The sequence below is a fragment of the Pseudomonas sp. S44 genome (assembly GCF_016624805.1).
GTDB classification, from domain to species: domain Bacteria; phylum Pseudomonadota; class Gammaproteobacteria; order Pseudomonadales; family Pseudomonadaceae; genus Aquipseudomonas; species Aquipseudomonas machongensis.
The window spans coordinates 1-56,076 of record NZ_JACVTY010000033.1; the positions used below are offsets into that span (position 1 = coordinate 1).

Below are 56,076 nucleotides of genomic sequence, written 5' to 3' on the forward strand. Positions count from 1 at the left end.
AGTCGGAGCGGCGGTTCGGCGCTCCGACTTGCCCGCGAATGGAAGCACCGGAGAGCACCTGCCTTGCTGAAAAAAAACCTCACCGCCCTGGCTCTTTTCTCTGCCTTGGCCGGCTGTGCCAGCCATGACATCGACCCACGCGGCTACGACGAAACCGGCACCGCCTCCTACTACGGCTCCCGCCACCACGGTAAACGCACCGCCAGCGGCGAAGCCTTCAACCAGCACGGCCTCACCGCCGCCCATCGCACCCTGCCGTTCGGCAGCCAAGTACTGGTGACCAACCTGTCCAACCAGCGCAGCGTGGTGGTGCGTATCAACGACCGCGGCCCCCATACCCGTGGCCGACTGATCGACCTGTCACGCGCTGCCGCAGAAAAAATCGGCATGCTCCGTAGCGGAACGGCGCGAGTCCGGGTACAAGGTCTGAGCGACTGACCTGACTGGAGCCCTGCCATTTTCGACCTCGCCACCCTCCCCACCTTCAGCCTCCTGCAACTGGGCCTGGGCCTGGTGCTGTTGGTCATCGGCGCCGAACTGCTGGTACGCGCCGCCCTGCGCCTGGCCACGCGCCTGCACGTGCGGCCGCTGATCATCGGCCTGAGCCTGGTGGCCTTCGGCAGTACCGCGCCACAACTGACAGTCAGCCTGCAGGCGGCCTACCAGGGCGCGCCGGACGTGGCGGTGGGCAGTGTGATCGGCAGCAATATCTTCAATGTGCTGGTGATCCTCGGGCTTGCTGCGCTGATCATCCCGCTGCGCGTTTCGCGGCAACTGGTACGCCTGGACATCCCGTTGATGATCGCGGCCAGTGCAGTGGTCTACCTGCTGGCGGCCAACGGCGAACTGGGCAGGCTCGAGGGCGCGCTGTTGCTGCTGGGCCTGCTGGGCTACCTGGGCATGCTCTGGCATCAGTCCCGCCACTATTCCCGCACCTATCCTGCGCCCGACGCCGCTCGCCGCAGCCCGGGCCGCTTCTGGAGTACCGTGGTGCTGCAGACCCTGTTCGGGCTGGTGCTACTCAGCCTCGGCGGGCACTTGCTGCTGGAGGCGGCGGTCGAGGTCGCCACCGACCTGGGCCTGTCCGAGCGGATCATCGGCCTGACCGTGGTCGCGGTCTGCACTTCGCTACCGGAACTGGCCGCCGCGCTGATCGCCGCCCTGCGTGGCGAGCGCGAGATCGCCGTGGGTACGGTGATCGGCAGCAACCTGTTCAACCTCCTGGCAGTGCTGGGGCTGACTGCCTTGACCACGCCCGAACCGCTGACCATCTCACCCAACGCCCTGGCGTTCGACCTGCCGGTGATGCTCGGGGTCGCCGTCCTTAGCCTGCCCGTGTTTTATTCCGGCTACCGGATCACCCGCGCCGAAGGGCTGGTGTTCCTCGCGCTCTACCTGGCTTACGGTCTGCACGTGGTGGCCTTCACCACCGGCATGCCACTGGCCGGGCGCCTGGAGCGCCTCATGCTGTTCTACGTCATGCCGGTGCTGGCGGTGGTACTGCTATACACCACGCTTCGCGCCTGGCGCCGCCAACACTGAGGAAAACGCAATGACCGACAACAAGAACGCCGGTGAGCAGGTTCGGCGCCAGGTGATGGGGGACGCTTTCGTGGATCGCGCCCTGGGCAATGCCACCGAATTCACCCAGCCCCTGCAGGACTTCGTCAACGAGCATGCCTGGGGCAGCGTCTGGTCCCGCGAGGGGCTGCCATTGAAGACTCGCAGCCTGATCACCCTGGCGGCGCTGACCGCACTGAAGTGCCCACAGGAGCTCAAGGGCCATGTGCGCGGGGCACTGAACAACGGCTGCACGGTGGAGGAGATTCGGGAGGCGCTGCTGCATTGCGCAGTGTACGCAGGGGTCCCGGCGGCGATCGATGCGTTCCGCGCGGCACAGGAAGTGATCGACAGTTACCAGGCCTGAGGTCGCACCGGCCTCTTCGCGGGTAAACCCGCCCTCACAGGCACGCCGCTGCACGGACCCTGTGGGAGCGGGTTTACCCGCGAAAAGAGCGACGCATCAGCGCAGATTCATCCCTTGGCCTGACGCGCCTTCTTCACCCGGAATGCCACCCACAGCGCAGCGATCCACAGCGGAATCAGCATCACCGAGATGCGCACTGGTGGGGTGAGGTACATCACCACCAGGATCAGTGCAATGAACGCCAGGCACAGGTAGTTGGTCAGCGGATGCCCCCAACTGCGGTAGAACGGCGTGATGCCCGCCGCCAGCTTGGCCTTGCGGAACTTCAGGTGGGTGATGCTGATGCTCGCCCAGTTGATCACCAGCGCCGATACCGCCAGAGCCATCAGCAAACCGAACGCCTCACCCGGCATCAGGTAGTTGATCACCACGCACAAACCGGTCGCCAGCGCCGAAACGCCCAGCGCCACCAACGGCACACCGCTGCGGCTGACCTTGAGCAACTGGCGCGGCGCATCGCCCTGGCTGGCCAGGCCGAACAGCATGCGGCTGTTGGCGTAGACGCAGCTGTTGTAGACCGACAGTGCGGCGGTCAGCACCACGACGTTGAGCACGGTGGCGACCACGTCGCTGTCCAGCTCATGGAAGATCATCACGAACGGGCTACCGCCCTGCACCACCTTCTGCCACGGGTACAGCGCCAGCAGCACGGCAAGCGCGCCGATATAGAAGATCAGGATGCGGTAGACCACCTGGTTGGTGGCCTTGGGGATGCTCTGGCGCGGATTGTCCGCCTCGGCAGCGGTGATACCTACCAACTCCAGGCCGCCAAAGGAGAACATGATCACCGCCAGCGCCATGATCAGCCCGGTGATGCCATTGGGGAAGAAGCCACCGTACTGCCACAGGTTGGCCACGCTGGCATCCGGGCCACCATGACCGCTGCCCAGCAGCCAGGCGCCGAAGCCGATCATGCTGACGATCGCCACTACCTTGACCAGGGCGAACCAGAACTCCATCTCACCGTAGACCTTCACCTGGGTCAGGTTGATGGCGTTGATCACCACGAAGAAGATCGCCGCCGTGGCCCAGGTCGGAAACTCCGGCCACCAGTACTGCACGTAGATACCTACGGCCGTCAGTTCGGCCATGCCAACCAATACGTAGACGACCCAGTAGTTCCACCCCGAGACGAAGCCGGCGAACTCGCTCCAGTATTGATGGGCGAAGTGGCTGAAGCTGCCGGCAACCGGCTCCTCGACCACCATTTCACCCAGCTGGCGCATGATCAGGAAAGCCATCAGGCCAGCGATCGCATAGCCCAGCAGTACCGAAGGGCCGGCCAACTGGATGGTTTGGGCGATCCCCAGGAACAGGCCGGTGCCGATGGCACCGCCCAGCGCAATCAACTGGATATGGCGATTCTTCAGCCCGCGTTGCAACCCCGCGGGCGTGCTCTGGTCTTGCATGAAGTGTCCTTTAGTTCAGGAGGCAGTGTTGTTGTGTTGTGGCGGCCAGCATCTAGATCCACCCGCCCCATTGCAAGATGAATATGCCGATATTGGTGGTGATCGCCGCCATTAGCGTCGTGATCACGATGATAGACGCAGCCAGCTCGTGATTGCCATTGGCCGCGCGGGCCATGACATAACTGGCTGCCGCCGTCGGGCTGCCAATGTAGAGAAACAGGATCCCCAGCTCCGCGCCGCGAAACCCGCACAGCCAGGCGCCCAAGGTGGCCACCAGCGGCAGCCAGACCATCTTCACCAGGCTGGCATCCACCGCGAGCTTGCCGCTGTCGCGCAGGGCCGCCAGCGACAGGGTGCCGCCGATGCAGATCAGCGCCAGTGGCAGGGTCATCTGCGCCAGGTAGTCGCCCGAGGTCAGCAACCAGTTGGGCAGGGGCACCTGCCCATACGCCATGGGCGTCGCTGCCAGCACGCTGATGATCAGCGGGTTGCTGAAGATGCTCTTGCACAGGCTCCACGGGTCGGATTTCAAGCTCGGGCTGTACACCGCCAACACCACCGTCGACAGCGAGTTGTAGAGCAGGATCACCAGCCCGGCGAGTACCGCACCGAGGGAAATCCCGTAGTCGCCATAGAGGCTGGCCGCCAGCGCCAGGCCGATCACTCCGTTGTTGCCGCGAAACGCACCTTGCGTGTAGATGCCGCGGTCCTCTGGCGGGCTGCGCCAGATCGCCAGCCCCCAGGAGAGCGCAAAGCACACCAGAGTCGCGAGGATGAAGTAGAGGATGACCCCGGGCTTGACCGCCGTCGACAGGTCGGCGTGATAGATACCCAGGAACAGCAGCGCCGGCATGCAGGTGTTGAACACCAGCGAGGACGCGACCTTGATGAAGTTGTCGTCGATCAAGCGGATGCGCTTGAGGAGCACGCCCATGAACAGCATGGCGAAAACCGGAGCCGTGATGTTCAACGTCTGGATAAGAAGGGCGAGCATTGCGCGCGATCCTGGAGAAGGTTGCCGATAGGGGGCTAATCATACGTCAGTGCCAGGTGATTGCGTCCGCCATGGATGAAGGATCTGTCCACAAACAGATCTTGACGTAGGAAATTTCCACCTTATTATCAAAACAACTGTATATACGTACAGTTAATTGGAATTTTTCAGACATCGCATGGAGCAAACAATGTCAGAAATGCAATCACTGCCGGCAACCGGCCAGGCCCATCTGTCGGTCGCGGATCTCGACCGCTTGTTCGACCCTGAGGGCGTTCCTCTGGAGGGGGCGCACACGCATCTGGTGCTGGTAGTGGACGGCCATCACACCGTCAAATATCACCGCCTGCCGCCACTCCAAGCACCTAAGCTCACCGGGCCCGAATTGCGCTTCGAAGGCGGCGAGCACACCGCCATCGGCGACAACGTCCTGCTGCGTTTTGCCGCCAACCAACCGCCGGTCGTGGCGCACCAGTCACCTCTGCCGTTGCCCAATGGCCTGAGCCTGACCTACGGCCAGGTGGTGGCTCTGGGCGGTGACTTCTATGGTGTGCCCGAACGCCCCATCGCCGATGGAGCAACACCCGCCGAACGCATCGAACGTTTCCTCCAGGCTTTCGACTCCTTGGCCCGCCTGCCCGCCTCCCGTGCCGAAGCCCAGGACATTCTGGCGGTCATGCAGGAAGAGATCTCGGCGGCCAATCGCGCCATCAACGACGGACGTCAACCCCATGAAGCCTATGACGCACTGGGCGACAGCCTGTCGGCGCGCTGGAATCGCATCACCGGAGGCGGCAGCGTGGCTTCGGATCTACTGCCACTGGGCCGCTACCTGAAACTGGCCGCCAGCAACTGGGACCATTTCGGCCGGTCGGCCCTGCTGGCTTACCAGGCCGGCCACGGCGCTGCACTGCAGCAGGCACTGCGCGCCCGTGACAGCGGCGACGAACGCGACCTGCAACTGGCCTATGCCATGAACGCCTTCGCCGACCACTTCCTTACCGACCTGTTCTCCGCCGGCCATTTGCGCGTACCGCGCAAGGCCCTGGCCGACACGGTCACGCCGAGCGATATCGGCTCGCTGGTGTCGCGCTTCATGCACGACGAGGACAGCAAGTATGGCCTGCGCGTACGCAATGCCGAAGGCGAGCAATGGCGGGCCTATGGCGACAAGCGTTATTTCGACAGCGTCGATGTGACTAACCGACGCCAGGTCAGCCGCGCGGTACAGCGTTCGGCCGACGAAGTGTTCCAAGCCTTCGACAAGGGGCAGGCCACGTCGCCGGAGCAGTACGCCGCCCCGCGCCTGACACCGGACCTGCAGGCCGCCGAACAGGACCTGGTGCCCGGCAATTTCGCTCCGCTCTACCGCCAGCAAGACTCGACAGTGCTGCGGCGCAAGAATGTGGCCGACCTCAACGACGGCCAGTACACCCGTGATTGGTGGGGCTGGAGCACTTACCTGCTGCTCAAGGACTACAAGCCCAACCGCCCGACGGGCTTCATCGATGCCCCGACAGCCTCGCCAGCCATCGTTGCCAACGGTTGGCAACGCCGCGAGCCGGATGGCCTGAACTGGCGTCGGGGTAACGCCGTGCGCTATGCATTCAGTGTCGACGATGGCATCAACGAATCCTATATCGGCCCTTGGAATCCCTATAGCGAGCTGGGCGAGCAGTTCCACCCGACCGTGCAACTACCGCTCGATGCCCAACGCCGTGGGCGCAACCTGTTCCGCCAGTTTCGCGATGGCGCACCAGAGCTGATCGCTCGCCTCGACGGACAGGCCACCACCTATATCGACCGTAACGCGTGACAAGGAGGTCACCGATGAACATCAGGATCAAACTGGAACTGGCTTCAGGCCAGTCGCTGCAAGGGATGCCGCTGGAGTTGCTGCGCGATGGGCAAGTGGTCGGGCGGGCGCAGGTGGGGCGGGATGGAGAGGTGTCGTTCGCGGTCGAGCCAGGCACAGGTGCGCTGGCGGTGCGAATGGATCGGGCAGTGATCGGGGGCTGATCTTCGCGGCGCCTGCTTCACGGGCAAGTCGGAGCAGACGCCGCGGTCTACCGATGGATCAGCGCCGCACCGGGCGCTTCTGCAGCTTGCGCTGCAAGGTGCGCCGGTGCATGCCCAGCGCCCGCGCCGTGGCGGAGATATTGCCCTCGTGCTCGGTCAACACGCGCTGGATGTGTTCCCACTGCAGGCGGTCCACCGACATCGGGTTTTCCGGCACCAGGGTATCGAGGTCGGCATGTTCGGACAGCAGCGCCGCCAGCACATCGTCGGCGTCGGCCGGCTTGCACAGGTAGTTGCAAGCACCGCGCTTGATCGCCTCAACCGCAGTGGCGATGCTCGAATAGCCGGTCAGGATCAGCACACGCATCTCCGGGTCCAGTTCCAGCAGCTTGGGCAACAGGACCAGACCCGAGTCGCCCTCCATCTTCAAGTCCAGCGTGGCGTAGTCCGGCAAGTCCTGCTGGGCCAGGATCAATCCCTCTTCGGCGCTGGCGGCGGTGCTCACCCGAAAACCGCGGCGGCTCATGGCACGGGCCATCACCCGGGTAAAGGTGGCGTCATCATCCACCAGCAGCAGATGCGGCAGCTCTTCGCCTTCGATCTGGTTCTCGTCGCTCATCGTTCATCTCCTCGCTTGCCATAGGGCAGGCGCAGCTCGGTCAGGGTGCCGCCCTCTTCATGACTATAGAGTTTCACCGAGCCCCCCGCGCGGGTCACGCTGGCCTTGCTCAGGAACAGGCCCAAGCCGAAGCCTTTGCCCTTGGTGGTAAAGAAAGGTTTGCCGATCGCCTCGGCGATGGCCACCGGTACGCCGGCGCCATGGTCGCGGATGCTGATCAGGATATCCTGTGCATCCCAGTCCAGACGCACTTCGAGGTCATTCGGACAGGCATCGGCGGCGTTGTTCAGCAGGTTGAGCAGCGCCTGGGTGAGGTCGGGTGGCGGAATCAGCCGCGGCACCTCGCCATCGCGCAGGCGCTGGAAGCGGTAACTGGCTTCAGGGCGCATCAGGTGCCAGCGGTTGAGCGCCTCGTCGAGCCAGGCGGTGACCTCCTGCTCCTGCACATTCATGCGTCGGTTGGCTTCGGCAGCACGCACCAGTTGCTGCAGCGTCTGCTTGCACAGCTTGACCTGGTCCTGCAGTACCGCAAGGTCTTCCTGCAACTGCGGATCGGTATGGTCCTGGCGCATCTCGTTGATCAGCACGCTCATGGTCGCCAACGGCGTGCCCAGCTCGTGGGCGGCCCCAGCGGCCTGGGTGGCCACGGCCAGCAACTGTTCATCGCGCAGGCTTTCCTCGCGCCGCTCGGCACGCATCTGCTCCTGGCGGCGCAGCTCTTCGGCCATGCGCGCGGCGAAGAAGGTAATGACAGCAGCGGCCAGGGCGATGCTCAGCCACATGCCATACACCTGCATGGTGTCGCGCGCCAGCGGCAGCGTCTCCAGCGGGTAGAACTGCACCAGCAGCAGGCTGTAGGCGACCAGCGCAATGCCCGACAACACCAGTGAATAGATCCACGGCAGGGTCACGGCAGCAATCGCCAGCGGCACCAGGTAATAGGACACGAAGGGGTTGGTCGAGCCCCCCGAGTAGTACAGCAAGGCACTGTGGATCAGCAGGTCACAGGCCAATTGCAGGGCGTACTCCATCTCCGTGACCGGCAAGGTCAGGCGCAGCCGCAAGGCGGTGAAGGCACACAGCAGCGACGATAGCGCCAGGGTTGCCACCAGCGACAGCCATGGCAGCGGCAGCAGCTCGGTCCAGTAGGCCACGCCCACGGAGCCGGCCTGGGCGGCCAGGACCAGGATGCGAATGATGGTCAGGCGCCAGAGGTTCTGGCGAGTGGCGGACATTGGGTGTGCGGGGGCGAGCATGAGCTCTCCTGATGAGTGCTCCAGGACAATCGGCTGGAGTATACCGAAGCCATGGCCCCCGCTGCAGCAATGCGGCAAAGCGCCACACTCTGTCACAAAGTCATGATGGCATTGTTGAACCCACTACACTGTTTTCGGTCTGATTGGCCATGCGTGGAATGGACATCATCCCCACGCTTTCTATTTGAAGGAGTCATACATGCACATTTCCCGTCGCAGCGCCGCGTTCGTCCTGTCTTGTGGCATGCTCGCCAGCCTGCCGGCCCTGGCCGCAGACGAGCCACGCTACAACCAGGTTTCGCTGCGCGCCGAGGTCAGCAAGGAAGTGGCCCGCGACCTGATGGTCGTCACCCTTTACAGCGAAGCGCAGAACACCGACCCGGGCAAGCTCGCCAAGCAGATCACCGAGACCATGAACAAGGCGGTCCAGCAGGCCCGCGAAGTCAAGGACGTGAAGATCAGCCAAGGCAGCCGTAACAGCTATCCGGTCTACGACACCAAGGGCCAGAAGATCACCGGCTGGCGCGAGCGCGCCGAACTGCGCCTGGAAAGCGCCGACTTCCCAGCCCTGTCCAAGCTCACCGGTGAACTGCTGCAGGAGCTGAAGATGGGCGGCATGGATTTCTCCATCGCCCCGGCCACCCGCAAGGCCAGTGAAGACGAGCTGCTCAAGGATGCAGTCAACGCCTTCAAGGCCCGCGCCCAACTGGCCACCGAGGCCCTCGGCGGCAAAGGCTACAAAGTGGTCAGCCTGAACCTCAACAGCAGCGGCTACCCGCGACCTTACATGCGCAGCGCACCGATGGCGATGAAAGCCATGGCTGCGGATGAAGCGGCCTCGCCGGATATCGAAGCGGGCACCAGCGAAGTCAGCATGAATGCCGACGGGCTGATCGAAGTACAGATGCCGTGATCGCGGCTGCGCTCGACTGAGCGACCGGGGCCGCCGCCAGGACGGCCCCTTCCCTCCCATCTCGCCGCACCTGTCGCAATGACAGCGGCGAAGCCCTTACCGCAGCTCTTCAGATGAATATTCCTACGCACCCTTAAAGTGCATCCTACACCCCTCAACGCTTCGAAACATGTCGCAAAATGCCAGCTTTTTTCTTGCGCAAACGTTCAACCTACGCAAAATTTACATGAATGCGACATCCATGTACGACCGTGCCACATTTCTGGCGCCGACTATCCTGTTGAGTGTTGCAATGGGTACACCCCCTGCATAAGTATCCGCAGGTCGGCTCACGAGGCCACCTCAAATCAAAAATGACAACAATGAGGCCACCATGCTCAAACACGCAGTCATTCCGTTCCTGGTAGGCGCAGGCCTGCTGGCTGGCGCCCCTGCCGCCCTCGCCGCGTCCAACCTGGTGTTCTGCTCCGAAGGCAGCCCCGCCGGTTTCGACCCGGGCCAATACACCACCGGAACCGACTTCGACGCCTCGGCCGAAACGATCTTCAACCGCCTGACCCAGTTCGAGCGTGGCGGCACCGCCGTCGTCCCCGGCCTGGCCACCAAATGGGACGTTTCCGACGACGGCAAGACCTACACCTTCCACCTGCGTGAAGGGGTCAAGTTCCACACCACCGACTACTTCAAGCCAAGCCGCGAATTCAACGCCGACGACGTGCTGTTCACCTTCAACCGCATGCTCGACAAGGACATGCCGTTCCGCAAGGCCTACCCCACCGAATTCCCGTACTTCACCGACATGGGCATGGACAAGAACATCGCCAAGCTCGAGAAGGTCGACGAACACACCGTACGCTTCACCCTCAACGAAGTGGACGCCGCGTTCATCCAGAACCTGGCGATGAGCTTCGCCTCGATCCAGTCCGCCGAGTACGCCGACCAGCTGCTCAAGCAGGGCAAGGCCGCCGACATCAACCAGAAGCCGATCGGCACCGGCCCGTTCGTGTTCAACAGGTACCAGAAGGACGCGCTGATCCGCTACAAGGGCAACAAGGACTACTGGAAACCGGACGACGTGAAGATCGACAACCTGGTCTTCGCCATCAGCACCGACGCCTCGGTGCGCATGCAGAAGCTCAAGCGCGACGAGTGCCAGGTCACCCTGTTCCCGCGTCCGGCCGACATCGAGCCGCTGAAGAAGGATCCGAAGCTGCAGATGCCTGAGCAGGCCGGCTTCAACCTCGGCTACATCGCCTACAACGTGATGGACAAGATCAAGGGGAGCAACGAGCCCAACCCCATGGCCCAGCTCAAGGTGCGCGAGGCGCTGGACATGGCGGTGAACAAGCAGCAGATCATCGATTCGGTGTACCAGGGTGCCGGCCAGCTGGCAGTCAATGCCATGCCACCGACCCAGTGGTCCTACGACACCACCATCAAGGACGCCAAGTACGATCCGGAGAAAGCCAGGCAGTTGCTCAAGGAGGCCGGCGTCAAGGAGGGCACCGAGATCACCCTGTGGGCCATGCCGGTGCAACGCCCCTACAACCCCAACGCCAAGCTGATGGCCGAGATGCTGCAATCGGACTGGTCCAAGATCGGCATCAAGGCCAAGATCGTCAGCTACGAATGGGGCGAGTACATCAAGCGCTCCAAGGGCGGCGAAAACGGCGCCATGCTGATCGGCTGGAGCGGCGACAACGGTGACCCGGACAACTGGCTCGGCACCCTGTTCGGTTGCGACGCACTGGAGGGCAACAACTTCTCCAAGTGGTGCTACAAGCCGTACGACGACATCATCAAGCAGGCCAAGGCCACCTCCGACCAGGCCAAGCGCACCGAGCTGTACAAGCAGGCGCAGCACATCATCAAGGAGCAGGTGCCGATGACCCCTATCGCCCACTCAACTGTCTATCAGCCGATGAGTGCGAAAGTGAAGGACTTCAAGATCAGCCCGTTCGGACTGAACTCCTTCTATGGCGTAAGCGTGGGGAAATAGCGCCCAGCCAGCCCCGTCATCTGTCGGGGCTGGCGTGAGCACGGCGGGGCGCCGAAATTTCTCGGCAAACTTCCGAAATTTCTTACGCCACTAGACATATTCATTACCTGTCTCGCCCTTCCTGATGCCGCTAACGTCAGGAACGGGCTTCTGTTGCCGCCCGTTCAGTGTGCGGCAGCGCAAACAGATGAGGAAAGGATCGCCATGCGCCATACCACACTGCTCGGCACCGTGCTGGGTCTGGGACTGCTCAGCCAGGCCCTCCCTGCCCAGGCCAATAACCTGGTGTTCTGCTCCGAAGGCAGCCCGGCGGGCTTCGACACCGCTCAATACACCTCGGCCACCGACAACGATGCCGCCGAACCGATCTACAACCGCCTGGTCGAGTTCGAGCGTGGGGGCACCGCTGTGCAGCCAGGCCTGGCCACCGACTGGCAGGTCTCCGAAGACGGCCTGCGCTACACCTTCCACCTGCGGCCCGGGGTGAAGTTCCACCACAACAAGGACTTCAAGCCCACCCGCGACTTCAACGCCGACGACGTGCTGTTCACCTTCAACCGCATGCTCGACAAGGACCATCCGTTCCGCACGGCCTACCCGACCGAGTTCCCCTACTTCATCAGCATGGGCCTGGACAAGAACATCGCCAAGGTCGAGAAAACCGACCCGCTCACGGTGGCCTTCACCCTCAACAAGGTCGATGCCGCGTTCATCCAGAACATCGCCATGGCCTTCGCCTCCATACTCTCCGCCGAATACGCCGAGCACCTGCTGGCCAGCGGCAGGCCCAGCGACATCAACCAGAAGCCGATCGGCACCGGCCCGTTCGTGTTCCAGCGCTACCAGAAGGACTCGCAGATCCGCTTCAAGGGCAACAAGGACTACTGGGCGCCTGACCGGGTGAAGATCGACAACCTGGTGTTCTCGATCAACATCGACCCTTCGGTGCGCATCCAGAAGCTGCGCCGCAACGAGTGCCAGGTCACCCTTCACCCACGCCCGGCCGATCTCCCTGCGCTCAAGCAGGACAGCAAGCTGCAGGTCATGACGCAGCCCGGCTTCAACCTCGGCTACATCGCCTACAACACCCAGCACCCACCGTTCGATCGACTTGAAGTGCGCCAGGCGATGGACATGGCGGTCAACAAGCAGGCGATCATCCAGGCGGTCTACCAGGACGCCGGGCAAACGGCAGTCAACGCCATGCCGCCCACCCAATGGTCCTACGACGATACGCTCAAGGACGCGCCGTTCGATCCGCAAAAGGCCAAGCAGTTGCTGGAGCAGGCCGGGGTCAAGCCAGGCACGGAAATCACCCTCTGGGCCATGCCGGTGCAACGCCCTTACAACCCCAATGCCAAGCTCATGGCCGAAATGCTCCAGGCCGACTGGAGCAAGCTCGGCTTCAAGGTCCGTATCGTCAGCTACGAATGGGGCGAATACCTCAAGCGCATGAAAAATGGCGAACACGACATCGCCCTGATCGGTTGGACCGGTGACAACGGCGACCCGGACAACTGGCTTGGAACCCTGTTCAGTTGTGATGCCATTGGCAGCAACAACTACTCGCAGTGGTGCGACAGCCAGTACGACGAACTGGTCAAGAAGGCCAAGCAGGTCACCGACCGCGAACAGCGCACCCATCTCTACCAGCAGGCCCAGCAACGCCTCAAGCAGCAGGTACCGATTACCCCGGTGGCCCATTCGACGGTCAACCAACCTCTCAGCATCAGTGTGAAAGACTTCAAGGTCAGCCCCTTCGGACGCAACGTTTTCTCCGGCGTCAGCATCGATTGACCCTGTATCGCCAGACCGGGAGTGCCCCACTCCCGCGACCGCGTGCAGCCCGGATTTGCCTGGCAATCCCAGGTGAACACCCGCAGTACCGCGTCACCGAGCCAAGCCCGACCCACAAGATCGGGCCACAGATATAAGAATAGAAAGGGAGCTTTAACCTTGAAACGAACCACCAAAACCGCGCTGGCCCTGTCCATCGGCGCCTTCTGCGCCGCCGCCCAGGCAGAACCTGTCAGCCAGGACTTCTACCCGCTGAGCCTCAAGTCGGGCAGCGAGCAGGCCGACGCCTCGGGCTTCTTCGAAGGCCAGAGCCTTTCCGGCAGCACCCGCAACTGGTACGCCCGCGAACGCGCCACCCGTGCGCCGCTGTGGAAGTACTACAAGAGCGACGGCACCCGCCACGACACCCACAGCCGTGACAACTGGGTACAGGGCACCATCCTCAACTACAGCTCGGGCTTTACTCAGGGCACCGTGGGCTTCGCCACCGAAGTCGCCGCCTACAACGCCATCGCCCTCGAGCGTGGTCGCGCAGCGATTGCCGGGCCGAACAACCGCACCCTGACCCATAGCGATGGCGACCCTGTCGGCCAGTGGAGCAAGGCGGGCCTGGCCAACGTCAAGGCGCGCATCTCCAACACCACCCTCACCGTCGGCCGCCAGTCCCTGGACACGCCGATGATCGCCTACATCGGCAACCGTGCCCTGCCTTCGAGCTTCCAGGGCGTGGCGTTGCACAGCGCCGAGTTCGACAACCTGTCGTTCGACATCGGCACCTTCGACCGCGTCTCGCCGCGTACCGAGCAGAGCCTGAGCAAGTTCCGCACCGAGTACAGCGCCACCGGCGTGGAAACCGACCGTGCCAGCACCGCCGGTATCAACTACCAGCCGTTCAAGAGCCTGACCACCAGCCTGTACGCCACCAAGGTCGACGACTTCTGGAACCAGTACTACTTCGGCGCCAACCACGTGTTGGGCGACAGCGCGGTGCTGAGCCTGACCACCGGCCTGAACTACTACAAGACGGTCGATGCCGGCAGCAAGAAGATGGGCGATATCGACAACGATACCTACAGCCTGTCGTTCGGCCTCACCCACCAGGCGCACACGCTCACCGCCTCCTGGCAGCAGGTCAACGGCAACGAGTACTTCGACTACCTGCACGAAACCAACGGTATCTACCTGGCCAACTCCCTGCTGTCGGACTTCAACGGCCCGAACGAGAAATCCCTGCAGATTTCCTACGTGCTGAACATGGCCCAGTACGGCGTACCAGGCCTGAAGTTCAACCTGTACAACGCCCGCGGCTGGGGCATCGACGGTACCCACTATCGCGGTACCGCCTACGACGTGCGTGGCATGGATGGCGAGACCCACTACGAGTGGGGCATCGGCACCAGCTATGCGGTGCAGAGCGGCATGCTGAAGGACACCAGCATCCGCGCCACCTATACCGCTCACCGCGCCAGCAAGGCCCAGGCCGATGGCAGCCTGGACGAGCTGCGCATCGTCACCACCATTCCGTTCAACATTCTCTGACCGCCAACGTCACGGCCCGGGCTATCCGGGCCGTGACGTCTACGCTGGAGTCATTCGCAGGGAGGTTCCATGAAATCGCTACCGCTACGCGCTGCCCTGGCAGCGGTCATCCTGGGCGCTGCCGGCAACCTCGCGGCCAAGCCCCTGGTGGTGTGCACCGAAGCCAGCCCCGAAGGTTTCGATATCGTCCAGTACACCACCGCGGTCACCGCCGACGCCTCGGCCGAAACCGTGTTCAACCGCCTGGTCGACTTCAAGCCCGGCACCACCGATATCCAGCCGGCCCTGGCCGACAGCTGGGAAATCAGCGCCGACGGCCTGACCTACACCTTCCACCTGCGCCAGGGTGTGAAGTTCCACACCACCGACTACTTCACCCCCACCCGCGACTTCAATGCCGATGACGTGCTGTGGAGCCTGAACCGTCAGTTCGATGCCAAGCATCCGTGGCACGACAAGACCAGCGTCGGCTACCCCTATTTCGAGAGCATGGCCTTCGGGCAACTGCTCAAGTCGGTGAGCAAGACCGACGACCACACCGTGGTGATCACCCTTACCCGCCCGGAAGCGCCGTTCCTGCGCGACCTGGCCATGGCCTTCACCTCGATCTACTCCGCCGAATACGGCGACCAGTTGCTCAAGGCCGGCAAGACCGGCGACCTGAACAGCAAGCCGATCGGCACCGGGCCATTCGTGTTCCAGCGCTACAACAAGGACGCCCAGGTCCGCTTCAAGGCCAACCCCGACTACTTCCGCGGCAAGCCGCCCAGCGACACGCTGGTGTTCGCCATCGCCACCGACAACAACGTGCGCCTGCAGAAACTGCGGGCCAACGAATGCCAGATCGCCCTGTACCCCAAACCCGACGACGTCCCGGCGATCAAGACCGATCCCAAGCTCAAGGTCGCCGAGATCGAGGCCCTGGTCACCGGCTACATCGCCATGAATACCGAGCACAAGTACCTGAGCGACGTGCGCGTGCGAAAGGCGATCAACATCGCCTTCGACCGCCAGACCCACGTCGACCAGTTGTTCGGCAAGGGCAATGCGCTGGTCGGGGTCAACCCCTACCCGCCGACCATGATCGGCTACAACACCGCCAACAAGAACCCGCCGCGCGACCTCGACAAGGCCCGCGCCCTGCTCAAGGAAGCCGGCGTCCCCGAGGGCACCGCCATCACCCTGTTCACCCGCAACGGTGGCGGCCCGACCAACCCCAATCCGCGTTTGTCGGCCGAGATGCTGCAGGCCGACCTCGCCAGGATCGGGCTCAAGCTCGACATTCGCGTGATGGAGTGGGCCGAGATGCTACGCCGCGCCAAGAAGGGCGAGGCGGACCTGGTCTCCGCCGGCTGGGCCGGCGACAACGGTGACCCGGACAACTTCCTGACACCAATGCTCAGCTGTGATGCCGCCAAGACCGGCGAGAACTATGCGCGCTGGTGCAACCCTAAGTTCCAGGAACTGCTCACCCGTGCCCGCGAGATCATCGACAACGATGAGCGTGCCAAGCTCTATAGCGAGGCGCTGGCGGTGTACGATGAGGATCAACCGTGGATCAGCATGGCCCACCCGAAGATGTTCACGGCCATGCGCGACAACGTAGAGGGATATGTCATCAACCCTCTGACCAATAACAACTTCGCCACCACCAAGGTGAAGTAGAAGAAAAACATGACCGCCGGCCTCTGCAAGGGCCGGCGGCTGCCTTGACCGGCCGATGAGGTACCTCCGACGATGTTGAGTTTTATTGCCCGGCGCCTGGGCCTGCTGATACCGACCTTCTTCGGTATCACCCTGCTGACCTTCGCGCTCATACGCCTGATCCCCGGCGACCCGGTGGAAGTGATGATGGGCGAGCGCAGGGTCGACCCTGAAATGCACGCCCAGGCCATGGAACGCCTTGGCCTGAACAAACCCCTGCCAGCCCAGTACATGGATTACATCGGCAAGCTCGCCCAGGGCGATCTCGGCGAATCGCTGCGCTCGCGCGAGAGCGTGTGGAACGAGTTCACCACGCTGTTCCCCGCGACGCTGGAGTTGGCGTTCTGCGCATTGATCTTCGCCGGGGTCTTCGGCCTGTTGGCCGGGGTGATCGCGGCGCTCAAGCGCGGATCGTTGTTCGACCATGGGGTGATGGGCGTCTCGCTCGCCGGCTATTCCATGCCCATTTTCTGGTGGGGCCTGATTCTCATCATGTTCTCGTCGGTGAGCATGGGCTGGACGCCCGTGTCCGGGCGCATCGACCCACTGTACGACGTCGAGCCGGTGACCGGCTTCATGCTGATCGACACGCTGCTGGTGGGCGATGAAGGCTCGTTCAAGGATGCGTTCATGCACCTGATCCTGCCGACCATCGTGCTCGGGACCATCCCGCTGGCGGTGATCGCCCGCATGACCCGTTCCTCGATGCTCGAGGTGCTGCGCGAAGACTACATCCGTACCGCCCGCGCCAAGGGCCTGTCGCCGGCCCGCGTGGTGTTCGTGCACGGCTTGCGCAATGCGCTGATCCCGGTCCTGACGGTGTTCGGCCTGCAGGTCGGCACACTGCTCGCCGGTGCCGTGCTCACCGAAACCATCTTCTCCTGGCCGGGCATTGGCAAATGGCTGATCGAAGCCATCGGCGCCCGTGACTACCCCGTGGTCCAGAACGGCATCCTGTTGATCGCCTGCCTGGTGATCCTGGTCAACTTCGTCGTGGATATCCTCTACGGCCTGGCCAACCCACGCATCCGTCATCAGCGCTGAGGGCTCCGCCATGACTAACCCGACTTCCAACGCTGTGACCCAGGCCCCAACCGCCGACCACAGCCAGCTCTACCCCTCCCCGTACAAGGAATTCTGGCAGGCCTTCTCGCGCAACAAGGGCGCAGTAGCAGGCCTGGTCTTCATGTGCCTGATCGTGTTCTGTGCGCTGTTCGCCCCCTGGGTCGCGCCACACAACCCCAGCGAGCAATACCGCGACTTCCTGCTGACTCCACCGGTCTGGCTCGAGGGCGGCACCTGGCAGTTCATCCTCGGCACCGACGAACTGGGCCGCGACCTGCTCTCGCGCCTGATCCAGGGCGCACGCCTGTCGCTGCTGATCGGCCTGTCATCGGTGGTGATGTCGCTGATCCCCGGCATCCTGCTGGGCTTGTTCGCCGGTTTCTTTCCGCGTCTGCTCGGCCCGTCGATCATGCGCCTGATGGACGTGATGCTGGCCCTGCCTTCGCTGCTGCTGGCCGTGGCCATCGTCGCCATCCTCGGCCCCGGCCTGATCAACACCGTGATCGCCATCGCCGTGGTGTCGCTGCCCTCCTACGTACGCCTGACCCGCGCCGCGGTGATGGGCGAGCTGAACCGTGACTACGTCACCGCCGCACGTCTGGCCGGTGCCAGCCTGCCACGCCTGATGTTCGTCACCGTGCTGCCCAACTGCATGGCACCGCTGATCGTGCAGGCTACCTTGAGCTTCTCCTCGGCGATCCTCGACGCCGCTGCCCTGGGCTTCCTCGGCCTCGGCGTCCAGCCGCCCACGCCTGAGTGGGGCACCATGCTGGCCTCTGCTCGCGACTACATCGAGCGCGCCTGGTGGGTGGTGAGCCTGCCTGGCCTGACGATCCTGCTCAGCGTGCTGGCAATCAACCTGATGGGCGACGGCCTGCGCGACGCGCTGGACCCGAAACTCAAGAACGCCGCCTGAGGAGAGCGCCATGTCACTGTTGCAGATCAACAACCTGAACGTGCGCTTCGGCGACACCAACGCAGTACCCGTGGTAGACGGCCTCGACCTGTCGGTGGACGCCGGCGAGATCCTCGCCATCGTCGGCGAGTCCGGCTCCGGCAAGTCGGTGACCATGATGGCCCTGATGGGCCTGATCGACGCCCCCGGCCGCATCACCGCCGACAGCCTCACCTTCGACGGCACCGACATGCTCAAGCTCAGCGGTCGTCAACGGCGCAAGGTGGTAGGCAAGGACATCGCCATGGTCTTCCAGGACCCGATGACCGCACTCAATCCCAGCTACACCGTGGGCTACCAGATCGAGGAAGTGCTGCGCCAACACCTCGGTCTGAAGGGCAAGGCAGCACGCCAGCGCGCGTTGGAGCTGCTCAAGAAAGTCGAGATCCCGGCCGCCGAAAGCCGCCTGGACGCTTACCCGCACCAGCTCTCCGGCGGCATGAGCCAGCGCGTCGCAATCGCCATGGCGATTGCTGGCGAACCCAAGCTGCTGATCGCCGACGAACCGACCACCGCCCTCGATGTGACCATTCAGGCGCAGATCATGGAACTGCTGGTCAACCTGCAGAAGGAGCGCAACATGGCGCTCATCCTGATCACCCACGACCTGGCAGTGGTCGCGGAAACCGCCAGGCGGGTGTGCGTGATGTATGCAGGACAGGCAGTGGAAGTGGGCCAGGTGCCGGAACTGTTCGACATCCCCGCACACCCTTACAGCGAAGCGCTGCTGGCGGCGATCCCCGAGCACAGCATCGGCGCCGAACGGCTGGCCACACTGCCCGGCATCGTGCCTGGGCGCTATGACCGCCCCCAGGGTTGCCTGCTGTCGCCGCGTTGCCCTTATGTCCGTGACAACTGCCGGGCACAGCGTCCGGCCCTCGATCCCCAGGCCCACAGCCTGGTGCGCTGCTTCTACCCGTTGAACCAGGAGGTGGCGTGATGACTGTCGTTCTGTCCGCCCGTGAACTGACCCGTCACTACGAAGTCTCCCGCGGCCTGTTCAAGGGCCATGCACTGGTGCGCGCGCTCAATGGCGTGTCGTTCGAACTGGAGGCCGGCAAGACCCTGGCCGTGGTCGGCGAGTCCGGCTGCGGCAAGTCCACCCTCGCCCGTGCCCTGACCCTGATCGAAGAGCCGTCCTCGGGCTCGCTGCAAATTGCCGGCACCGAGGTCAACGGCGCCGACAAGGCCCAGCGCAAGCAACTGCGCCGTGATGTGCAGATGGTCTTCCAGAGCCCCTATGCGTCACTCAATCCGCGGCAGAAGATCGGCGACCAACTGGCCGAGCCGCTGCTGATCAATACCTCGCTGAGCAAGACCGAGCGCCGCGACAAGGTGCAGAAGATGATGCAGCAGGTCGGTCTGCGCCCCGAGCACTACCAGCGCTATCCGCACATGTTCTCAGGCGGTCAACGCCAGCGTATCGCCCTGGCTCGGGCGATGATGCTGCAGCCCAAGGTACTGGTCGCGGACGAACCCACCTCGGCGCTCGATGTATCGATCCAGGCCCAGGTGCTGAACCTGTTCATGGACCTGCAGAAAGAGTTCAACACCGCCTATGTGTTCATCTCGCACAACCTCGCGGTGGTGCGGCATGTCGCTGACCAGGTGCTGGTGATGTACCTGGGGCGCCCGGCGGAAATGGGGCCGAAGGAAGATATCTACGACAAGCCGCTGCATCCCTACACCCAGGCACTGCTCTCGGCGACTCCAGCCATTCACCCCGACCCGCTGAAGCCGAAGATCCGCATCGCCGGCGAGCTGCCCAACCCGCTTAATCCGCCTGATGGCTGCGCCTTCCACAAGCGCTGCCCCTATGCCACCGAGCGTTGTGGCAAGGAGATTCCGGCGTTCAGGCAGGTCGGGACGCGGCAGGTGGCGTGTCACTATGCTGAGCAGTTCCTGTAAAGCGGCATAAAGCCGCTTCTGCGGGTTGTACAGTTGCGAGAAGGGCCGCATTAGCGGCCCTTTTCTATTAGTGCATGAAGATCGCGATCAGAATGATCACCGGGATTGGCACCCCAAGCATCCAGAGCAGAATCGAGCGCATGATGGTTCCTCCAGTCGTGAATTCGAATTAACGGACAACAGTGGTCGAAGCATGCAGCGCACGCGGGTCTTCTTCGACCCAACGAGCACGGTCACGCAGGCGACCACCGAACAAGGCTGCGAAGCTTGCGAAGAACGCACCGCACAGCAGGGCGATGAAGGTCCAGATGGCGGTCCAGGCCGCAACCTTCGCTGCGGTCTCGGCAGCTTCCTGCGCAGCCTGCTTGGCCTGCGCGGCATCCTGACGCGCCTCTTCATAGACTTGCTCGACGCGGGCCTGGGCCTCGGCCTGGGTCAGGCGAGTACGCTGGGCCACCAGTTGCGCCAGGTAAGTGCGATCCTCGGCAGCCATCCCGCCATCGGCAGCCAGGCCGCGGATCAGGATCCGGCTGGCCACGCCATTGGCCGCATCCTCGCTTACCGCGACCGGGCCGTCGCCACGGAATAGACGATCGACGTAGTAGCCCATAGGGTCGGCGGCGCCCGAAGGCTTGCTCTTGTCATCATTCATGGAAACGCTGGCCACGGCACCCGAGGCGGCAGCAGCACCCGCCGAAGCACCAGCACTGGCAAGCCCCCCTGCCGAAGACACGACCATCAACACCGTGACCAGGGTCGCAATAGCCCAGGACAGGAAGCCATGGGCGGTATCGCGGAAATACACCTCGTCACCATGCAGGTTGGCCCACTTCACTCGCAAGCGGCCAGCCATGTACCCGCCCAGCCCGGAGGCGAGGATCTGGGTAATCAGCAGCCAGACGATGGTGGATATCCCCAGCGCCTTTGCGCTGGCACCTTCGTTGGCCCAAGGCGAGGAGGCGGCAAAGCCCAGGCCCGCGCCCAGTATCACGAGGATCAACGACAACGCAGCCGCAGCAGCGGCACCGGCGAAGATGGCAGCCCAGGAAACGCCCGAGCGGTTCGGGGCCTCGGAGACAGCAGTTGGCAGATCGGCAGTGGTAATCATGATTCGGCGCCTTATGAGGGTGAGCAAAACTTCCGTTTTGTTTGCCACTCGATTGGTGCAGCGCGCGTGCCAGTTGTGACAAAAAATGACTCCCAACTAAATCAGGCACTTAGGCAAAAACCACTTCCTAGGATCGTGCGAATCGCCCGAACCCACCCAGTTGAACAGGGCGTTATGCAGTATCCACAGCCCTGGGGCCTCAGCGGTCAGACTGCACGCCCTTGTCGGCTGAAGCAGCCCGATGCATTATCGGCCCATGACCGCCACCCTCCTTCCAGACGGCCCCGCCCAGACCCCGCTCACTGCGGAAGTCGTCATGCGCTACCACTTGTGCTGGAAGCATCGTGACCTGGATGGGGTCATGGCGCTGTATCACCCGGAAATCCAATACCACGACTTTTTCCAGAACCGCGTGCTCGGCTTCGATGAGCTGCGCGAGTACGTGCGCGTCTCGTTGCCGCACGAAGCCGGGGAAGACATCGTCCACAGCGACCGCATCCGGGTCGACGGTTGCACAGCCTTCATCCAGTACCAGGTGACGGTCCAGGGCGGTGAAGGTCTGGTGGCTTTCCAGTCCAGCGAGGCGATCACGGTCAAGGACAACCTGATCTGGCGGGTCAATGAATACGGCACGCTGATCCGCCGCGACGGCAAGGGCGCCAGCGCGTCCGGGCCACGTCCCGCCACCAGCCGCCTGGGTCTTTCGCCCCGCCAGTTGAGCACCATGGCCCAGGACCTCGAACACTATTTCCAGGCCCAACGTCCCTACCTGGACCCTGAGCTGGACCTGCAGCAGGTGGCAGAAGAAAGCGGCTATAGCCGCAACCAGATTTCCTACCTGCTCAACCAGGTGCTGGGCCAGAGTTTCTACCGCTACGTCAACCAGGCCCGCCTGCAGCATCTTCTGGCCGGGCTCGAAGGCGCAGGCTGCCGAGCCCCCATCGACGAACTGGCTTTCGATGCCGGCTTCAATTCGCTGTCGGCTTTCTACAAGTGCTTCCGCGAACACACCGGGCTCTCGCCCAAGGCCTACGTGAAGCAGATTTCTCTGCGTGCACGCACGTAAGACAGCGAAGCGCCCGCACTACTAGCATCGCTCCCAGAACCTTGAACGGAAGTGGGAGCAGTACCTGATGCAAGCCTGGCGCACGATCAGCCTCTGGATGGACCAGCTCGACGAGCCGCTCGACGCTCGCCCGTCGCTGCAACAGGACCTGGATGTCGACGTGTGCATCATCGGCGCCGGCTATACCGGCCTGTGGACAGCCTACTACCTCAAGCGCCAGGCCCCGCACCTGCGCATCGCCATCCTCGAGGCCAACACCGCAGGCTTCGGCGCCTCCGGGCGCAACGGCGGCTGGCTGATGGGCAACCTGCTGGGCGAAGACCGCCTGCTGGCCACCCTTTCCCCACAACAGCGCCGCGCCAGCGTCGACCTGCTGCATGCCATCCCTGACGAAGTGCACGGCGTGCTGCAACGCGAAGGCATCGACTGCGACTACCGCAAGGGTGGGGTCATCTACTGCGCCGCCCGCTACCCGGAGCAGGAGCGCAGCCTGCGCGCCTACCTCGACGACTTGTACCGCCAGGGCATGAACGAAGACGACTACCGCTGGCTCAAGCCCGAACAACTGGCCGGCCAACTGCGCGTCAGCAATGCCTACGGCGCGATCTTCAGCCCCCACGTCGCGACCATACAGCCCGCCAAGCTGGTGCGCGGCCTGGCACGCGTGGTCGAGGGCATGGGCGTGCCCATCTACGAAAACACCCCGGCCAGCGACTGGCAGACCGGTGAGGTGCGCACCGCCCAGGCCAAGGTCCGTTGCCAATGGGTCGTGCCGGCGGTCGAAGGCTACGCCGCCAGCCTGCCGCCGCTGGGTCGCCATCAACTGCCCGTGCAAAGCCTGCTGGTGGCCACCGAGCCGCTGCCGGAATCGGCCTGGGAGCAGATCGGCCTGAGCCAGGGCCAGGCCTTCAGCGAAGGCAGCCGCCAGGTCACCTACGGTCAGCGCACCACCGACAACCGCCTGGTGTTCGGCGCCCGCGGCGGGTATCGCTTCGGTGGCCGCCTGCGCGAGGACTTCAGCCTCAGCGACGCCGAGATCAAGCTGCGCCGCTATCTGTTCGGCGAGCTGTTCCCGCACCTCAAGAACGTGCGCATCACCCACTCCTGGGGCGGCAACCTGGGGATGGCGCGGCGCTTCCGTCCGCACATGCTGTGCGACCGTCAACGCGGCCTGGCGCTATCGGGTGGCTATGGCGGCGAAGGTGTCGGCGCCACCAACCTGGGCGGGCGCACGCTCGCGGCACTGATTCTCGGCCAGCACAACGAACTGACAGCCCAGCCCTGGGTCCACGACAACCGCCCGCTGTCGAGCCTGGCCAGTTGGCCGCCCGAGCCCTGCCGCTGGCTAGGCTACAACGCGATCATCCAGAGTTTCGTCCACGAGGACCGCACCCTCGCCAACCCGGCCAGCCCGGCCTGGCGGCGGCGCCTGGCCAGCGGCCTGGCCGGATTCATGGAAGGTTTCATGCACTGAGTTGCACCCACTACCACAAGAGATCCTGCAGTCATGAGCATCACCCAGTTCAAGCACACCGACAGCGCCGCGCTGGAAACCTCCAACCCGGTCGCCGTCCCCCTCGGAGAACCCGTCGCAGTGACATCGGTCACCTGCGTCGAACGCAACGATGGCGTCGAAACCGGTATCTGGGAATGTACCCCCGGGCGCTGGCGCCGGCAGATCGTGCAACAGGAGTTCTGCCATTTCATCAAGGGCCGCTGCACCTTCACCCCCGACGGTGGCGAGCCGCTGGTCATAGAAGCCGGAGACGCACTGATGCTACCGGCCAACAGCACCGGGATCTGGGATATCCAGGAAACCGTGCGCAAGACCTACGTACTGATTTTCTGATCCGCTGATCGCCTGCCGTTCTTCGATAACAACAGACAAAGCAAGGTAAACCGGACATGCGCAAACTCCTCCTCGCCCCCCTGATGCTGGCTGCTGGCGTCGCCAGTGCCGCCGACTCGGTGAAGATCTACAACTGGTCCAGCTACATCGCACCCGACACGCTGCAGAACTTCCAGAAAGCCACCGGCATCGTGCCCACCTACGATGTCTACGACAGCAACGAAACCCTCGACGGCAAGCTGATGACCGGCAACTCCGGTTACGACGTGGTCTTCCCCTCCAACCACTTCATGGCCCGGCAGATCCAGGGCAAGGCCTTGAAGAAGCTCGACAAGAGCCAGCTGCCGAACTGGCAGAACCTCAATCCGGTGCTGCTCAAGGCGTTGGAGGTGAACGACCCCGGCAACCAGTACGGCTTCCCGTACCTGTGGGGCAGCACCGGCATCGGCTACAACATCGACAAGGTCAAGGCCGTGCTAGGCGACAAGGCACCGGTCGATTCGTGGGACCTGGTGTTCAAGCCCGAGAACATGGAAAAGCTCAAGAGCTGTGGCGTGGCCATGCTCGACAACGGCCCGGAGTTGCTGCCGATCGCCCTGAACTATCTGGGCCTGCCGCCGCACAGTCAGAATCCCGATGACTACAAGAAGGCCCAGGCACTGCTGATGAAAGTGCGTCCGTACATCAGTTACTTCCACTCCTCGAAGTACACCGGCGACCTGGCCAACGGCAACATCTGCGTGGTGGTCGGTTTCTCCGGCGACGTGCTGCAGGCCAAGAACAGCGCCGACGATGCGAAGAACGGGGTGAAGGTGGGTTACTCGATTCCCAAGGAGGGTGCGCCGCTGTGGTTCGACATGGTCGCCATGCCGGCCGACGCTCCGGACGAGAAGGCAGGCTACGCCTACATGAACTACCTGCTGCAGCCTGAGGTGATGGCCGGCATCAGTAACTCGGTGCAGTACGCCAACGGCAACGCCAAGGCCGATGCTCTGGTCGATCCCGCGCTCAAGCAGAACACCATGATCTACCCAAGCGCGGATGTGATGGGCAAGCTGTTCGCCCTGGAAGCGATGCCGGCGAAGATCGACCGCATTCGCACGCGGCTCTGGACCAGCATCAAAGCGGGTAACTGAAGCTCCGCCTCCCCCCCGCAGACACCAGGGTGTGTGTGGGGGGTACAGGCGATTTCAGCGCACCACCGTCACCCGCCCGAACAGTGTCTGCGGCACGAAGCCCATCACCTTGCCCAACGACGCCAGCGCCAGCATGGGCTCCTCCACCGGGAAACTGCCGCTGACCTTGCGTTGCGCCAAGGCATCGTCGAGCAACAGGATACGCCCCGGGTAATACCGTCCCAGGTCCTCGACCACCTGCGCCAGCGGCACCTGGTAATAGTTCAGCCAGCCCTGGCGCCAGGCCAGGCGACTGTCACTGTCCACGGCACTGATCGCCCCCGCCACGCCCTGGGCATAGTCCAGTTGCTGATTGGCGGTCAGCTCACGCGCCACGGCGCCGGTAATCGGTGTCACCGCTACCCGTCCACTGCGCACGGTAACCTGGGCGCCGTCGCCCTGCCCGCGTACCTCGAACTGAGTGCCCAGCACTCGCACTTCGCCGCCCGCCGCATCGACCAGGAACGGCGCACCGGTGTGGGTCACCTCGAAGAACGCCGCGCCGCGCAGCAGGCGCACGCGCCGCTCGCCATGGTCGAAATCCACGACCACGGCGCTGTTGGCATCCAGGGTCAGGCGTGACTGGTCGGCCAGGGTGACCTGGCGCACATGCTCATCACTGCGATAGTCGGCGCGCAGGTCCTGCAACCAGTATTGCGGCTGCCAACCGGCCAGGCTGCCCAGCGCCAGCACCAGGCAGGCCGCTGCCGCCAGTGCTCCGCCACGCCGCCCCCAGCGGGCTTTCGGTCGGCGCATGGCCTGCAGGTAGTGCTCGAGGCCCTCGCGTTCCTCTGCGGCCAGACGCGCGGCGGGCGCTTCGGTCTGTTGCCACAGGGCCTGGGCCTCGGCATAGGCGGCGCGGTGCGCCGGATCGGCCAACAACCAGCGCTTGAACTCAGCGCCTTCGGCTGCCGGAGGATGCTCGTTGATGCGGCTCAGCCAGCCCAGGGCCATGCGCGACTGCTCGGCGGTGATCGGATAGGGCTGGCTCATCGACGGTCGCTCCCTGGCCTGCGCAATGGGGTAGCGGGCTCGGCGACACTCGCCTTGCACGCTTCGAGGGCGCGCATCATATGCTTTTCCACCGCACTCTGGGACACCTGCATGGCCTTGGCGATCTCGCCGTACTTGCAGCCGTGGATGCGGTTGAGCAGGAAGATCTGTCGCGTACGTTCCGGCAAGGCGCGCAGGGCCTGCTCGATGCGGCGCAGATCGTGATCGACCTCCAGCGCCTGCTCTGGCGCCTGGGCCGAGAGCGCCTCGTCGCTGATCGACAGCCCTTCGGCGACCCGACCGCGACTGCCTTCGCTGCGCAGGTGGTCGATCGCCAGGTTGCCGGCGCAGCGCAACAGGTAGGTGTCGAGCGCTTCGACCTTGACCGCAGGCCGACGCCAGAAGCGCAGGAACAGTTCCTGGACCAGGTCCGAGGCCGTGGCACGACAGCCAACGCGCCGGCTGACCAGCGCCTCCATGCGCCCGCGCTGGGCCAGGAACACCTGCAGGAACCGCGCCCGGCCACCGGCCTCGTCGAGGTCGGGCTCGCTCACGCGCCAAACACCGCCACGACCGGCGCCAACACCAGGCTCGCCGCCGCCAGGCTCAGTAGCAGGCGGGGTTGGTACGGCAGGCCGAATACCCAGAGGGTCAGCCCGGCCATCAACACGGCCGTCCACTCCACCAGCCCCAGCGCCCAGCCACGCAAGTGCACGGCCAGTACCGCCGACAGCACCAGCAGTAGCCAGCCGGCGATGCGCAAAGCACGCAACTGGGCCTGCCGCGGCTTGCGACCCAGCAGGTCGGTGAAGTGTTTTTCCATGGCCAGGCACAAGGCAGCCAGGCCGGCAAAGGTAGACAGGGCCAGGCTCAGCATCAACTCGCCTCCACGGTTTCGGTGCGGGCCTTGACCTTGGCCGAGCGTTTGGCGACTGGCTTGGGCGCGCGCAGCATCTTGCCGGCCGCCCAGCCGAGGAACAGCCCGGTGGCCAGGGCCGTGAGATCGAAGCCGGCCATCGCCCAGTCACCGGCGATCAGCGAATGGTCCAGGCCCTGACCGGTGGTCACGGCATTGAGCAGCGGCAACGCAGCGAACACCACGGCACCCAGCGCCAACTGCTCGCCCCAGGCGCGACGACCGGGGCGCAGCATGGCGTGAAGCAGCGACAGTGCCCAGACCATGAAGAACGCATTGACCTCCCAGTCGGCGCGCCCTTGCAGCCCGATCGGCAGCAGGCGATTGGCCCAGAAGAACGCCGCCACGCCCAGCAGCAGGCCGCTCATGCTGGCGATGTTGAGGACCTCGACCAGGCGCAGCTCCGCAGGCATGCGCTCGCTCTTGGCATGCTTGAGCTGACGCTTGCCCAGCCACATCACAAGGCCAGTGCCGATCACCGCCGTGCCGGCGACACCGAAGATGAAGTACAACCAGCGCAGCCATGGCCCGGCGAAGTTGCCCATGTGCAGGCCGACAAAGGTAAAGGAGGTCATCATTGCGGCGCTTTCCGGCGCACCTTGGGTCAGCAGTGCACCGGTGGCACCGTCGAAGGTCCAGTTGGCGCTGCGCTTGTACGCGACACTGTCGGCCGAGGCACGATTCAAGGTGACACGGGCATTCTGGTCGCCAGGATTCTGCACCTGAATGAAGCCCATGCGTGCGCCTGGCGCTTGCTCCTGGACCTTGGCGTACAGGCTCGACAGTGGGACCAGCGGCGTGGCCACCCCGGCCACCTTCGGCACCTCGTCACGGCCGAACAGGTCGTTGAAATAACCGTTGGGGCTGCCATAGCTGGCCATGATTCCGGCCGGCATGACCATGTACATGAAGATCACCAGGCTGCTGTAGCTGATCATCAGGTGGAAGGGCAGCACCAGCACGCCAATGGCGTTGTGGCCATCGAGCCATGAGCGCTGGCCCTTGCCGGGACGGAAGGTGAAGAACTCCTTGAAGATCTTCTTGTGGGTGATGATCCCGGTCACCAGCCCCAGCAGCATGATGAAGGCACAGAAGGTCGACAGCCAGCGCCCCCAGGGGTGGGGCATCTCCAACTGGAAATGGAAACGGTAGAAAAACTCGCCGCCACGGCTGTCGCGGCCCTCGACCACCTCGCCGCTGGCCGCGTCCAGCTCCTTGCTGGTGAAGCCGCGTCGGCCACCGGCGTTGGGATCGCGATAGCCGACACTCAGCGCCGCCTCGCGCTCGCTGGGCAGGCGGATGAACCAGGTGCTGGCATCGGCGGCGTTGGCTTGCAGGTAGCGCTGCGCCATCTCCAGGCTGGCCGCCGGATTCAGCGGATGGCTGTGGATTTCCGGTTTGGTCCAGTGGTTGATCTCTTCCTTGAAGTAGGCGAGCGTGCCGGTGAGGAAGATGGCGAACAACAGCCAGCCGAAGATCAGGCCGGTCCAGGTATGCAGCCAGGCCATGGCCTGGCGGAAGCCCTCTTTCATGGGTTCTTCATCCAGTAAGCCAGCCCGCCGATCGCGCCCAGCACCAGGCTCGGCAGCAATACGCCCAGCCAGGCGCGCAATGCGCTGCGGCAGGCGAAGCACCAGATGAAGGCGAGCAGGTAGAACACGAACGACAGCATCATCCCGGTCAGTGCCGCATCGACCTGGGCGCCGGGCATCAGCAGGCTGACACAGACGCTGGCCGCCGAGGCCAGCAGGTAGCCGCCCAACAACGCAGCCAGGCTGCGCGAGGTCACAGCCAGGCGGTAGCTCAGGGGCAGGCCGGCGGCTTTGCTTTTCATGGGGCGACGGTCCGGGGCAAGGTCAAGAGGGTGCAATAGTAATGATTTCAATTCTCATAAGCAAAGATTGGAGATGAGCTGCTGCGATCCCTGCGTAGCCGGGTTTGCCCCCGAATACCCCGCAGGCCGAACAGGATTGCTACACCCTGCCGCCCGGAATACAATGCGAACAATTCTTACTCCCACTCGCGTCATCGGACGCCGGAGTCACCTCGGTGTCCAGTGCCCTCTCCTCCACCGTCGAAGGCCTCTACCACGCTCACCACAACTGGCTGACCGGTTGGCTGCGCCGTCGCCTGGGCTGCCCGCAGAGCGCCGCCGACCTGGCCCAGGACACCTACGTGCGCTTGCTCCAGGCCCGCGAAGCGCCACAGTTGATCGAACCTCGGGCCTTTCTCGCCACCGTCGCCAAGCGCGTGCTGTGCAACCATTTTCGCCGTCAGGAGCTGGAGCGCGCCTACCTCGAAGCCCTGGCCCAGGTGCCGGAACGCCTGGCACCCAGCGAGGAAGACAAGGCGCTGATCTTCGAAACCCTGCTCGAACTCGACCGCCTGCTCGATGACCTGCCACCGCTGGTCAAGCGCGCCTTCCTGCTGGCCCAGGTCGATGGCCTGGGCCAAGCCGAGATCGGCCGTGAACTGGGTATCTCCCTGGCGACGGTCAAACGCTACCTGCACAAGGCAGCCCTGCGCTGCTATTTCGCCCTGTGAGCACAGGCATCTCACCCCAGGTTGCCGAGCAGGCGGTGCACTGGCTGATCGAATCACAGGGGGCCGATTTCGACCCGGCCCAGCAGCAGGCACTCGAACACTGGTTGCAGGCTGACGGCGAACACCAGCGCGCCTGGGCGCACATCCAGCAGGTCAACCAGCGGCTGCGTGGCGCGACCTCGCCCGTGGTGCACGCCACCTTGCAGGCACCGCCCTCCCCGGCCCGGCGTCGCGCGCTCAAGGCGTTACTGCTGGCGGGCGTGGCCAGTGCCACCGGGCTCGGATTGCAATCACACAATCCGTTGCCAGGGCTGATGGCCGATTACCGCAGCCCCGTGGGCCAGCGCCGACGCCTGCCGCTGGACGACGGCAGCCTGTTGCGACTGAACACCCGCAGCGCCGCCGATGTGCGGTTCGATGGGCAGCAACGTTACGTGCGCCTGCTCGAGGGTGAGTTGTCGCTGGACGTCGCCCGCGATACCCGCCCGCTGGTGTTGCGCAGCGACGATGGCAGCCTGCACCTCGACAGCGGCCGCTTCAACGTGCGTCAGTTCGAGGGCTACAGCCTGGTCTCGGTGTTCAGCGGCATGGCTCGGCTACAGGGCCAGGTGTTGCTCGCCGGTCAGCAAGCCCGCCTGGCAGCGGGCCATTGGCAAGGTATCGGCGCGCTGGATCGCAACATCGGCGCGTGGGTCGATGGAATGCTGGTGGTCTCGCAGATGCGCCTGGGCGAGTTTCTCGCCGAGCTTTCACGCTATCGCCACGGACAGCTGGGTTGCAGCGAGCAGGTCGCCGGGCTGCGGATTTCCGGGTCGTACCCACTGGATGACAGTGAGCGGATCCTGGAGATGCTGGAAGTCGCCTTGCCGGTACGGGTGCGGCGATTCACCCGGTACTGGGTCAAGGTCGAGGCGGTTTGAGCCAGTGCCGACAACTATTTTTCTTCCAACCTGAGCCATTTCGCTTCACTCGCGTGACAGAGCAGGCAGAACCCTCCTTACAGGACCCGACCCCATGCCCCTGCGCCCCACGCCGCTCGCCATCGCCCTGCTGTTCGCCACCAGCCTGAACTTCGCCCAGGCTGGCGAACCGCGCGCCTACCACATCGCCCCCGGCACCCTGGAAGACGCTCTCAACCAATTTGGCCGTGAAAGCGGGGCGCTGATTTCGTTCGGTTCCACCGTCACCCAAGGCTTGCGCAGCCCCGGGCTGGAAGGCCAGTACGACGTACAGCAAGGGCTGCAGGCATTGCTGCGTGGCAGCGGTCTGCAGGCACGCCAGGAGGCCGACAACGCCTATAGCCTGCAGCCGCTTGCCGCCTCCAGCAGCGATGCGGCGATCGAGCTGGGTGCCTCTACCGTGGTGGGCGACTGGCTGGCCGAGGCGCGCCAGGACAACGTCTTCGAGCATCCCGGCGCACGTGACGTGATCCGCCGCGAGGAGTTCGAGCGTAGCGGTGCCAACAGCGCCCGTGAGGTGCTCAACCGCATCCCCGGCGTCAATGCCCCGGAAAACAACGGTACCGGCAGCCACGACCTGGCACTGAACTTCGGCATTCGCGGCCTCAACCCGCGCCTGGCCTCGCGCTCCACGGTGCTGATGGACGGCATCCCGGTGCCCTTCGCCCCCTATGGCCAGCCACAGCTGTCACTGGCCCCGCTGAGCCTGGGCAACATGGATGCGGTGGATGTGGTACGCGGCGGCGGCGCAGTGCGCTACGGCCCGCAGAACGTCGGCGGCATCGTCAACTTCGTCACCCGCGCCATCCCCGAGGAAGCGACCTTCAAGGCCGCCATGCAGAACCAGATCAGCCCCTCGTCCAGCCACGACGGTTTCAAGAACAGCGCCAACCTGCTGGTCGGCGGCACCAACGACAACGGCCTGGGCGGCGCCCTGCTCTACTCCGGCACCCGCGGCGGCGACTGGCGAGAACACAGCGACACGCAGATCGACGACCTGATCCTCAAGGGCAAGCTGCAACTGGACGAAGCCAACAGCCTGCACGCCATGGCCCAGTACTACGAGGGCGAGGCCGACATGCCCGGCGGCCTGAGCAAGGCGGCGTTCGATGAAGACCCGTACCAGTCGACCCGTCTGAAGGACAAGTTCTGGGGTCGCCGCACCCTGGTCAACGTCGGCTACGACTACAAGCAGGACGATCGCCAGTTCAGCGTCAACAGCTTCTTCACCAAGACCCTGCGCAGCGGCTACCTCGACCAGGGCAGCTTCGTCTCGCTTTCGCCACGCGAATACTGGGTACGTGGCATCGAGACCCGCTTCTCGCAAGGTGTGGCACTGGGCGACAGCTGGCACGAACTGGGCGTGGGCTACCGCTACATCAACGAGGCCGGCCACGAACTGCGCTTCCGCGAACCGGTGACCGGCAACCTGCCGACCACCGCCAGCCGCAACGACCGCGACACCCGTGGCGCCACCGAAGCCCACGCGATCTACCTGGACGACCGCATCGACATCGGCCGCTGGACCATCACCCCCGGCATCCGCTACGAGATGATCGACTCCGAGCAAAGCAACAAGCTCAGCAATCAGCGTTACCAAGGCAGCTACAACACCGCATTGCCGGCACTGAATGTCATGTACCACCTGACCGACACCTGGAACCTCTACGCCAACACCGAGGGCTCGTTCGGCAGCGTGCAGTACAGCCAGATGCCCAACCGCGTCAGCAGCGGTGAAGTGAAACCGGAAAAGGCGCGCACCTGGGAAGTCGGTACCCGCTACGACAGCGGCGACCTGCAGGCAGAGATCGGCGCCTTCCTGATCAACTTCGACAACCAGTACGAAAGCAACCAGACCAACGATTCGGTGATCGCCCGCGGCGAAACCCGCCACCAGGGTATCGAGACCAGCGTGCGCTACGCCCTCGACGGCCTGAGCCCGACGCTGGCCGGTTTCGATGTGCACGCCAGCTACGCCTTCGTCGACGCCACCATCCGCGAAGACGGCCCGAACAAGGGCAACCAGGTGCCGTTCTCCTCGCGCCACAAGGGCACGCTGGGGCTTGGTTACACCGAAGGACCATGGCAGTTGAACCTGGATGGCAGCTTCCAGAGCAGCCAGTACGCCGACAATGCCAACACCGCGAGCGAAAGCGCCGATGGCAGCACCGGACGGATTCCGGGCTACATGCTGGTCAGCACTCGCGCCGGGTACGACTTCGGGCCGCAGCTGTCGAACCTGAAGGTGGCGGTGGGGGTGAAGAACCTGTTCAACCGCGAGTACTACACCCGTTCGTTCGACGACAACAACAAGGGCAAGTACGTGGGCGAGCCGCGCACGCTGTATGTGCAGACTTCGGTAGCATTTTGAGGATGGACACTTGGGAGCGGCCTTGTGCGCTACCAGCCCGTGCACGGTCCTCGGCATCGGTACGGTACCTGTAGGAGCGGGCTTGCCCGCGAAAAAGACACCGCGCTGTCTGGCACGGGCTGCGCCCGTATTCGCGGGACAAGCCCGCTCCCACAAGGGGATTGGGCTGGTCTGTAGATTTTGAACAAGACAGTCGCTCCTGCAGCAACAGTGTCAACCTTACGAATTGCTACAAAAAATTTATCGAAAAAGGGGCTTGAATTCGGCGCGCCAATCCCTGACCTTAGAGTCAAGAGGCGGAGCTTTCCCCAAGGGCCTCAAGGGCCTAGGCACGCCTCCACGCGAGCAAGCTGAATAAGGATTGAATCATGCAAATCCAGGTCAACAGCAGCAACCATATCGACAGCAGCAGCCGTCTGAACGAATGGGTCCGCAGTACGCTGGAAAGCACGCTGCAGCGCTACGAGGACGACCTCACCCGCATCGAGGTCCACTTGCGTGACGAGAACGGCGACAAGCCCGGCCCGCATGACAAACGCTGCCAAATGGAGGCTCGCCCCAAAGGTCATCAACCGATTTCCGTCAGCCATACCGCCACCTCGCTGGACCATGCGATCGACGGTGCGGCCAGCAAGCTGAACAATGCGCTGGAACATTTCTACGGCAAGCTGCGCAGCAAGCGCAGCGTGGTGCAGCACACTGAAGAAGAGTGATCGGTGACACACAGACGCCCGGTGCCTGGCACCGGGCGTTTTCGTTTCCAGGGTTTCGGGCCGGGGCAGGCCACAGAACTCATCATTTGATCAACGTCGCTGAACCATCTCCACGGTCTCCCGGTCAATCGGTGAACATTCTTTGCAGATGCCAGCCCATGACCAATCCCTTCGACCTCATCAGCGACGCCTTCGCCCCGTACTATCGGGTCAACCTGAGCATCGAGCGGCTCGACGGCAGCATCATGCTGACCCTCTCCAACGATACCGGCGTGGTCGCCAAGCGACTGATCAGCGCCGCCCAACGCAACGACCCTGTACGCCTGCGCCGAGTGGTGGACAGCATTCGCCTGGGGCTGGCCATCGAACAAGGGGAAGATGCCCTGCAGGTGCTGGCGGCGATGACCGACAGCGCCGGACGCGATCGGGTCTGGCGGGGGGCCGGGATCGCTCGATAGACCAGTGTCGATCTCTTCGCTCCCACAGGAAAGGAGCGAAGAGGTCAACACACGCCTCATCACTGCGGAAAGACAACCTCCCGCACTTGCACCGCACGCGGGATCAAGCGGTTTGCAAAGAACAGATCGGCAATCCGCTGCTGGGTTTCGATCGCCGCGGCATCCAGCGGGCGGATCGGCGCGTTGTAGCGATGCTCGAAATACAGCTCCACCACTTCACGCTTGAGCCCCAGCACCTTGGTCATGCCGTCGATGCTCTGCTCACGCTGCTCGACCGAAATCTTCTGCGCCTGGCGCAACGCCTCCAGCACCTTGTCGATGGTCGCACCGTACTGCTCGGTGAACGGCCGGCTGGCAATGTAGTAGGTGCCGCTGGGATGCACGTCCTCACCGGTGTTCAGGGTGCGGGCGCTGCCATCGAGCAAGGCGGCCGCGTAGTAAGGATCCCAGATCACCCAGGCATCCAGCTTGCCCTGCTCGAAGGCCGGGCGGGCATCGGCGGCCGGCAGGTAGACCAGCTCGACATCGCTCAGCTGCAAGCCCGCCTTGATCAGGCTCTTGAGCAGCAGACTGTGGGCGCTCGAGCCTTTCTGCAAGGCGATGCGCTTGCCCTTGAGATCCGCCAGTGTCCTGGCCGGGCTGCTGCTCGGCACGATGATCGCCTCGCTGCGACCGTCGCTGGGCTCGATACCGATGTAGCGCAACGGAATACCCGCCGCCTGGGCGAAAATCGGCGGAATGTCACCAATGTTGCCCACGTCCAGGCTGCCGCCGTTGAGCGCCTCGATCAGTTGCGGCCCACCGGGGAACTCGATCCACTGCACCTGGGTGCCAGGCAACGCCTGTTCGAGCAGGCGATGCTCGCGGGCCAGGACCATGTTCACCGAACTCTTCTGGTAGCCGATACGCAGCACCTGCGGATCGGCCGCGAGGGCCAGGGTGCTGCCCAGCGCCAGCAACAGGGTGACAAGCATACGCACGATCATTTCAGGTTCTCCTTGACCTTGGCGGCCACATCGGCCGGTAACCAGGCGCTCCACACCTGGGGCTGTTCACGCAGGAACGCTTCGGCGACCACACGCGGATCCAGGCGCTTCTCGGCCATGCGGGCGAGGGTCTGGTTGAGCAACGCCAGTGGCAGATCGACCTTGTCGAAGAACTGCACCAGCTCCGGGTAGCGCGCATGGAACGGCGCCGAGACGCCGATCGACAGGCGCGCCGGCAGCGAGCGCGTACCTCTGGGGTGCGCCTCGTTCGGGTTGGACAGGGTCTTCCAGGCCTCGGCATCGAAGGCCGGCTCTTCCAGTTGGACCAGTTTGTAGCGGCCCAGCAGCGGGGTCGGCGACCAGTAGTAGAACAGCACCGGCTTGCCGCGACGGATCTGTGCGGACACTTCGGCATCCAGTGCAGCACTGGAGCCGGAGCGGAAGTTGACGAAACTGTCGGCCAGGCCATAGGCCTTGAGCTTCTGGCTGTTGACGATCTCCGAGGTCCAGCCGGTCGGGCTGTTCAGGAAGCGCCCCTGTTGCGGCGACTCGGGGTCACGGAACACATCCTTGTAGCGAACAAGGTCGGTCACCGACTTCAGCCCCGGCGCCACGGCCTCGATACCGCGCTCAGGATCGCCCTTGATCACGTATTCCGGCACCCACCAACCTTCGCTGGCGCCCTTGACCGTGTCGCCGAGGGCGATCACCTTGCCTTCGGCTTCGGACTTGATCCACAGCGGACTGCGCCCGGCCCACTCTTCACCGATCACCTGGATGTCATCCTTGGCCAGGGCCGCCTCCAGGCTGACCGTGCTGCCCGGCAGGGTGTCGGTCGGATAACCGTAGCCCTTCTCGACCAGCGTACGCAGGATCTCGGTGATCAGGCTGCCGCTTTCCCAGGTGAGCGCGCCGAAATGGATCGGGGCTGGTGGGCTGGCCGCCAGCAACGGCTGGCTGGCCAGGCCCAGGGCGAGCAGCGCGCCGCCCAGGAGTTTCTTCATCGCAGTCATGTGCAGTCTCGTTGTCGATCAAAAGTCGTAGCTGAGCCGGGTGTAGTAGAACGCCCCTTCCGGTGCCGACGGCGCCAGGTAGCTGTACTGCTGGCCCGGGGTCTGGCGCAGGCGGGTGTTGAAGTCATCCGGCTTGCTGTCGAACAGGTTGTTGGCGCCTACCGAAACGCGCAGTTGCTTGGTGAACGCGTAATTGACGTCCAGGTCGGTGATCCACTGGGCCGAGAAGGTCTGGTCATACTGTGCGTTGGTCGCCGAGGCTGCGTACTTGCGGTACTCGCCGTAGCGGGTCTGGGTCAGGCTGACGGTCCATGGGCCGTAGGTGTGCGTGGCGCCAAGGATCAGTTTGTCCTCGGGATAGCCATGTTCGAGGAAGCCCTGGGCCTCGCGGGTCAGCACGTCGAAACCGAAGGGGTTGCCATGGATCTTCTCGATGGTGGTGCGCGCCTTGGTGTAGCCGGCGGTCAGCGCCAGGTCGCCATAGCGGTCCAGGCCCAGGTTGTACTTGCCGACGATGTCCACGCCACGGGTACGGGTGTTGGCGGCGTTGGTCATGAACTGCGCCCAGCTGTACTGGCCGAAGCCTGCAGCGGTGAGGATGCGTTCGGCGTCCGGGCCGGAAATGCCGCCGCTGTAGAGCAGGCGGTCGCGGATATCGATCTGGTAGGCATCGATGGTCAGCGACGCCTGCTCGGTCGGGCGCAGCACCAGGCCCAGCGAGTAGTTGGTGGATTTTTCCGGTTTGAGCGACTCCGCGCCCAGGGCCTGGGCCGCCGGATGATCGACGGGCAGGATGCGGGTCAGCACCGGATTGCCATTGACGTCGACGTTGGTGGTGGTGGTCCAGGAGGTACCGATCTGGCCGAGGGTCGGCGCACGGTAGGCGCTGTTCAGGGTGCCGCGCAGGCCGACCTGCGGGGTGAACTCGTAACGCGCCGAAAGCTTGCCGGTGGTGGCCGAACCGAAGTCTGAGTAATGCTCGCTGCGCCCGGCCAGGCCTACCTGGAATTTGTCGGTGACCTGGTTTTCCAGGCCGAAATACACCCCGCCCACCTCACGTTTGTAGGTGCCGGCATCGTCCGGTGTCAGGCCCGAAGCCTGCACCCCACCCACCTGCACCCCGTCGATGCCGCCGAACGAGTAGGAGCTGAAATCGCCCGGTTGCAGTTCGTACTGCTCGCGACGGTAGGCCACGCCCGCCGATACCGTCAGCGGATGGGTCGACCAGGCCACGCCCACGTCACGGGCGTAGTCGACGGCCAGGTTGGTCTGGCTGTTGATCAGCGTGGCAATGTCGAACTTGGTCGGGCTGTTCACGCCATAGCTGGGGTTGAGGGTGTCGAACGCCACTTCGTCATGCTTGTCGCGGCCATAGGTGGCGCTGATGTCCAGGCGTCCGATGGCCTCGTCCTCGAAGCGCGAGCCGACGGTGACCGAGGCGTCTTCGTAGCGGAAGCGGTACTTGGGGATGGTGCCCTCGGGGTACAGCGCCTGCACGTTGTTGGGGTTGTCGCGCAACAGCGGCGGGGTGTTGTTGATCGACTTGTCCTGGCCATAGGTGGCGAAGCTGTACAGCCGCCACTGGTCGTTCAGGCCGACCTCGGCGTTGGCCGCCAGATTGAACTTGTCGCGGCTGGCCCCGCCCCAGCGGTGCTCCTGCAACTGGCCGTCGGCGATGTACTTGTCGCCGATGTCGGTGGGCTTGGCATTGACGCCGTTGAAGCTCAGGGTCAGGAAGCCGTCGCCCGGCAGACCCAGGCCATACCAGCCATCGACGTTCTTGCGAAAGCCATCGCCCTGCCCGTACTTGCCCAGTTGCGTGTTGATCTGCCCGCCGCTGTCGCGCTCCTTGAGCACGATGTTGATCACCCCGGCCACCGCGTCCGAGCCGTACTGCGCCGAAGCGCCATCGCGCAGGACCTCGACATGGTCGATGGCGCTGATGGGGATCATGTCCAGGTCGACCGGCTGGGCACCAATGAACGGCACCCCACCGGAGATGTTCACCACCGCCGAGGCATGCCGGCGCTTGCCATTGACCAGCACCAGGGTCTGGTCCGGCGACAAGCCGCGCAGCGAGGCACCTTTGGGGTTCTGGCCGCGGGTGGCGCTCTGGTTCTGCGGGAAGTTGAACGAGGGCAGCAACTGGAACAGCGCCTGGTTCAAGGTGGTGGCGCCGGTCTTGACCAGCTCCTGGCTGTCGATCACATCGACCGGCGCGGCGCTGGTCAGCGCGGTGGCGTCGCTGCGCCGGGTGCCAAGGGCAATCACGCGGTCAAGGGTAGGCGCCGCAGCAGCGCTGGCTTGCCCGGCCGGTCCGCTGGGCGCGCGCCGGGCGCTGGCGGCGGCGGTCTCGTCCTTGATGATGAAGGCGCCGCCCGGGCTGACCTGAAGCTGCAAGCCGGTGCCGCGCAGCGCGGCGTCGATGGCTTGCTGGGTGGTCAGGTCGCCCTCCACCGCCGAGGACGAGAAGCGTTCGACCTCCGGGGTGAAGGAGATCACCTGGCCGCTCTGGCGGCTGATGTCGAGCAGCACCTGGTCAAGCGGACCGGACTTGATGTGGTAGGCCTGTACCGGCTCGGCGGCCTGGGCGGTGCCGATCAGCAGGCCAAGCAACGGGCCGAGGGCCAGGGCATTGCGCTTGAAGCGCGAGTGAGTAGCAGTGGTCTTCTTCTGGATACGGCGCACAACGATTCCCCCCAAGGAATCCATGACGCTGCCCCCCTCGGCAGCGTTTACAGCAGTGGTGTGGCGCGGGCGCGCAGAATCTTGCAGATCGATTGGTTATGTCGTTAGAACCTGGAAAAGGCCGCCCGCGATCCTGGTTCACACCGCCCCGATACTCAGCCAATACTCCCCATGCCGGCTCACACGAATCGGCAAGGTCCGCGCCAGTGCTTCGAACACCAGCTCGCTCTGGTCGAGCCGAAACAGCCCGCTCACGCGCAATCCAGCCACCGCAGGATCCAGGCGCAGCACGCCGCGTCGATAGGGCCGCAACGCATCGACCACCTCGCTCAACGGGCTGTCGCGCACTTCCAGCAGACCATCGACCCACGCCCCTTCGCCTGGCCGCAACAGCTCAACCGAGGCAATGCTCACCCGGTCGAAATTCACCGCATGCCCCTTGCGCAACTGCACCCGATCACCACCCTGGCTGCTGATCTCCAGCACCCCGGCCAGTGCGCAGACCCGGCACTGCCCGGCACGCTCTGCCACCAGCAAGCGCGCCGATCGCGCACTGACCGTACTGCCCTCGATACGCACCAGAAACGGCCGCGACTCATCGACCACGGTCAGCAACCCCTCGCCACCGCGCCATTCGAGCACACGCAGTTGGCTGTCGAAGCGCACGTCGGCCTGGCTCTGGGCGTTGAGCACCAACTGGCTGCCATCGGGCAGGCTCAAGGTCTGACGTTCACCCGTACTGGTGCTCAAATCGGCCCCCAGGTGCAGGCCAGACATTGGGTTGCCGATCAAGCCCGCACCCACCACCACACCGGCCCCGAGCAAGGCACGCTGGAGGAAACGCCGACGCCCCGAAGGCGCTGCCAGGGCGCGCTGCACCACACGGCCGTCGACGCCCTGGCTACGCGGCACGTGGAACACCCCGAGGGTGTTCTCCAGGCGCTGGCACAGTTGCTCATGCCGCGGGTCGGCGCGACGCCAGGCCTGGAACGCCAGGTGATCACGCGCCTCGGCCTGGCCCGAACGCAGCAGCACCAGCCACTGGGTCGCCTGCTCGATCAGGTGTTGCTGCTCATCGGGGTCGCGCATGTCAGTCCAGGGAAAGTTTCAGGCAACGGTTGAAAGCCTTGGCCATGTAGTCGCTCACCGAGCGCTGGGAGATCCCCAGTTCAAGGGCGATCTGCGGATAGGTCAGGCCGTTGAGCTGCGACAGCAGGAAGGTCGCCTTGACCTTGGCCGGCAGGCCGTCGAGCAAGGTGTCGATGGCTTGCAACGCCTCGATCATCTGCGCATGGGCTTCGGGCGAAGGCGCCAGATGGTCGTCATCCTCGAGCAAGGCATCGAGGTAGGCGCGCTCCAGGTCGCGGCGGCGCCACAACTGGTACATCAGACGCTGGGCAATGGTGGTCAGCAGGGCGCGCGGCTGGCGGATCGGCTCCGGGACCGGCGCACTGAGCAGTTGCACGAAGGTGTCGGCGGCGATGTCCTCGGCGGCACCGTCGCCCAGGTGTCGGCGCAGGCGTCCGCACAGCCAGGGGTAGTGGCTGCGGAACAGACTGCCGACATATTCGCCATGAGGGTTTTCGCGACCGGACATGAGGCTTCCATCCAGGAGTGGATACAAAGAGGTCCGGTCGTCCGGTGAGCGCATCCTAGTCTGGCCGCTTATGCTTTAAAAATACTTAAAAGTGATTTTTATATTCCTTTTTCATTATTCGAGCGTGACTAAACCAAGCCGCTTCGCTTCGTCCTCGTAATCCAGCAGCACTTGGTAATCGTTCGTCGCGACCGGTAGCACCTGGTCGATGGCCAGGGCCTCGGCCACCGCCGGCAACTCGGCCAGGGCCTGGTTCATCGCGCGGCGAATCCACTCGGCCTCTTCGGCACTGCGCCAACCGGCAGTGATGTACGGCAGGCTCGGCCCCCAGGCGGTCTGGCCGAGGATGCGCAGGCCCTCGACCTCTTCACTGTGATCGCGCGCCAGGTAGCCGTAGGTGACGCTGTCGATGGCCGCCAGATCGCCTTGGCCCTCGCGCAGGGCGCGCATGCTGTTGCGGTGCCCACCGGTATGGCTGACCTGCGAGAAAAACCGCCCTTCACGCTGCAAGGGTGCCAGCGCGTGGCGCAGCAGGTTCATGCCGGAGTTGGAGTCCGGGCCGTTGACCAGCCCGTGGCTGTCGAAGAATGCCGCCAGGTCCTGGCGCGGATCATCCTCGCGCACCAGCAGCAGGCTGCAGTGCTGACCTTCGCGCACATATGGCAGGCGATAGCGTGGCTGCCCGACCACTCGTACCTGCCCACGCAGCGCGGTCATCAACGGGTAGCCGCAGGTCTGGCTGAGCAGCAATTGCGGCGAGCGCCAGACCTGCAGCAACGGCTGCGCACCCACCGCTTCACCCCGCGCATCGAGCAATAGAAGAATGCGCTGCAGCCAGGCAGCGCTGGCCTGGTTGATGCGCTCGGGGGCGACGTACATCGACAGGTCGACGAATCCCTGGGTCATGGCGTGGCTCCTGTTCAGGCGAAGGGGTGGCGTGGGCTGTCGATCGGCGCAAGGCCGTGGCGACGCAGCAGCGCCCCATAGCCCGGCACCAGAAAGTGCCCGCTGCGCAGCAGCCATTGCGCGCGGTGACGCTGGTAGACACGCGGGATGAAGTACCAGGGCAGCCCCGGAAGATCGTGGTGCACCAGGTGCAGGTTGTTGTTCAGGAACAGCAGCGACCAGAGGCGCCCGGCCTCGTTGATCACCGTGCGCTGCTCAGGCAACGGGTGCGGACGATGCTCGTAGAACGAACGCAGCATCGCCAGGCCAACGGCCGGCACGCCGACCAGGAACACGTAGTGCAGCACCGACAGTGCGCTGAACCGCGCAACCAACACCATCAGCAATACGCTGCACAGGCCGTGGGTCAGCCACATCAGCCAGGCCTGGCGATCACCGCGCCCCAGCCGCGCCAGCTCCTCGCGGGCCAGCCCGAACAGGCCCAGCGGCGCGCCGACCAGCACACGTCCGGGGACCGTCTTGCCCAGCCACAGCACCCCTCTGTGCCACCGGGCGCTGCGCTGCCAGTGCCGGTCGCTCAGGTAGCGGCTTTCAGGATCCAGGCCCGGCAAGGTGAGGTCGTGATCGCGGTGATGAATCAGGTGGCTGTCGCGATACAGGGTGTAGGGATACCAGAGGGCAAAGGGCGCGTAGCCGAGCAGCTTGTTCAGCCAGGGAAAACGGGTCGGGTGCCCGTGCAGCAACTCGTGCTGCAACGACAGCCACAGCACCAGCAGCGGAATCAGCAACAGGGTGGTCGGCCACACCCCCAGCGCATGGCTGAGCGGCAGCAGCGCCGTCCAGCCACCATAGACCACCGCCAGCAACAGCCAGGTCGGCCATTCGGTACGGCCGGTGAAAGTGCATTGAAGATGCTGCACGTCTTCGCGCTGGGCATCGTCGAGGTAATGGGGCATTGCGGCGTCCTGCGTGATCTCCGGTATAGGCTTGTGGCGTAACGCGGAGAAATCTTGCAGAACGATTGGTTATCAAAACCCCTTTCAACGAAATATTTGCCTATAAGGCAGGGCAAGCCGACACCGCTTGCCCAAGTCGCTGCCGGATGGGTCAGACCTTGCCGTCGTCCATATCCTTGCCGTTGGCATCGATCGCCCGTGTCGACGGGTAGCGGTACGAGGCAAAGCGCACCACCAGGATCGCGAAGGCCAGCAGCAGGATGCCGCCACACACGTACAGCAAGCCAACGTCCGGCGCCTTGTGGTGCGAGACATCGCCGATCAGCAGGCGTGTCAACGCGGTGATCGCCACGTACAGCAGGAAGCGGATCGGCATGTGGTTGGTCTTGAAGTAGATCCCCACCATGGCTCCCAGCTCGAGGTAGATGAACAGCAGCAGGATGTCATCGACACTGATGCCACCCTTCTCCAGCATCTCGATGAAGGTCGCCACGGCGGCATAGGCCGTGATCGCACCGATGCCGAACAGGGCCAGGTAATGGAACGACTCGACGAACAGATTTCCCAGTGCGTCGGCGGGCGCATGCAGGCCCTTGCGCAGCTTTTCTGGCCATTTGGATTTCACGATGCAGGATTCCTCGATACGACATGAAGGATGATGCGCCACCGATGTGACGCTTGTGACATGCAGTTAAAGGGCCAGGCCCTGTACTTGGAAGGCGACCGATTGCCGCAAGGCACCTATGGACTAGGCTTCGGCGAGAGCATCGGGGCAAATCAGAACGCCACTATCCGATTGCCAAAGAATCCGCTATGCTCAATACTGTATAAAAATACAGTTGTCGTCCAACCCACATACACAAAAGGCACAGAGGTGATGAATGGCCGTCGAAGTGGTGTACCGCAGCAGCCGCGACCCGGAGCGCTTGTTCATGGATAAGGCCGAAGCAGACCGTCACGACAAGATGCTCGAGCTGGCCGAACGGCTGGCCGAAGTACTGCAAAAGGCCGTGCCGTCGCTGAGCGAGCAGCAAGTCGAAGAAGCGGGCATCTACATGGCCAAGAACCGCGACGTGTTCGCCCGGGCATTCAAGAGCCAGCCCGATGCGCTGGCCGAGCTGCTCGAAGGCGAGGCAGCGGAATAAGGCACCTGCCGCAGCGTCTGCGACTCCTGTACATCGGGGCGTGGATGCTGGAGCCAGCGCTCGCTCAACCGTACAACAGCCGCTCCGCCAGCATCTGCGCCACACGCGCAGGCGAGCGCTTCTCGGCCTGGGCATGGGCGAATACCTCGGTCAGACGCGTAGGGATACGCGCCAGATGCGCGGTGATGGTGCTCAGGTCAGCGCCTCGGTGTGTCAACGCCACGTAGATCAGCCCACCGGCATTGATCACGTAGTCCGGGGCATACAGAATCCCGCGGCTCTCTAGCTGATCGGCCACCTGCAAGGTGGTCAACTGATGATTGGCGGCGCCGGCCACCGCCGCGCAACGCAACTTCATCACACTCTGGCCGCTGAGCACCGGCCCTACCCCGCAGGGCGCGAAGATATCGCAGGGCGTGCTGATCAGCGCATCGTTGGTCACCGGATGTGCTCCGAACTGCTCCACCGCCAGCCTCACCCGCCCCGGGTCAAGGTCGCTGACCAGCAACTCCGCCCCTGCCGCATGCAACTGCTCCGCCAGTGCATAACCCACATTGCCCAGCCCTTGCACCGCCACGCGCAACCCTTCGAGATTGTCGCTACCCAGCCGTGCCATCGAGGTGGCGCGAATACCGGCGAACACGCCCATGGCCGCGTGCGGCGAGGGATCGCCCGAGGCCGTGGTGCTGGTGACATGAGGGGTGGACTGGGCGATGCAGTCCATGTCCAGCGTCGAGGTGCCGCTGTCCACGGCAGTGATGAAACGCCCTTGCAGGCTGTCGACGAAACGCCCGAATGCCTCGAACAGCGCCGCGCGGTTTTCCACATGGGGGTTGCGTACGATTACCGCCTTGCCACCGCCCAGCGCCAGCCCGGCCAGGGCAGCCTTGTAGCTCATGCCCTGGGCCAGGTGAATGGCATCGCTCATCGCACTTTCATCGTCGGCGTACGGCAGGTAGCGACAGCCCCCCATGGCTGGCCCCAGTTGCTCGCTATGAATCGCCACCACGGCTTTCAAGCCAGTGGCGGGGTCGTTCCACAGGTGCAGGGACTGGGTACGGGTGCTTTGCATGAGCGCGAACATCGACGGGCTCCCCACAAGGTGCTCACATCAGTATAGGCAGCCGGCGACTGTCCAGGGCCTGGGCGGACCACTGGACGAATCGGTGCGCCGGGGCTAAAAATCTAGTGTGTGTGGAGAAGTCCGATGAACCCACGTAAAGCCTGCCTGGCCTGTCTCGACCGCATTCCGGTCGCCCTGTTGGAAGCCACCCTCTGGATCGCCGCCGAGCATGATCGCGAGGTCGATCCCGCCGCCTGTCTTGCGCAACTGCACGACCTGCATCGGGAAATCAACGCGCGCCTGCCAATGCTGCCCGTCGGCGAGCTCGCCCAGCCATTGCTGCGCCAACTCAACGCCCTGGGTTTCCAGCAGGACGAATACCATCCGCTACGTCCGCAAGCGGCGCTGATGGACAAGGTGCTGCAGCGCCGTCGAGGCCAGCCGCTGCTGCTGGCGATCCTCGCACTGGAAATGGCCCAGCGCCTGTCGATCCCACTGGAGGGGGTGAACTTCCCTGGCCACTTCCTGTTGCGCGTACCCGGCGCCGATCACCTGCTCGACCCCTGCGGCGGTCGACGCCTGTACCCCGCAGATTGCCGCGAACTGCTCAACCGCCAATACGGCCCGCACATGACCCTGACTGCCGAGCACCTGCACAGCGCCAGCCCGATGCAGATGCTGCAGCGCCTGTCGCGCAACCTGCGCCAACTGCACAGCAGCAACGATAACGACCTGGCTGCGCTGATCGACGCAGAACGGGTGATGCAACTGGGACCAGTGCAGGTCGCCGACTACCTGGCCCGCGCCACCCTCTACCAGCACCTGGACTGCCCCCAGGCCGAGCGCTTCGACCTGGAGCACGCACTGCTGTTGAGCGACGATCCGGTGCAACGCCTCAAGCTGGGTGAGCGCCTCGCCCAATTGCCTTCGACAAACCGTTCAATCCACTAGCGCATCGACCTTGGCCGCCTGCGCATCAGCCTGCTTGCCCGGCGCACGCACCTGGCTGATCAGCAGGGCCGCGATCACTGCCGGAATCGCACAGAAGAAGAAAATCCACTCCACCGGCATGTGCATGGCCAGCAGCAGGCTGCCGAACAACGGCCCGAGGATCGAACCGAAGCGCCCGACGCCCAGCGCCCAGCCGGCGCCGGTCGCACGAACCTGAGCCGGGTAGAAGTTGCTCACGAAGGCATTGAGTGTCAGTTGTCCGCCGATGATGCAGAAACCTGCAGCGAACACGCTTGGCACCAGCCAGCGCGGATCAGCGTGGTTCAACCCGACCAGCACGCTGAAGACCGCAGCGCCCACCAGGACCGCCGCCAGCAACCTGGCCTTGTTGGCCATGCGATCGGCGCACCAGGCCAGGCAGATCGCGCCGAAGGTCCCGGCAAACAGGAACAGCGAAGTCACCAGGTTGGCTTGCTTGAGCGCCAGCCCGCTCTCCAGCAACAGCGACGGCAGCCAGCTGATCATGAAATACAGCAGGATCAGGCTGACGAAGAAGGTCCCCCAGATGAGCAGCGTCGGCCGGGCGAAGCCATCGCGGAACAAGCCCAATACGGTCAGTTTGTCTGCCGCCGGCTCATCCACCGCAAGCTGTGCCGCCGGCACTTGCCAGCCGGGTAGCACGCGCGCTGCCAGGCGTTGCAGACGGGCGTAGGGAGGTGCATCGCGCAACAGCCGGGGCAAGGACTCGGGCAGGAACATCACCAGGAAGGGGAACAACAGCAGCGGCGCCACGCCACCGGCCAGAAACACCGCCTCCCAACCGAACCTTTCGATGAAGCCTGCCGCGACGAAGCCACCCGCCGCGCCGCCGAGGGAGAAACCGCAGGCCGCGAGGGTCACCATCAAGGTGCGCAGGCGCGGCGGTGCATAATCGGCCATCAGCGCCATCGCGCTGGGCATCGCCCCGCCCATGCCGATACCGCATAAAAAGCGCGCCAGCATCAGGCTGTTCAACGAGGTGGAAAACACCATCAGCAGGGTCAGGCTCGCGTACAGCAGCACGCACCACAGCAGCACCCTGCGCACGCCGAAGCGATCGGCCAGTGGGGTGACGGCGAGCGAGCCCAGTGTCAGCCCCAGCAGGTTGGCGCTGAACACCGGTCCGAACGCCGCCTTCTCCAGGCCCCAGTCCTGGGCCAGGGCCGGAATCACGTAGCCCAGCACCTGGGCGTCATAGCCGTCGGTCACCAACAACAGGATCAACAGCGCCAGCAAGCGCCATTGGTAGGAGGACACAGGACGCCCATCGAGGGCCGCGCGAAAGCTGGCTATCTGGTTGTGCATCGCAAGGTACCGGGTTGTTTTTGTTGTGGGGTGCGAAGCAGCGTCGGCGCTGTGGGAACGGGATTGCCCGCACAAAGACCGACGCCGTGCTCAGGGCGTATCCGGCTGGTTCGCCGGGTGCGCCTTGACGAAGGCTGGATGCTGCCCAGCCAGGGCGGCGACCCGACGAATACGCGGGTAGCCCTCCAGATCCACGTTGAACCGTTCGGCCGCGTACAACTGCGGCATCAGGTACACATCCGCCAGCCCCGGCGTATCGCCAAAGCAGAAACCCTGGTCGCCGATCAGTTGCTCCACTGCCGCCAGCCCCTGGCCGATCCAGTAGGCGATCCACTGGTTGACCTGGGTTTCATCGTGCCCCAGCTGACGCAACTGGTTGAGCACGCTGACGTTGTGCAGTGGATGCACGTCGCAACCGATGATCGCCGCGACCCCACGCACCTGTGCCCGAGCGTCCTCGCCCTGGGGCAAGAGCGGCGTGTCGGGGAAGCGCTCTTCCAGGTACTCGATGATCGCCGGCGACTGCACCAGCAATTCGCCGCTGTCCGTGCGCAGCGCGGGCACCCGCCCCTGGGGGTTGAGCGCCAGGTAGTCCGCAGCACGGTGCTCGCCCTTGAGCAGGTTGACCGGCCGGGCCTGATAATCCAGGCCCTTGAGCGCCAAGGCGATGCGCACCCGGTAAGAGGAGGTGGAACGGAAGTAGGTGAACAGCTCCATCGCCCTGCCCTCTCAGTTGGTTCCGACCACCGTGCCACGGCATTCGCCGAAACCGATGCTGGCAACGCCATCGCGCACGCAACGCGCACGCAGGATGATTTCGTCGCCGTCCTCGAGGAACTTGCGCACCTCACCACTGGCCAGTTGTACCGGTTGCTTGCCGCCTTCGGTGATCTCCAACAGGCTGCCGAACGAACCCGGCACAGCCCCGGACAGCGTGCCCGAGCCGAACAGGTCACCGGCTTGCAACTGGCATCCGTTGACACTGTGGTGCGCCACCATCTGTGCCACGGTCCAGTACATGCTGCGGGTGTTGCTCAGGGTGAGGCGGTGCGCCGGCAGGCCCTCGTCACGCATGCGCTCGGTCAGCAACAGCACTTCCAGTTCGATGTCGAAGGCGCCGGCGGCCTGGTCACGTTTGTCGAGCAGGTAAGACAAGGGCTGCGGATCGCCTTCCGGGCGTGCGGGTTGCGCACAGCGGAACGGCTCCAGCGCCTCGGCGGTCACCACCCACGGCGAGACGCTGGTGATGAAGCTCTTGGACAGGAACGGCCCCAGCGGCTGGTACTCCCAGGCCTGGATATCACGCGCGGACCAGTCGTTGAGCAGGCAGAAGCCGGCCACGTGCTCGGCTGCATCACCGATTGCGATCGGCTGCCCCATGTCATTGCCCTGACCGATCCAGATACCCAGCTCCAGCTCGTAGTCCAGCCGCGCACACGGGCCGAAACTCGGCTCGGTCTGCCCGGCCGGGAGCGTCTGGCCCTTGGGGCGGCGCACATCGGTGCCGGAGGGGCGCAAGGTCGAGGCGCGGCCGTGATAGCCGATCGGCACGTGCTTGTAGTTGGGCAGCAGCGGATTGTCTGGGCGGAACAGCTTGCCGACGTTCTTGGCGTGCTCGATACCGACGTAGAAGTCCGTGTAGTCACCGACCCGGGCCGGCAAGTGCAGGGTGCATTCGCCAGCCGGATGCAACGCCGCTTGCAACACGGCCCGATGCTCGCTGTGCTCGCCGAGCAGAACCTGCAAGCGCTCGCGCAGGGCCACACGGGCTGGGCGGCCGAGGGCGAAGAAGGCGTTCAGGGCGCCGCCGCGGGTAGCCTCGACAGCAGCCTTGGCCGCCCCCTCGAACACACCGGCGGCGAGTGCGGCCTCCAGGTCGAGGATGGCGTCGCCGATGGCCACGCCGCAGCGTGGCGCCTGGCCCGGGCGACTGAAGATGCCCAGCGGCAGGTTCTGCAGCGGGAAGTCGCGGTGCCCGTTGGCGTGTTCGACCCAGCTACGGGCAATGGCGGTCTGGTTCATCGGTCATCTCCGGTTCGGATTGAAGGTGCTTGGCAGCGTTGCCCAGCAACTGTCGTAGTCGGCCTGCAATTGCGGGCTCTCGAGGGCCTGCTGGCTCGGACGCAGCACCTGGCTGGTCTCGAACATGAAGGCCATGGTGTGGTCGATCTTGTGCGGCGCCAGCTCGGCGGCGATCGCCTTGTCGCAGGTTTCGGCGTCTGGCCCGTGGGCGCTCATCACCCCATGCAGCGACGCGCCACCCGGCAGGAAGCCCTCGGCCTTGGCATCGTAGGCGCCGTCGATCAGGCCCATGAACTCGTTCATCAAGTTGCGGTGGAACCACGGGGGACGGAAGGTGTTCTCGGCCACCATCCAGCGCGGCGGGAAGATCACGAAGTCCATGTTGGCCAGGCCGTGCACGCTGGTGGGCGAGGTCAGCACGGTGAAGATCGAGGGGTCCGGATGGTCGAAGCTGACCGTGCCGAGGGTGTTGAAGCGGCGCAGGTCGTACTTGTAAGGCACGTTGCTGCCGTGCCAGGCCACCACGTCCAGCGGCGAATGCTGCAGTTGGCAGGCCCAGTGCTCGCCAAGGAACTTCTGCACCAGTTGCACCGGGCCTTGGGTTTCTTCGTAGTGCGCGACCGGGGTGAGGAAGTCGCGTGGGTTGGCCAGGCCATTGCTGCCGATCGGCCCGAGGTCAGGGAGGCGTAGCGGCGCGCCGTGGTTCTCGGCGATGTAGCCGCGTGCCTGGCCATCAGGCAGCTCGACGCGGAACTTCATGCCGCGCGGAATCACCGCGATCTCCAGCGGCCCGACCTGCAGCACGCCCAGTTCGGTGGCAATGCGCAGTCGCCCCTGCTGTGGCACCAGCAGCAACTCGCCGTCGGCATTGAAGAACACCCGCTCCATGGAGCGATTGGCGCCGTAGATATAGATGCTCACCCCGGCCGGTTTGTCAGCGGCCGCATTGGCCACCATGGGCAACCAGCCCTCGATGAAGTCGGTCGGGTCGGACGGGATTGGCTGCGGGTTCCAGCGCAGGCGATTGGGGTTCGCCGCAGCGAGCGGGCCGGCCAGGGGCTGACGCGCCAGGCGCTCGAAGCGCGGGTGCAGCGCAGAGGGGCGGATACGGTACAGCCAGGTGCGCCTCAGTTCGCTGCGCGCCATGGTGAAGGCGGTACCCGACAGCAACTCGGCGTACAGCCCATAGGGTGCTTTCTGTGGAGAGTTCTGCCCGACCGGCAGTGCACCGGGCAAGGCTTCACTGGCGAATTCGTTGCCGAAGCCGCTCAGGTAGCTGAGTTCGGGGGAGGTGTCGCGGGTCATCGGGGCCTCCAGGCTCGGTGGAGCCATTGACGGCAGAGAGCTGCAGCCCCGAATCGGCGGATGGACCGACCACTGCCAGGGGACACACAGCACATCTGAATTTATATTTATCGTAATCCGATTACGAATAACGTAATTTGCTCGGCAAGAGGCGTCAAGCTATAAAGTCGGCCAGAATGAATCCCGGAAGCGTCTTACGATGTCCAGAGACAAAACTGCAGCTGACAACAGCAAACAGAAGGTCCGTTCCGCTGAAGTCGGCACCGACATCCTCAAGGCGCTGGCCGAACTGTCGCCCTCCACCTCGCTGTCGCGCCTGGCCGAACATGTGCAGATGCCCGCCAGCAAGGTTCATCGCTACCTGCAGGCCTTGATCGCCAGTGGTTTCGCCGAGCAGGATGCGGCGACCAATCACTACGGGCTCGGGCGCGAAGCCTTGCGCGTGGGGATGGCGGCGCTGGGCAGCATCGATGTGCTGAAGGTCGCGGCCCTGCCGCTGTCGCACCTGCGCGACGCGCTCAACGAGAGCTGCTTCATCGCCGTGTGGGGTAACCAGGGCGCAACCGTGGTGAACATCGAGCCTGCGGTGCGCGCCGTGACGGTGGTGACCCAGATCGGCTCGGTGCTGCCACTGCTGAGTTCATCCACCGGACTGGTATTCGCCGCTCACCTGCCAGAGCGGGAAACCATCGAGTTGCGCGACCGCGAACTGGCCGCACGGGGGCAACAGGTCGAGCACTACGTGGACCTGTTCACGCAGATCCGCACACGCGGCCTGCACCATGTTCACGGTTTGCTGATGCCGGGGGTGGATGCGTTGTCGGCGCCGGTGTTCAACGCCATGGGCCAGATTGCAGCGGTGATGACGGTCGTTGGCCCGACGTCGATCTTCCATGCCGATGAAGATGGCCCGGCCGCCCGGCAATTGCTGAGCGCGGCGCGCACTGTCAGTTGGCGGATGGGCTACGAAGCCTGAGATGGAACGGGGTTTCACGGCCCTGCACTGTCGTGATGCGGCCTGACTGTTTTTGGCGCACTTTTACCCGAAACGTAAAGGTGAATGTCACCCAGGGCTATTTTTCCCGTGGGATCAGCGGCTTATTCTGTTTTCACTGGCTGGCGCGAAAGGCACTCCCCCGTCGTTCGGGCCGCCACGTGTGAACGACGTTGATTTTGAAGCTCCTTGATCTGACGTCTCGATTGGCCGCTGCCGGTGCAGCGGCTTTTTTTTGCGCTCGAAACCCACTATCCCAGCGGGTGCTTCTGCAGATTCGCCATCATCTGCTGCAAGGCCTGCAACGTATCCTGCGGATGAGTCGCCCCCTCGAAGTCGCCGATCTGCGCCCAATGCTCGGCCACCTGCTCCGGCGTGAACCCGCCATTGGGGTCGAATCCAACGCCAAGGCTTCGCTCCCATCGGACCTTGCCGACCCAGCCGCCGCCCACTTCATACAACTGCCCCGTGTCCTGGCACTGCTCGCTGCCCAGGTACACCACCACCGGGCTGATCAGCTCAGGCTTGAGACGTTCGAACACCTGCGGCGGGATCAGGCCTTCTGTCATGCGCGTGCCCCCTGTGGGCGCGATGGCGTTGACCAGAATCCCATGCTTGCGGCCTTCGATGGCCAGGGTGCGGGTCAGCCCATAGAGGCCGAGCTTGGCCATGCCATAGTTGGCCTGGCCGAAATTGCCGTAGATGCCGGACGTGGAGGCGGTGAAGATCACCCGTCCCCAGTTCTGCTCGCGCAGGTGCGACCAGGCGGCGCGGGTCACCTTGTAGGCCCCTTCGACATGGACCCGGTAGACCTGGTCCCAATCGGCGTCCTCCATCTTGTGGAAGGTCTTGTCCCGCAGGATGCCGGCGTTGTTCACCAGCACATCGACCCGCCCGAAACTGTCCAGCGCCTGCTCGACGATACGCGCACCCTCGGCCACCGAATCATGGTTGGCCACCGCGGTACCGCCTGCGGCGCGGATCTGCTCCACCACCCGGTCGGCTGCCGATGCGCTGGCGCCTTCGCCATGGGTCGAGCCGCCCAGGTCGTTGACCACCACACGTGCACCACGGGCCGCGAACAGCAGTGCGTGGGCCCGGCCCAAGCCACCGCCGGCCCCCGTGACGATCACTACGCGGTCTTGCAGATTTACCGGCTCGCTCATGCTCAAGGCTCCAGGCAAGAATTGGGATACCTGGAGTGTCCGCCAGCCATCGGCAGCGGACAATCAAGCGCAGTGACGCTGAATGGCAGGCGATAACACAAGGCGATGATCGCCGCGCTCAGGACCAGGCAACCCGCTGCGGTATATAGCTCAGGGGCTGCTCGCGAAACGCCAGGTAATGACGCAGCACCTGCACCGGCGCTTCGGTGTGCGGATAGTGGCCGATCCCCTGCAACACCACGGTATCGGGGTCAGGCACGAGTTGCCGGTAGCGCTCGACCATGTGCGCCCCCGACAGCGGATCGACCGCGCCATTGATCAGGCGCAACGGCACGCCCTCCGCCTGCAGCGCACCGATCCAGCGTTGTCGCTGTGCCTGACGCTCCGGCACATAGGCCATCAACTTGTGCAGGATGCGCGTCCCGCGGTTTGACACCATCAGGCTCCAGCAATCGTCCAGCGCGCTTTCGCTGGGGTGGGTGCAAGGGCCGTAGACCTGGCTGACATTGCGCACCAGATCATCCCGCCCGAACGAACGCGCCACCAGCCAGCCCAGCGGGCTGAGCAACAGCTTCTGCACCAGCAGCAACGGACACAGCTCGGGGAACAGCGCGCTGTTGAGAAACGCACAACTGGCGATGTCGACACGCCCTTCGTGATGGCGCGCGAGCAACTCCTGGGCGACGCTGCCACCGTAGTCGTGGGCCAGCAGGTGCACCGGCTGTTCGATTCTCAGGTGGTCTAGCAGCGCCTGCTGCAGATCGGCCTGCTCCATCAGGCTGTACTCGTGATCCGCGGGCTTGGCCGAGTCGCCGAAGCCGAGCATGTCGCAGGCCACCACGCGAAAGCGCTGCGCCAAGGGTGCCCACAGGTAGTGCCAGTCCCAGCTGGCGGTAGGGAAGCCATGTAACAGTAGCAAGGGCTCTCCTTGCCCTGCTGTCCAGTAACGGATGCTCTGGCCCCGGAAGGAAAAACTCTGTCCCCGGGTACGCCAGACGCACAATGGAATTTCGGCCAAAGGCATCGGAATCGTCCCGCTGATCAGGTGTTGACGGTATAGGGCAAGGCTGCGCTCATTGCATGTCACCTCGGCACTTGCATGTGCTCTCTATGTCGAGGCTGAGTCTAGTCAGCGCCTTGAATGGCGGAACTTACCTTGGCAGCCAGCTTGATGACCGTGCAGGACACTGGCACGAACGGTCATAGCAGGCAGGCGAGCAATGGCGCGGCGAACAGGTTGAGCAGGCCGGTCAGCACCATCACCAGCCCCGCCACCGAGCCCTCCTCCCCGCCCACTTCATGGGCGCGGCTGACCCCGGCGCCATGGGCACCGACTCCAAACAGTGCGCCACGCGCCAGTGACGTACGCAGCGGCAACACCCGCAGCAGCAGGCCGCCGAACACGGCCCCCAGCACACCGGTGAACATCACGAACACCGCGGTCAGCTCGGGCACACCGCCCAGGTCGTGGGCCAGCGGCATGGCGAACGGCGTGGTGATCGAGCGCGGCACCAGTGACAGGCTGACCGACTCATCCAGCGCCAGCAGATGCGCCAGCCCCCAGGAACTGGAGATCGACGCCAGGCTGCCCGCCAGCATCCCCAGCAACAGCGCCGGCCAATGTCGCGCCAGCATCGCCCGCTGCTGCCAGATCGGCACGGCGAAGGCCACGGTGACCGGCCCCAGCACGCCGATCAGCCAATGGGTGTTGCGGGCATACTCGGCGTAGGCGGTGTGCAGCGGAACCGCCACCGCCAGCAGCAGCGCCGGGACCAGCACCAGCGGCGACAGCAGATAACGGCCAGTGCGCCCATACAGCCAGCGGCTGAACAGATAGGCCGCCACCGTCAGCGCAAGCCAGAACAGCGACATCGGTTCAAGCTTCATGGCGCAGGCTCCACCGGCAGACGAGTTCGACCGTGAGCGCCGTGACCACCATCACCACCAAGGTGCTCAAGGCGATTACCAGCAGGATGCGCCACCCCTCGCTGCGCATCAGGCTGCCGTAGTCGAGCAGGCTCATCAGCGCCGGGATGAAGAACAGCAGCATCTGCGCCATCAACCAACCGGCGCCCCGTTGCAAAGCGCCCGGCTTCACGGCCCCCACGGCAAACAGCACCAGCAACAGCACCATGCCCATGACCCCGGCCGGGATCGGCCAGCCAAGCCAGACGACAAGTTGGCCGCCAATCAGATACAGAACAAACAACACACACAACTCGGCAAGCAGGCGGGGCAACGCATTCGATACGATGGCTTTCATGATCGGTTTCCTCGGGATGGGCTCATTTTAAAAAGCCACTGCCAAGGCCAAAAGCGAATTGTTAGACTGCCATCCATTCCAATCTGGAATTCATGCAATGGAATTCAAGCAACTGCGCAGCTTCATCGAAGTGGTTCATCGAGGGGGATTCACCCAGGCCGCACACACGCTGCACATCAGCCAGTCGGCGGTGAGCAAGCAAGTGGCCCAGCTTGAGGAAGACCTCGGCCAACCCCTGCTCGAGCGCCAGGGCTCGCAACTGCATCTCACCGCCGCCGGACGCATCGTGCTCGAACGCGGCGAGGCCCTGCTGCGCCAGCGCCATGAGTTGCTGACCGAACTCGACGACCTGAGCCAGATGGCCCGCGGCGAACTGCGCCTGGGTTTGCCGGTGGTCGGCGGCGAGGCCCTGTTCGCCAGCCTGTTCGCCGAATACCGGCGGCGCTATCCGAACATCACCGTGCACCTGGTCGAAGGCGGCAGCCGGATCGTCGAACAGGGGGTCAGGAGTGGCGAACTCGAACTCGGGGGCAGCGTCACCCCGAGCGACCCGGCCTTCGACTATCAACCCTTCTGCAACGAACCGCTCGATGCATTGCTCCCAGACAACCATCCCTTGGCCGAACGCGACGGAGTGACCCTACGCCAACTGGCCGATACGCCGTTCCTGCTGTATCACCGCAGCTTCATGCTCAACGACAAACTGCTCAGCGCCTGCGAGCAGGCAGGTTTCATCCCAAAGGAGGGCGGGCGCAGCGGCCAGGCGGATTTCCTCACCGCGCTGGTGGCCGCAGGACAGGGCGTGGTACTGCTGCCCAGCGTGGTGGCACGTGGGCTGGAGCGTGATGGGGTGGTGAGAGTGCCGCTGGTGGAGCCTGGCCACCTGCGCTGGGACATCGCGTTCATCTGGCGGCGCGGAGCGTACCTGTCGCGAGCGGCGCAGGCGTGGCTGGCGTTGGTGCAGGAGCGCAAAGGAGGGTGAGCGGCGAATCGCCACTCACCCTCCCTGGAAGAAACCTTGCTCGCAAGAAGATCGCGCCCCGCGGCTTACGCCTTGAGCAGCTGCGCCAGCTCTGCCAGCCAGGGCTCTGCGTCCGTTTCCGGGGTCACGGTCTCGCTGGCATCCAGTCGCAGCATCGGCTGCACTTCCCGCACGCCGAGCTCGGCAAACAGCTCGCGCATCTGCTCGCCCCCGCCGCAGTAGGTGTCGCCATAGCTCGAATCGCCCAGGGCCAGCACCGCGCCCGGCAAACCGCGCCACTCGCCCGGCAGTGCATCGCGAATCGTGCTGTACAGCGGCATGAGGTTGTCGGGCAGCTCACCCATCCCGGTAGTCGAGGTCACCGCCAGCAGCGCCTGAG

The 56,076-nt window shown here is 64.3% G+C and carries 55 protein-coding genes (1 of these 55 only partly in view); 27 read left to right on the forward strand and 28 right to left on the reverse strand.

Features of this window, described 5'->3' with window-relative positions:
* The first annotated feature begins 63 nt into the window (after positions 1–63).
* The 3 genes from IAE40_RS21160 to IAE40_RS21170 are packed head-to-tail and all read left to right on the forward strand — an operon-like array spanning position 64 to position 1,927.
* Positions 64–438, forward strand: a complete 375-nt coding sequence (locus IAE40_RS21160) for a septal ring lytic transglycosylase RlpA family protein (protein ID WP_176717867.1) — start codon at positions 64–66, stop codon at positions 436–438.
* 60 nt (positions 439–498) lie between these two features.
* Complete coding sequence (locus tag IAE40_RS21165; RefSeq protein WP_153772676.1) at positions 499–1,542, forward strand: calcium/sodium antiporter; 1,044 nt, start codon at positions 499–501, stop codon at positions 1,540–1,542.
* Between the two features lie 10 nt (positions 1,543–1,552).
* On the forward strand, positions 1,553–1,927 hold the full coding sequence (locus tag IAE40_RS21170; protein ID WP_054894403.1) for a carboxymuconolactone decarboxylase family protein: 375 nt from the start codon (positions 1,553–1,555) through the stop codon (positions 1,925–1,927).
* Positions 1,928–2,034: 107 nt separating this feature from the next.
* Here the strand turns inward: IAE40_RS21170 and IAE40_RS21175 are convergent, their stop codons facing one another.
* Complete coding sequence (locus IAE40_RS21175) at positions 2,035–3,396, reverse strand: amino acid permease (RefSeq protein WP_063543144.1); 1,362 nt, start codon at positions 3,394–3,396, stop codon at positions 2,035–2,037.
* A gap of 52 nt (positions 3,397–3,448) precedes the next feature.
* Entirely contained in the window at positions 3,449–4,390 is a 942-nt protein-coding gene (locus IAE40_RS21180) for an AEC family transporter (protein WP_054894405.1), read from the reverse strand.
* Positions 4,391–4,580: 190 nt separating this feature from the next.
* Between IAE40_RS21180 and IAE40_RS21185 the strand changes: the two genes are divergently transcribed.
* A complete protein-coding gene (locus tag IAE40_RS21185; RefSeq protein WP_200603810.1) occupies positions 4,581–6,206 on the forward strand; it encodes a phospholipase in 1,626 nt (541 codons plus the stop codon).
* A 14-nt stretch (positions 6,207–6,220) separates the two neighbouring features.
* Complete coding sequence (locus tag IAE40_RS21190) at positions 6,221–6,409, forward strand: hypothetical protein (protein WP_153772681.1); 189 nt, start codon at positions 6,221–6,223, stop codon at positions 6,407–6,409.
* Between the two features lie 58 nt (positions 6,410–6,467).
* On the opposite strand, the gene IAE40_RS21195 is transcribed toward IAE40_RS21190, so the two are convergent.
* Positions 6,468–7,028 (reverse strand): response regulator transcription factor, encoded by a 561-nt coding sequence (locus IAE40_RS21195; RefSeq protein ID WP_054894408.1) that lies wholly within the window; start codon positions 7,026–7,028, stop codon positions 6,468–6,470.
* Positions 7,025–8,284, reverse strand: coding sequence for an ATP-binding protein (locus IAE40_RS21200; protein WP_197893488.1), 1,260 nt, complete (start codon positions 8,282–8,284; stop codon positions 7,025–7,027). The genes IAE40_RS21195 and IAE40_RS21200 overlap by 4 nt, the downstream gene beginning before the upstream one ends.
* Before the next feature lie 199 nt (positions 8,285–8,483).
* Here IAE40_RS21200 and IAE40_RS21205 point away from each other — a divergent pair, with 199 nt between their 5' ends.
* The 9 genes from IAE40_RS21205 (at position 8,484) to IAE40_RS21245 (ending at position 20,164) form a co-directional block, all read left to right on the forward strand.
* Entirely contained in the window at positions 8,484–9,197 is a 714-nt protein-coding gene (locus IAE40_RS21205) for an SIMPL domain-containing protein (RefSeq protein WP_063543138.1), read from the forward strand.
* Between the two features lie 373 nt (positions 9,198–9,570).
* Positions 9,571–11,196 (forward strand): ABC transporter substrate-binding protein, encoded by a 1,626-nt coding sequence (locus IAE40_RS21210; RefSeq protein WP_200603811.1) that lies wholly within the window; start codon positions 9,571–9,573, stop codon positions 11,194–11,196.
* Between the two features lie 204 nt (positions 11,197–11,400).
* Positions 11,401–12,993, forward strand: coding sequence for an ABC transporter substrate-binding protein (locus tag IAE40_RS21215; RefSeq protein ID WP_197893487.1), 1,593 nt, complete (start codon positions 11,401–11,403; stop codon positions 12,991–12,993).
* Between the two features lie 159 nt (positions 12,994–13,152).
* On the forward strand, positions 13,153–14,532 hold the full coding sequence (locus tag IAE40_RS21220; RefSeq protein WP_054893478.1) for an OprD family porin: 1,380 nt from the start codon (positions 13,153–13,155) through the stop codon (positions 14,530–14,532).
* Between the two features lie 69 nt (positions 14,533–14,601).
* Positions 14,602–16,197, forward strand: a complete 1,596-nt coding sequence (locus IAE40_RS21225) for an ABC transporter substrate-binding protein (protein WP_200603812.1) — start codon at positions 14,602–14,604, stop codon at positions 16,195–16,197.
* A gap of 72 nt (positions 16,198–16,269) precedes the next feature.
* Entirely contained in the window at positions 16,270–17,280 is a 1,011-nt protein-coding gene (locus tag IAE40_RS21230) for an ABC transporter permease subunit (protein ID WP_054893480.1), read from the forward strand.
* A 10-nt stretch (positions 17,281–17,290) separates the two neighbouring features.
* A complete protein-coding gene (locus IAE40_RS21235; RefSeq protein WP_054893481.1) occupies positions 17,291–18,217 on the forward strand; it encodes an ABC transporter permease subunit in 927 nt (308 codons plus the stop codon).
* Between the two features lie 10 nt (positions 18,218–18,227).
* Entirely contained in the window at positions 18,228–19,196 is a 969-nt protein-coding gene (locus IAE40_RS21240; RefSeq protein WP_063543131.1) for an ABC transporter ATP-binding protein, read from the forward strand.
* Positions 19,196–20,164: a peptide ABC transporter ATP-binding protein gene (locus tag IAE40_RS21245; protein WP_054893483.1), complete on the forward strand. Its 969-nt coding sequence runs from the start codon at positions 19,196–19,198 to the stop codon at positions 20,162–20,164. Before IAE40_RS21240 ends, IAE40_RS21245 begins: the two co-directional genes overlap by 1 nt.
* Positions 20,165–20,333: 169 nt before the next feature.
* Here IAE40_RS21245 and IAE40_RS21250 read toward each other — a convergent pair whose 3' ends face one another.
* Positions 20,334–21,272, reverse strand: coding sequence for a hypothetical protein (locus tag IAE40_RS21250; protein ID WP_063543127.1), 939 nt, complete (start codon positions 21,270–21,272; stop codon positions 20,334–20,336).
* Between the two features lie 241 nt (positions 21,273–21,513).
* On the opposite strand from IAE40_RS21250, the gene IAE40_RS21255 reads away from it, so the two are divergent.
* The 4 genes from IAE40_RS21255 to IAE40_RS21270 all read left to right on the forward strand — a co-directional run bounded on the left by IAE40_RS21255 (position 21,514) and on the right by IAE40_RS21270 (position 25,323).
* Complete coding sequence (locus tag IAE40_RS21255) at positions 21,514–22,338, forward strand: AraC family transcriptional regulator (RefSeq protein WP_176717866.1); 825 nt, start codon at positions 21,514–21,516, stop codon at positions 22,336–22,338.
* 67 nt (positions 22,339–22,405) lie between these two features.
* Positions 22,406–23,812: an NAD(P)/FAD-dependent oxidoreductase gene (locus tag IAE40_RS21260; protein ID WP_200603813.1), complete on the forward strand. Its 1,407-nt coding sequence runs from the start codon at positions 22,406–22,408 to the stop codon at positions 23,810–23,812.
* Between the two features lie 33 nt (positions 23,813–23,845).
* Positions 23,846–24,187 carry a cupin domain-containing protein gene (locus tag IAE40_RS21265; RefSeq protein ID WP_054893487.1) on the forward strand — a complete coding sequence of 114 codons (342 nt, stop codon included), beginning with the start codon at positions 23,846–23,848 and terminating at the stop codon, positions 24,185–24,187.
* Between the two features lie 56 nt (positions 24,188–24,243).
* Positions 24,244–25,323, forward strand: coding sequence for a polyamine ABC transporter substrate-binding protein (locus IAE40_RS21270; RefSeq protein WP_054893488.1), 1,080 nt, complete (start codon positions 24,244–24,246; stop codon positions 25,321–25,323).
* A 54-nt stretch (positions 25,324–25,377) separates the two neighbouring features.
* Here the strand turns inward: IAE40_RS21270 and IAE40_RS21275 are convergent, their stop codons facing one another.
* The 5 genes from IAE40_RS21275 to IAE40_RS21295 are packed head-to-tail and all read right to left on the reverse strand — an operon-like array spanning position 25,378 to position 29,105.
* Entirely contained in the window at positions 25,378–26,355 is a 978-nt protein-coding gene (locus tag IAE40_RS21275) for a FecR family protein (RefSeq protein WP_200603814.1), read from the reverse strand.
* Positions 26,352–26,909: an RNA polymerase sigma factor gene (locus IAE40_RS21280; RefSeq protein WP_153772688.1), complete on the reverse strand. Its 558-nt coding sequence runs from the start codon at positions 26,907–26,909 to the stop codon at positions 26,352–26,354. The genes IAE40_RS21275 and IAE40_RS21280 overlap by 4 nt, the downstream gene beginning before the upstream one ends.
* On the reverse strand, positions 26,906–27,232 hold the full coding sequence (locus IAE40_RS21285) for a DUF3325 domain-containing protein (RefSeq protein ID WP_200603815.1): 327 nt from the start codon (positions 27,230–27,232) through the stop codon (positions 26,906–26,908). The genes IAE40_RS21280 and IAE40_RS21285 overlap by 4 nt, the downstream gene beginning before the upstream one ends.
* Entirely contained in the window at positions 27,232–28,803 is a 1,572-nt protein-coding gene (locus tag IAE40_RS21290) for a PepSY-associated TM helix domain-containing protein (RefSeq protein ID WP_200603816.1), read from the reverse strand. The genes IAE40_RS21285 and IAE40_RS21290 overlap by 1 nt, the downstream gene beginning before the upstream one ends.
* A complete protein-coding gene (locus IAE40_RS21295) occupies positions 28,800–29,105 on the reverse strand; it encodes a DUF3649 domain-containing protein (protein WP_054893493.1) in 306 nt (101 codons plus the stop codon). The genes IAE40_RS21290 and IAE40_RS21295 overlap by 4 nt, the downstream gene beginning before the upstream one ends.
* A gap of 215 nt (positions 29,106–29,320) precedes the next feature.
* Between IAE40_RS21295 and IAE40_RS21300 the strand changes: the two genes are divergently transcribed.
* The 5 genes from IAE40_RS21300 to IAE40_RS21320 all read left to right on the forward strand — a co-directional run bounded on the left by IAE40_RS21300 (position 29,321) and on the right by IAE40_RS21320 (position 34,316).
* Positions 29,321–29,815, forward strand: coding sequence for a sigma-70 family RNA polymerase sigma factor (locus IAE40_RS21300; protein WP_063543115.1), 495 nt, complete (start codon positions 29,321–29,323; stop codon positions 29,813–29,815).
* Positions 29,812–30,735 (forward strand): FecR domain-containing protein, encoded by a 924-nt coding sequence (locus IAE40_RS21305; RefSeq protein ID WP_054893495.1) that lies wholly within the window; start codon positions 29,812–29,814, stop codon positions 30,733–30,735. The genes IAE40_RS21300 and IAE40_RS21305 overlap by 4 nt, the downstream gene beginning before the upstream one ends.
* A gap of 94 nt (positions 30,736–30,829) precedes the next feature.
* Positions 30,830–33,145 carry a TonB-dependent Fe(3+) dicitrate receptor FecA gene (fecA, locus tag IAE40_RS21310; protein WP_200603817.1) on the forward strand — a complete coding sequence of 772 codons (2,316 nt, stop codon included), beginning with the start codon at positions 30,830–30,832 and terminating at the stop codon, positions 33,143–33,145.
* Between the two features lie 368 nt (positions 33,146–33,513).
* Complete coding sequence (locus IAE40_RS21315; RefSeq protein ID WP_054893497.1) at positions 33,514–33,858, forward strand: HPF/RaiA family ribosome-associated protein; 345 nt, start codon at positions 33,514–33,516, stop codon at positions 33,856–33,858.
* A 158-nt stretch (positions 33,859–34,016) separates the two neighbouring features.
* A complete protein-coding gene (locus IAE40_RS21320) occupies positions 34,017–34,316 on the forward strand; it encodes a DUF3509 domain-containing protein (RefSeq protein WP_063543109.1) in 300 nt (99 codons plus the stop codon).
* 59 nt (positions 34,317–34,375) lie between these two features.
* Here the strand turns inward: IAE40_RS21320 and IAE40_RS21325 are convergent, their stop codons facing one another.
* The 8 genes from IAE40_RS21325 to IAE40_RS21360 all read right to left on the reverse strand — a co-directional run bounded on the left by IAE40_RS21325 (position 34,376) and on the right by IAE40_RS21360 (position 43,087).
* On the reverse strand, positions 34,376–35,302 hold the full coding sequence (locus IAE40_RS21325; RefSeq protein WP_200603818.1) for an aliphatic sulfonate ABC transporter substrate-binding protein: 927 nt from the start codon (positions 35,300–35,302) through the stop codon (positions 34,376–34,378).
* Positions 35,299–36,315 (reverse strand): ABC transporter substrate-binding protein, encoded by a 1,017-nt coding sequence (locus IAE40_RS21330; RefSeq protein WP_200603819.1) that lies wholly within the window; start codon positions 36,313–36,315, stop codon positions 35,299–35,301. The genes IAE40_RS21325 and IAE40_RS21330 overlap by 4 nt, the downstream gene beginning before the upstream one ends.
* Positions 36,316–36,333: 18 nt before the next feature.
* On the reverse strand, positions 36,334–39,003 hold the full coding sequence (locus IAE40_RS21335; RefSeq protein WP_442798266.1) for a TonB-dependent receptor domain-containing protein: 2,670 nt from the start codon (positions 39,001–39,003) through the stop codon (positions 36,334–36,336).
* 138 nt (positions 39,004–39,141) lie between these two features.
* Positions 39,142–40,092, reverse strand: a complete 951-nt coding sequence (locus IAE40_RS21340; protein WP_200603821.1) for a DUF4880 domain-containing protein — start codon at positions 40,090–40,092, stop codon at positions 39,142–39,144.
* Between the two features lies 1 nt (position 40,093).
* A complete protein-coding gene (locus tag IAE40_RS21345; protein ID WP_054893502.1) occupies positions 40,094–40,600 on the reverse strand; it encodes a sigma-70 family RNA polymerase sigma factor in 507 nt (168 codons plus the stop codon).
* Between the two features lie 114 nt (positions 40,601–40,714).
* Entirely contained in the window at positions 40,715–41,506 is a 792-nt protein-coding gene (locus tag IAE40_RS21350) for a phosphate/phosphite/phosphonate ABC transporter substrate-binding protein (RefSeq protein ID WP_200603822.1), read from the reverse strand.
* Positions 41,507–41,520: 14 nt separating this feature from the next.
* Positions 41,521–42,462 (reverse strand): fatty acid desaturase, encoded by a 942-nt coding sequence (locus tag IAE40_RS21355; protein WP_200603823.1) that lies wholly within the window; start codon positions 42,460–42,462, stop codon positions 41,521–41,523.
* Positions 42,463–42,613: 151 nt separating this feature from the next.
* Positions 42,614–43,087 carry a phosphate-starvation-inducible protein PsiE gene (locus IAE40_RS21360; RefSeq protein ID WP_054893505.1) on the reverse strand — a complete coding sequence of 158 codons (474 nt, stop codon included), beginning with the start codon at positions 43,085–43,087 and terminating at the stop codon, positions 42,614–42,616.
* A 256-nt stretch (positions 43,088–43,343) separates the two neighbouring features.
* Between IAE40_RS21360 and IAE40_RS21365 the strand changes: the two genes are divergently transcribed.
* Entirely contained in the window at positions 43,344–43,607 is a 264-nt protein-coding gene (locus IAE40_RS21365) for a YebG family protein (protein ID WP_054893506.1), read from the forward strand.
* A gap of 64 nt (positions 43,608–43,671) precedes the next feature.
* Here IAE40_RS21365 and IAE40_RS21370 read toward each other — a convergent pair whose 3' ends face one another.
* The gene (locus IAE40_RS21370; protein ID WP_153772699.1) at positions 43,672–44,691 is read right to left on the reverse strand and encodes a Glu/Leu/Phe/Val dehydrogenase family protein; all 1,020 of its coding nucleotides are present in this window, start codon (positions 44,689–44,691) and stop codon (positions 43,672–43,674) included.
* Positions 44,692–44,814: 123 nt separating this feature from the next.
* Between IAE40_RS21370 and IAE40_RS21375 the strand changes: the two genes are divergently transcribed.
* Positions 44,815–45,621, forward strand: coding sequence for a SirB1 family protein (locus tag IAE40_RS21375; RefSeq protein ID WP_153772700.1), 807 nt, complete (start codon positions 44,815–44,817; stop codon positions 45,619–45,621).
* On the opposite strand, the gene IAE40_RS21380 is transcribed toward IAE40_RS21375, so the two are convergent.
* From IAE40_RS21380 to hmgA, 4 genes are all read right to left on the reverse strand, one after another.
* On the reverse strand, positions 45,610–46,965 hold the full coding sequence (locus IAE40_RS21380; protein WP_197892854.1) for an MFS transporter: 1,356 nt from the start codon (positions 46,963–46,965) through the stop codon (positions 45,610–45,612). The two genes, IAE40_RS21375 and IAE40_RS21380, sit on opposite strands and share 12 nt — an antisense overlap.
* Positions 46,966–47,055: 90 nt before the next feature.
* On the reverse strand, positions 47,056–47,682 hold the full coding sequence (gene maiA / locus IAE40_RS21385) for a maleylacetoacetate isomerase (RefSeq protein WP_197892852.1): 627 nt from the start codon (positions 47,680–47,682) through the stop codon (positions 47,056–47,058).
* 12 nt (positions 47,683–47,694) lie between these two features.
* Positions 47,695–48,987: a fumarylacetoacetase gene (gene fahA, locus IAE40_RS21390; RefSeq protein ID WP_197892850.1), complete on the reverse strand. Its 1,293-nt coding sequence runs from the start codon at positions 48,985–48,987 to the stop codon at positions 47,695–47,697.
* A gap of 3 nt (positions 48,988–48,990) precedes the next feature.
* Complete coding sequence (gene hmgA, locus IAE40_RS21395) at positions 48,991–50,292, reverse strand: homogentisate 1,2-dioxygenase (RefSeq protein WP_125930706.1); 1,302 nt, start codon at positions 50,290–50,292, stop codon at positions 48,991–48,993.
* Between the two features lie 199 nt (positions 50,293–50,491).
* Here hmgA and IAE40_RS21400 point away from each other — a divergent pair, with 199 nt between their 5' ends.
* Positions 50,492–51,268 (forward strand): IclR family transcriptional regulator, encoded by a 777-nt coding sequence (locus IAE40_RS21400; protein WP_153772518.1) that lies wholly within the window; start codon positions 50,492–50,494, stop codon positions 51,266–51,268.
* Positions 51,269–51,537: 269 nt separating this feature from the next.
* Here the strand turns inward: IAE40_RS21400 and IAE40_RS21405 are convergent, their stop codons facing one another.
* From IAE40_RS21405 to IAE40_RS21420, 4 genes are all read right to left on the reverse strand, one after another.
* Positions 51,538–52,452, reverse strand: coding sequence for an SDR family oxidoreductase (locus IAE40_RS21405; RefSeq protein ID WP_200603824.1), 915 nt, complete (start codon positions 52,450–52,452; stop codon positions 51,538–51,540).
* Between the two features lie 118 nt (positions 52,453–52,570).
* Positions 52,571–53,476: an alpha/beta fold hydrolase gene (locus IAE40_RS21410; RefSeq protein ID WP_197892844.1), complete on the reverse strand. Its 906-nt coding sequence runs from the start codon at positions 53,474–53,476 to the stop codon at positions 52,571–52,573.
* 176 nt (positions 53,477–53,652) lie between these two features.
* A complete protein-coding gene (locus IAE40_RS21415; protein ID WP_054893516.1) occupies positions 53,653–54,339 on the reverse strand; it encodes an LrgB family protein in 687 nt (228 codons plus the stop codon).
* Positions 54,329–54,715, reverse strand: coding sequence for a CidA/LrgA family protein (locus IAE40_RS21420; protein ID WP_153772521.1), 387 nt, complete (start codon positions 54,713–54,715; stop codon positions 54,329–54,331). The genes IAE40_RS21415 and IAE40_RS21420 overlap by 11 nt, the downstream gene beginning before the upstream one ends.
* Positions 54,716–54,812: 97 nt before the next feature.
* On the opposite strand from IAE40_RS21420, the gene IAE40_RS21425 reads away from it, so the two are divergent.
* A complete protein-coding gene (locus tag IAE40_RS21425; RefSeq protein WP_200603825.1) occupies positions 54,813–55,697 on the forward strand; it encodes a LysR family transcriptional regulator in 885 nt (294 codons plus the stop codon).
* Between the two features lie 65 nt (positions 55,698–55,762).
* On the opposite strand, the gene IAE40_RS21430 is transcribed toward IAE40_RS21425, so the two are convergent.
* A protein-coding gene (locus IAE40_RS21430) for a flavodoxin (protein ID WP_200603826.1) crosses the window boundary here: on the reverse strand, positions 55,763–56,076 show its 3' portion. It continues 142 nt past the right edge of the window; only the last 314 of its 456 coding nucleotides appear in the window; the start codon falls outside the window, past its right edge; its stop codon occupies positions 55,763–55,765.

Bases quoted from the DNA above. Each gene is read 5' to 3' on its own strand.
- IAE40_RS21315 (WP_054893497.1), top strand. From the start codon at position 33,514: ATGCAAATCCAGGTCAACAGCAGCAACCATATCGACAGCAGCAGCCGT.
- IAE40_RS21350 (WP_200603822.1), bottom strand. From the start codon at position 41,506: ATGACCCAGGGATTCGTCGACCTGTCGATGTACGTCGCCCCCGAGCGC.
- fahA (WP_197892850.1), bottom strand. From the start codon at position 48,987: ATGAACCAGACCGCCATTGCCCGTAGCTGGGTCGAACACGCCAACGGG.
- IAE40_RS21205 (WP_063543138.1), top strand. From the start codon at position 8,484: ATGCACATTTCCCGTCGCAGCGCCGCGTTCGTCCTGTCTTGTGGCATG.
- IAE40_RS21405 (WP_200603824.1), bottom strand. From the start codon at position 52,452: ATGAGCGAGCCGGTAAATCTGCAAGACCGCGTAGTGATCGTCACGGGG.
- IAE40_RS21265 (WP_054893487.1), top strand. From the start codon at position 23,846: ATGAGCATCACCCAGTTCAAGCACACCGACAGCGCCGCGCTGGAAACC.
- fecA (WP_200603817.1), top strand. From the start codon at position 30,830: ATGCCCCTGCGCCCCACGCCGCTCGCCATCGCCCTGCTGTTCGCCACC.
- IAE40_RS21375 (WP_153772700.1), top strand. From the start codon at position 44,815: ATGAACCCACGTAAAGCCTGCCTGGCCTGTCTCGACCGCATTCCGGTC.
- IAE40_RS21210 (WP_200603811.1), top strand. From the start codon at position 9,571: ATGCTCAAACACGCAGTCATTCCGTTCCTGGTAGGCGCAGGCCTGCTG.
- hmgA (WP_125930706.1), bottom strand. From the start codon at position 50,292: ATGACCCGCGACACCTCCCCCGAACTCAGCTACCTGAGCGGCTTCGGC.
- IAE40_RS21380 (WP_197892854.1), bottom strand. From the start codon at position 46,965: ATGCACAACCAGATAGCCAGCTTTCGCGCGGCCCTCGATGGGCGTCCT.
- IAE40_RS21250 (WP_063543127.1), bottom strand. From the start codon at position 21,272: ATGATTACCACTGCCGATCTGCCAACTGCTGTCTCCGAGGCCCCGAAC.
- IAE40_RS21235 (WP_054893481.1), top strand. From the start codon at position 17,291: ATGACTAACCCGACTTCCAACGCTGTGACCCAGGCCCCAACCGCCGAC.
- IAE40_RS21245 (WP_054893483.1), top strand. From the start codon at position 19,196: ATGACTGTCGTTCTGTCCGCCCGTGAACTGACCCGTCACTACGAAGTC.
- IAE40_RS21215 (WP_197893487.1), top strand. From the start codon at position 11,401: ATGCGCCATACCACACTGCTCGGCACCGTGCTGGGTCTGGGACTGCTC.
- IAE40_RS21410 (WP_197892844.1), bottom strand. From the start codon at position 53,476: ATGCCTTTGGCCGAAATTCCATTGTGCGTCTGGCGTACCCGGGGACAG.
- IAE40_RS21175 (WP_063543144.1), bottom strand. From the start codon at position 3,396: ATGCAAGACCAGAGCACGCCCGCGGGGTTGCAACGCGGGCTGAAGAAT.
- IAE40_RS21230 (WP_054893480.1), top strand. From the start codon at position 16,270: ATGTTGAGTTTTATTGCCCGGCGCCTGGGCCTGCTGATACCGACCTTC.
- IAE40_RS21275 (WP_200603814.1), bottom strand. From the start codon at position 26,355: ATGAGCCAGCCCTATCCGATCACCGCCGAGCAGTCGCGCATGGCCCTG.
- IAE40_RS21195 (WP_054894408.1), bottom strand. From the start codon at position 7,028: ATGAGCGACGAGAACCAGATCGAAGGCGAAGAGCTGCCGCATCTGCTG.
- IAE40_RS21425 (WP_200603825.1), top strand. From the start codon at position 54,813: ATGGAATTCAAGCAACTGCGCAGCTTCATCGAAGTGGTTCATCGAGGG.
- IAE40_RS21330 (WP_200603819.1), bottom strand. From the start codon at position 36,315: ATGACTGCGATGAAGAAACTCCTGGGCGGCGCGCTGCTCGCCCTGGGC.
- IAE40_RS21370 (WP_153772699.1), bottom strand. From the start codon at position 44,691: ATGTTCGCGCTCATGCAAAGCACCCGTACCCAGTCCCTGCACCTGTGG.
- IAE40_RS21240 (WP_063543131.1), top strand. From the start codon at position 18,228: ATGTCACTGTTGCAGATCAACAACCTGAACGTGCGCTTCGGCGACACC.
- IAE40_RS21415 (WP_054893516.1), bottom strand. From the start codon at position 54,339: ATGAAGCTTGAACCGATGTCGCTGTTCTGGCTTGCGCTGACGGTGGCG.
- IAE40_RS21185 (WP_200603810.1), top strand. From the start codon at position 4,581: ATGTCAGAAATGCAATCACTGCCGGCAACCGGCCAGGCCCATCTGTCG.
- IAE40_RS21345 (WP_054893502.1), bottom strand. From the start codon at position 40,600: ATGTCCGGTCGCGAAAACCCTCATGGCGAATATGTCGGCAGTCTGTTC.
- IAE40_RS21295 (WP_054893493.1), bottom strand. From the start codon at position 29,105: ATGAAAAGCAAAGCCGCCGGCCTGCCCCTGAGCTACCGCCTGGCTGTG.
- IAE40_RS21325 (WP_200603818.1), bottom strand. From the start codon at position 35,302: ATGATCGTGCGTATGCTTGTCACCCTGTTGCTGGCGCTGGGCAGCACC.
- IAE40_RS21270 (WP_054893488.1), top strand. From the start codon at position 24,244: ATGCGCAAACTCCTCCTCGCCCCCCTGATGCTGGCTGCTGGCGTCGCC.
- IAE40_RS21400 (WP_153772518.1), top strand. From the start codon at position 50,492: ATGTCCAGAGACAAAACTGCAGCTGACAACAGCAAACAGAAGGTCCGT.
- IAE40_RS21285 (WP_200603815.1), bottom strand. From the start codon at position 27,232: ATGCTGAGCCTGGCCCTGTCTACCTTTGCCGGCCTGGCTGCCTTGTGC.
- IAE40_RS21290 (WP_200603816.1), bottom strand. From the start codon at position 28,803: ATGAAAGAGGGCTTCCGCCAGGCCATGGCCTGGCTGCATACCTGGACC.
- IAE40_RS21260 (WP_200603813.1), top strand. From the start codon at position 22,406: ATGCAAGCCTGGCGCACGATCAGCCTCTGGATGGACCAGCTCGACGAG.
- IAE40_RS21365 (WP_054893506.1), top strand. From the start codon at position 43,344: ATGGCCGTCGAAGTGGTGTACCGCAGCAGCCGCGACCCGGAGCGCTTG.
- IAE40_RS21225 (WP_200603812.1), top strand. From the start codon at position 14,602: ATGAAATCGCTACCGCTACGCGCTGCCCTGGCAGCGGTCATCCTGGGC.
- IAE40_RS21200 (WP_197893488.1), bottom strand. From the start codon at position 8,284: ATGCTCGCCCCCGCACACCCAATGTCCGCCACTCGCCAGAACCTCTGG.
- IAE40_RS21420 (WP_153772521.1), bottom strand. From the start codon at position 54,715: ATGAAAGCCATCGTATCGAATGCGTTGCCCCGCCTGCTTGCCGAGTTG.
- maiA (WP_197892852.1), bottom strand. From the start codon at position 47,682: ATGGAGCTGTTCACCTACTTCCGTTCCACCTCCTCTTACCGGGTGCGC.
- IAE40_RS21190 (WP_153772681.1), top strand. From the start codon at position 6,221: ATGAACATCAGGATCAAACTGGAACTGGCTTCAGGCCAGTCGCTGCAA.
- IAE40_RS21355 (WP_200603823.1), bottom strand. From the start codon at position 42,462: ATGCCCCATTACCTCGACGATGCCCAGCGCGAAGACGTGCAGCATCTT.
- IAE40_RS21320 (WP_063543109.1), top strand. From the start codon at position 34,017: ATGACCAATCCCTTCGACCTCATCAGCGACGCCTTCGCCCCGTACTAT.
- IAE40_RS21180 (WP_054894405.1), bottom strand. From the start codon at position 4,390: ATGCTCGCCCTTCTTATCCAGACGTTGAACATCACGGCTCCGGTTTTC.
- IAE40_RS21170 (WP_054894403.1), top strand. From the start codon at position 1,553: ATGACCGACAACAAGAACGCCGGTGAGCAGGTTCGGCGCCAGGTGATG.
- IAE40_RS21340 (WP_200603821.1), bottom strand. From the start codon at position 40,092: ATGCGCGACCCCGATGAGCAGCAACACCTGATCGAGCAGGCGACCCAG.
- IAE40_RS21255 (WP_176717866.1), top strand. From the start codon at position 21,514: ATGCATTATCGGCCCATGACCGCCACCCTCCTTCCAGACGGCCCCGCC.